Raw genomic sequence first — 57,671 nt, forward strand, 5'->3', positions numbered from 1 at the left:
GCACATCCACATGCGTGCCCAGCCACGCGTTCAACGAGCCCACCAGGCCATACCTCGCCCCATACATGAACCCCCACACCAGCGCAGACACCACCGCCGGCACCGCATACGGCAGGAACGTCGAAATACGGAAGAACCGCATCCCATGCAGACGCAACGAATCCAAGGCCAGGGCCATCAACGCCGCCAAACACAACATGACCGGCACCTGCACCACCGTGAACACCACCACCCGGCGCACCGACGACCAGAACTGCCCATCAGCCAACAGACGACGATAATTCGCCAAACCAACAAACACCGTCCCACCAACCATACGATGCTGAAACAAGGAAATCCACACCGCATACACCACCGGCACCACAAACACCACCACAAACACCACCGCAAACGGCCCCATAAACAACCAACCACGCCAACGAGCAGCCGTCCGCGGACGCTGTGGCACCGATGCCGTATGACCGCTTGCGCTTACAACTCCCGTACCCATATCTTGACCCTTTTCAACAAACTCAAAACACCAACGCGGTTGGCCGTCTCTCGACAGAAATGTTTACATACAGACAAGCATTTCTGTCGAGAACGGCAAAATATTGTGTACGTATGCTAATGGCTATTTAACTGTGAAGCCCTGCTGACTTGCATATTTTTTCAAGCTATTCTGCCAATCGGTAATTGCTTGCTTAAAGGTAGATTGTCCATAATAAGCCTTAGATGCATAGTCGCCATAGATGCTGCTTGCATAAACATTAAACAGTATATTCTTGAAATTAGGATCGACATCTTTTGCTGCCTGCGACAATACTTCGTTGAACTTTTGCCCACCAAAGTACTCAACAGCCTTGCCGTCGCCTCCCTTGACGGATGTTGAATCCAAGAACTGCTTGTCCGCCAAAGTTTTGGTATCCGCAGGGAATGCCCCAGCTCCAACACGCAATTTAATAGCTTCACGGTCGTGAGAGGCATATTCTACGAATTTGTAGGCGGCATCAGCCTTGGAAGTCTTATCAATCACAGCCAGTACCGACCCACCATTTTCAGAATTATGCTTATCGCCTTCATGCAGCACAGGCATGGGAGCAACTCTCCATTTACCAGCGGCCTGCGGCGCCGAGGAGAGCAAATTCGGCGGCATCCAAGCCCCGATCAAAAGCGCCGCAGTAGAGCCATCTCCTAAGCTTCTATTCCATTCATCCGACCATACGGACAGCTTTTTGTTGACCAGATTTTCATCAGACATACGCTGCCAAAACTCCAAAAACCGCTGAGTCCCTTTATCAGTGGACAAATTAATCGTTATATTTTGCCCATCTTTTGAATAATCATATGGATGACCACCAAAGGCCCATATCATGGATTTGAAGAATCCAGCATCGCCAGAATCAGCCTCAATGTATGATCCAGCAGCCTTTACTTTCTTGGCTGCCTCATAATACTCGTCCCAGGTCTTCGGTGGTTCGTTCACGCCGGCCCTGTCAAAAACTTCCTTGTTGTAAAACATAGCCATGGGGCCAGAGTCCATCGGCAGCCCGTAAATACCACCATTAATGGCCGATGAAGCCCATGTTCCTTTTGTATAGTCATTCTTGAAATTGCTGGGAACATACTTACTGATATCTTTGACGATATGCTTAATCTGGAACTCGGGAAGATCTTCATAGCTGAATTGGGCTACATCAGGCAAACCCGAGCCAGCCTCCGAGGCATTATTCAATGCCTTGTACTGATCATTGCCAACCCCAACATTGACTAATTTGACTTTAATATTGGGATACTTGGCCTCAAACGGCTTTATTACAGTTTGATATGTCTTTTCCCAAGCCCAAACGGTAATTTCCGTAGGCCCTTCGGCATTTGACTTTCCTCCGGATTGAGAGCCGCCGCACGCAGCCAAACCCAATACCGACAACACAACTGTTCCACTCGTCAGTATCTTTTTTACCGATATCATTGTTCCTCCCGCAATCCAGCGGCAATCACATGACGCTTATATGAACGACATCACTTTTGACTTCACGAGGTAACTTCAACATCAACGTTGATTTGACGTTAAACCACACTTTAGCACTTGCCTGCTAATACGCAACTAGGTCATCCGATTGAAACCACACTAAACAGCACACCTCATTAATGAGAACAAAGCCGATACAAGACACTAGCTTTCTATACAGAACAAACAGAGAATAACTAACCAATACCGTATTCTTTTAGCGGCAATCCAACAAAGGTATGCGTTATTTAGGCTGTCAGCCTCTGAAGCCAGTCGCTCCAAGAAAACTCCTTGTCCTTAATTACAACGTTTGACTAAGTTGACTAAAAAAGCAGACTTCCCGGCACACATAGGAATCTAGGGGGGGGGGGGGGTAAACGACCTTGTGGACGTAGATAAGTCTGAAGACACTCAATATTTTCATATGGACCTGTGCCGGTATGATCTGATTGCGTTTTTCAACAAATCGGTCTTCTAAAAGTCTAAAAGACTGCGCTAAGCAAGATAGTGGCCAGCGCAAGGCTGATTCCCGTATCTTGCCCTTCGCTCATCAGGCGTGAATAATAGATTGCAAAAGCTGCCGAGGAAATGCCATCGTACATACTCGTACGTAAGCGATAGCGCCTAGTGCCAGATAGGATTCGAGATATAGGAAGGGGAACGATGGCTCAAACAGTACGTGTCAATGTTCCTCGCACCATTCTCGATTGGGTCATGTCCATAGGCGCCGAAGACCAACTAAGCGAGGGCCAACGTCAGAATATTGATGCTTGGAGACAGGGCACCAAACGCCCTACTGTCTCACAGCTGCATACCGTCAGCAACCAGTTGCGCGTGCCATTTGGTTATTTCTTCATGGATGAGCCCATTGATGATACGCCGCCTGTCTATGCCAAACGCACTATTGGCAGTCAGCAGTCACAAGGACATCCTTCCCGAGATCTTGTGGACACCATTGGCCAGATGACTGCCATTCAGGACTGGGCGAGACAAGACCGTATCGATAATGAAGGAACCCAACTGAAACAGGTGGGTTCCCGGACCATCAACGATGACAGCAACCTTATCGCAGAGGATATTCGTCAAGCTCTGAAGATTGATGAGCATTGGTATCGCAAATCCGGCCTGCATGACTCGGCCAAGGCTTTCAAACTGCTGCGCGAACGCGCTGAGGGCACCGGGATTCTCATCATGCAGAACGGAGTAGTCGGCAACAATACCAGTAGACCACTCGACCCCAAAGAATTTCGTGCTTTTGCGCTCATCGACCCATACGCCCCATTGATATTCATCAACAGGACCGACGAACCCGAAACCGCTCGCCTCTTCTCCCTGGTGCATGAGCTGGCACATGTTTGGCTGGGAGCAGATGAGTTATACAATGACACCGCCCTACCCACCGGAGTCACCAGGCTTGAACAGGTCTGCAATGAGGTAGGGGCAGCCATATTGCTGCCAGACGAAGACTTCCTGGAAACGTGGCAGAGCATTCCGGACGACACCACATTGGACGAACGGATGAAAAAGCTGAAGGCATGCTTCCCTGTTTCCCACACCACTTTGGCCCTTCATGCCCTGAAGCATAAGCTGATCAGCCAGGAAACCTTCCAGAAATGCAACCAGGCCGCCCAAACCTGGTCAAAAGGAACTGAAAATCAGCAGCACTCCGGAGGAGACTATTATAAAAACAAACTAAGCAGATTCGATTCTCGCTTTCTGGAAAGGATGGCGAGCAGCGTAGCCGAGGGCAGAACCACATATCTGGATGCTTATCGTCTCACTGGCACCAATGGTGATACTTTCTCCAAACTCATGAAGAGAGCCATCTCATGACGCAGCCACTCCTTATGAATCCGCTTTTTCTTATCGATGCAAACTGCCTGATTGAGCCCTACAACCGGTACTACAACCCTCAGTTCACTCTATCTGCACCGTTCTGGCAGCATCTACATAATTTGGTTAACTCGGGCCGAGTGGCAATCATCGACAAAGTTCGCGACGAGGTATACGGTCACAACTGCCCAGAAGTCGATACCTGGTTGGACGCCATAAACAGCTTACTGGTCATCTGCGAGGAAGAGGATGGCATTATACAAGCATATAGCGCAGTGCTCAATCAGGTCGCCAGACCTGAAAATGGATACAAATCCACAGCATTTCGTGAATGGGCTAACAAACAAATTGCCGACCCCTGGTTGATCGCTACGGCGAAATTTTACGGTGCCACTATCGTCACTTTCGAGCAAACCCAAGCTGAATCAGATCGCCCGTGGAAGCGTCCCAAGATTCCGACCGTCGCCTCCCAGCTTTCGATCAGCACCGAAAACCTATTCACCTTCATGCAGAACGATGGAGGCTTCTGAAGATTCAGACTGCAAAGCCTGTTTCATTTTCTCTCTCGCCTTCATCTCCAGACGCACCACCGCCTAGAGTAGATGTAAGGAAGCATCGCAGCATCAAGGTACCAAAGGAGCGGCCATCATGAGACCAATGTCGGACTACGTCAAGGATTTGCAGCACTCGGGCATGATCGCCCACGATCTGGACGAGACCATCGACTTCTACACCAACAAACTCGGGTTCGAGCTGGTCGGCATCTACCCCAACGGAGAGAACCGCTGCGCCTTCCTGCGCCTGGGCCACTTGACCATCGAGACCTGGGAGGGCGAACCTGCGCCCATGCGCACCGGAGCCATCAACCACTGGGCTCTGGACACGCCGGACATCGACGCCGCTTACGAGCACGCCCTGGAGATGGGGCTGAACATCAGGGAGGACTCCATCCAGTCCATCCCCACCTTCTGGCAGCACGGAATCCGCTACTTCAACGTCATCGGCCCCAACCAGGAAACCATCGAGTTCTGCCAGATTCTCTGAATGCCCGCTGCAAGCGGGCGCAACCGCAGCCACGAAGGTCTGGGCCCTGCCCCGTACGAACAATCCCATGCCAGCAATGAGGCCCATTTGCTGATCTCCCTGCAACGGAGCCAGCTGCTTATGCTGACTATCGGGAAAGTCGCTGTAGCCGGCGGCCTGCGCACCGTTTATGGCATCTTCGAAGAAGAGGGAGGGTGCCTCAAGTCCTGATCGGCCTCTCGCCGCATCGGTGGGCCTGGCTCCGTCCAAGACCTGGCTCTACTATGAAAGAGCGTATCCAACGATGGGTACCACAAATGAAAGGGGTTTCCATGACGAACATCAACATGGTCACAGTAGCCGGCGGTGGGGTGCTAGGCAGCCAGATCGCCTATCAATCGGCCTTCAAGGGCAAGAAGGTAACGGTCTACGACATCAACGACGAGGCTGTGGCGGCCGCCGAGGAGCGCGTCCGAAACCTCCGCGACCTCTATAAGAGGGACATCAATGCCACTGACGAGCAGTTCGATGCGGGTCTGAACAATCTGAGCTACAGCTCTGACCTGGCTGAAGCAGTCAAGGACGCCGACCTGGTCATCGAGGCCATCCCCGAGAAACCCTCCATCAAACATGATTTCTACCGGAGCCTGGCCAAGGCGGCCCCCGAGAAGACCATCTTCGCCAGCAACTCCTCCACCTACGTGCCCAGCACCTTCGCGGAGGACACCGGCCGACCAGACAAATTCCTGAACATGCACTTCGCCAACCAGATCTGGCGCATGAACACCGCTGAAATCATGGGCACCAAGCAGACCGACCCCAAGGTCTTCGACCTGATCGTGGACTACGCCAAGGAAATCGGCATGGTCCCCATCGTTCTGAAGAAAGAACAGCCCGGATACGTCCTGAACACCCTTCTCATCCCCTTGCTCAACGCCGCCGCATATCTCTGGGGCCACGACATCGCAGACCCGCAGACCGTGGACAAGACCTGGATGATCGGAACAGGCGCCCCCATGGGGCCCTTTGCCATCTTTGACGTCGTTGGGCTGCGGACCGCTCTCAATATCACCAAAGAGCAGCAGGGCGACAACCCCGATTACAAGCCCTTCATGGAGAAGATCCAGAAGATGATGGACGAGGGCAGGAACGGCAAGGATTCCGGGCAGGGCTTCTACACCTATCCTGATCCCGCCTTTGACAGGCCTGACTTCCTGAAGGCCTGACAGTAGGCTCTTTCTAAGGACAAAGGATCCGGCCGTCTTAGGGACCACGCCATAATCGACGGGTCTGCAGGATGGTCGGGTCCTCTTCGCTTTTAAGCCATGACGATGATTCCCGCTATGCACAATGCGTAATCTGGAGCTCCGATTCAGCCAACAGACCGTACCCGTCGACCTACTGCACGGTTCCACGACTAAAATGAAACTCTGTCAGAATGCATCTCGAGCCTCTCAAAAATTTCGTGGAACACTTCGTGAGATTCCAGTTAATCAGCGCACTCTGTTAAGAGTGTCCCGAATATGTTGAAGAGTGGGCAGATCTACACGGTCCTTGGCTGTAGCTTCTTGAATTTCATTAATGGCCTGGGAATAGAAGAGGCCAGTCGTAGCATCTGGCACCAGCGGCAGGGATTCGACCTTACGCTGGATTTGATTGCTGATATCGCTCGCCTCCTTGTCATTCGGATCCAAACATGAATCGAGGAAGAGCACCTGAGATTTCAGTTGCGCCCGATTGGCGACCTTCTCTTCTCTGATGGCCTGCTGGCGAACCGTATGCACGTTGGCTGTAATGTTGCCGACCCATAGGGAGATGACCACTATGGTGAGCAAAACTTCGACCAGGAGGGGGATGAAAAAACCATTGGGCAATATGTGCCGCAAGGCAAGACTCCCAGACCACCAGGGGGCGTTCCAAGCTGAGAAGTAGAAAATTGCGATGATGCCTTGAATCAGATAACCGACAGCGGGAAACACCACATTCTCAGCTATCAGCCGGTAATAAAGGCTCTCGCTTCTCGAAGCGGCACCGTCATCGCTACGCGACTGAGCCACCCAGCACAGGATGGTGAACACCACCAAGAAGAACATCACAATCCACTGAGCGGGAGGTGCAAAGCCATAGGTGCCAATTTCGGCCATGAAAGCCGCACAACCTATGAGCGTCAGGACCGTTGTAAAAATCGAAACCAGATACTTCATTCAAGCCACCTACATTTCCTTGAGTATGTCGGCTTTTTTAGCCTCATACTCCTCTTGGGAAATAAGCTCCTTCGACAGCATTTCTTTCAGTCTGCTCAACCGCTCTACAGGGTCGATGGCAACCGGTTGAGAAGCTGCTTGCGCCTGTCCCATCGTCTGATTGACCATGTTGGGAATGACCTGGCCCATGCCGGCACCCATGGTCAATCCCATACCCGCCCCTAGAAGGGCTCCACCGTCAGAGCCAGGATTGGAAGCGGCACCATTCATGGCATTCAAAACCTGAGCCTGCTGATAGTTGGTGCCATAAGTCTCATAAGCAGACTGCTGGCCCTGCGCATATGCCGCTTCGCCTTGCCCCTGGGCCATACGCCCATAGAACTGCTCGCGGTTCTTGGATACCAGATCCTGTGCTTCCTGTCTGGCTTCATTGTCGATGATGTCAATTGCGGAAATGCTGAAGTTCAGTACTTTCATGCCATATTCAGCAGCAATGGGCGCGATTTCATTCTCGATGGTCTTGGCATAGGTTACAGCATTGGCAGGCACTGAGATAAGAGGCCCCGCCCACTTGGTCAGCTCAGTGGTCAAGATGGAAATGATGTGGCCAAGGAACTGATTGCGGAAGTAGTCGGTAATCGACTCCTGATTGCTCAGATCATAGTTGTTGCCAATCAATTGAGTGAGGAAGATGCCGCAATCGTCCACTTTGATGCGATACGCGCCTCTTGCCCTCACCTCGGTTTCGACGCCAATCCCCTGGAATTGGTCAGAGAGCGCCTTGTCGTAGACCTTGATAGGCGTCTGTGTGCCCCACTTGATTTCCCTGCTAGTCGCCGTACGAACGAAATAGACCAGCGAATGGAACGAAGAGACTCCACCGGAGAGGCTGTTCCGCAGGCGGGATATAAAGGGATAATTGGCACTGTTCAGGGTATAACTACCCGGATCGAAAATCTGCTCGATCGTACCCTGATAGACAAAGATGGCTTTTTCTCCGGGACCTACCACCAAGGTGGTTCCGTTGTTGAAGTCTTCCTCGGGGTTTTTGAATATGAGTGTGTCATTATCTGAACGGTTCTTGATGACATCGACAAAGTGCTTCTCACCATCCGCAAAAGCGGCTTCATTGGAGTTGCGCTTGAATACAACCATCTGTACACCCCTCTTTCCTATGCACTGTTCAATCCGTATCCATTACCTGGTCAAGCAACAATCAGTCGTCATATTCATCCCACAGACTCACAAGACCATGGGCAGAATTCAGGAAAGACTCTGAGCCTTCATAAGTGTTGGACTTCAGTTCCAGCTTTTTCCCTGTCCTCATACTGATGACGCAACCAAAGTCATCCACTCGAATATCGACTATGTTCTTGAACCGATACACATCAAAGAAGGTGCGGCCTGGAGGTGTCGCGTCCCCAGCCTCGTCGGGCTGGAGTTCAAACATGGCGGAGTATATTTTTTTATTCCCAAACATCCAGACGGTGATCATCATATGACCGTTCATTTGCTGGATGTAGGAAACCGGTTCCACTCTGCTCACTTCGTCCTCGTCGAAAATGCCGCAGATCTCCATAGCCGTGGCCTTACGCCTATCTATGGCAACGCTGTAATCTTCGAAACTCACTCCTATTCCCACCTTTCCCGAATCACAAACTTCAGCATCGATCTTCACTTCATCAACAATTCGTTCATCTCTTGGCTGTCAGAATCGGTCAGTCCTCCTTGCTTGGCTGCTTCCATTACCTTCTTGGATGATTGCGAATACCTGATGTAGCGCTGCTCAAAAAGTCGTTTGATCAATAATGATTTCGCACACAGATACTGGGGATGTGGATTCATCTCAATCGCAGAATCCAGAGTCGCCATTATTGACTCCGCCTCTTTGAGCTTTATCTTGAACGGTTTTTGAGACTTGAACCTGCTTAATGCAATATGAAAAAGAACATCGGAATCGTTGGAACCATTTTCCACAGCCTTTTCCAAGTTCTTAGCGGCTTCTTGGTATTGGCCCCTGTCAAAAAGGACATACCCCAATGAAGCCAGCACTTTCGGATCATTGGGCGAATCCTTCAGCACCTCCTGGTACTTATCAAGGAATCGTGCCGAGTCCTTATAAGTGGCTCGACGAACCTGTTTAAAGTTCAACGAAGTTACAACAACAGGTCTTCCACAATAAGGACATTGCTTGCTCGAAGCCGAAAGTGGTGCCCCGCAGCCGGGGCACACGATATCCGAATCAACCGAAGGCATGATGCATCAACGGCGCCGCATCGATCTGTTTATGTCGGCCATGCCCTTCTGAATAGCCTGCGTCTGCTCGGCCTGTGCGGCCAAAGCACGCCTAGACTGTTCAGCCTGAGCTTCCATGTTCTTCTGCATCTGTCGCTGCTGCTGCTCAAAGCCACGGGCATTGTCATCAAGACTCTTTAGGAACAGATCATCAATCTTCTTGAAAAGACCCGTAGCAGGCGAGTGCAGTGTCTCAGCATGTCCAATAGAGTCGACGAAGCCATCGAAGAATCCATTCCATTCAGCGAGTAGATTGGCAGACTTGTTTGCATCAATCTTCTTGAAAACGAAGTGGCAAATTATGCCGGCGATGACCATTATGAATCCAAGAACGCGAAGTTTCTCATTAACAACGCACAGGAGCCCTAGTATAATCAACGCAATTTTGACGAGTAGGAAAATAATATGTTGAGTTTTCAGTTTCTTCTCTTCTGCTTCAATTGCAGAACGCTTATCGGGAAGTTGCTGGTTGAAAGAGGTATTCAGATTAGTCAGCTGCTGCGAAAAGTCATCAGGTAAAATCCTGTCCGGCCCTTCCAAATTAGCCGTACGGATCATGCTCAACTGATTTTTGGCATTGCCATAAGCAACATTGACATCGTCGCTGTGATCAAAACCAAGAGCAACAATATTTTCTTTGTATCCCATTCTTCAGTCTCCTTGATTTGGATAAACATCAGGGAGGAGAATGCATGAATTATGGCTTAGCTTATGGCCTACCCCCCCCCCGCAATACGGGCAGGGCATTAAACAAACCTTTAGCGAAAGCAGACATCATTACCTCTTTCGTTCCCCTGCGATGTTCTTGACAAGCTGACTATACCACTACATATACGACAGCAGTCAAGAAGTCCTGAAATGCGACCTCTTGAAACAACATATACAGGCCTCTTCTTTGTATCTGTCTGTCTTTAATTGATCGGGAATGCAAAACCACTGGATTCGAGGGCGCATCTACATTCTTCCGCACTGAAGAAAGCTGCGTGGTAAGCTGTATACTTATGACATTTTTGTGAAAACCGCTAAAGGAAGAGGCAGACAGGGAAATCACAAGGCGGAAAAGACGAACAACGGCCTGGTGGCCGGAGAAGGAATAATGGCAGAGGACGATATAATTTCGGCCGCGGACAGCGGTCAGCACGAGCAGAAACGGCGCGATAAGCACACAGCCAAGCAGATCAAAAAACAGCAGGCCGCGGCAAAACGCAAGGCCCGCAAACAGAACCCCCGGCAGCATCGGGGCTGGAGCGAGCGCCTGCACCTGACCGACATCAACGTGGTGGACAGATCCACCCTCAAGCGGGCCATCGCCGGCACCGTGGTCGGTAACTTTATGGAATGGTACGACGTGGGGGTCTACGGCTACCTGGCAGTCACCATCGGCCGCGTCTTCCTATCCAACGCATCCGATGCCGTGCAACGGCTCTTCTCTTTGGGCGTCTTCGCTGTCACCTTCATCGCCCGTCCCCTGGGTGGCGTGGTCCTGGGCCAGCTGGGCGACAAGGTCGGCCGCCAGCGCATCCTGGCCTTCACCCTGCTGAGCATGTCAGCAGCCACCCTGCTGATCGGCCTCCTGCCCAGCTATGCGGCCGTCGGTCCCCTGGCACCCATCCTGCTCATCCTGCTCAAACTGATCCAAGGGTTCTCTACAGGCGGCGAGTACGCGGGCGCCTCGACCATGGTCACCGAATACTCACCTGACCGGCATCGCGGCTTTTTCGCTTCCCTGCTGGATGTAGGATCCTACTTGGGCTACGCTTTCGGGGCTGCTTTGGTCTCCCTGCTGGAATTCTCCATTTCCCCTCAGGCCATGCTGGCCTGGGGCTGGCGCATCCCCTTCATCATCGCTCTCCCACTGGCCGCCATCGCGGTCTACTTCCGGGCCAAGGTCCAGGACACGCCCGCCTTCCGCCAAGCTCAGGATGCCAGCGACGAGAAGACCAAGAGCCAGCACAAGGGCCTGTTGGATCTGATCCGGGGCTATTGGCGGGAGCTGCTCATGGCCTTCATCCTGGTGGCAGCGGCCAACACCCTGAGCTACACGCTGACCGCCTACATGCCCACCTACCTGTCAGGCACCCTGCACTACAACACGGCCCAGGCCAACCTGCTCTCCCTGCCGGTCCTGCTTATGGTGGCCTGCTGCATCCCCATTACCGGAGCCCTTTCCGATCGCTTTGGCCGCAAGAAGGTGCTGTTCATGGGGGCGATCACCGGACTCTGTCTGTCCCTGCCGGCCTTCCATCTGCTGGAGCGCGAGACCACGGGTGCCGTTTTCGGCGGATTGGTTCTGCTGGCCATCCCGGTTATCTTCTTCGTGGCCAACCTTGCCTCCACTTTGCCGGCCCTCTTCCCCACGGCCTCCCGTTACGGTGGCATGGGGCTGTCCTACAACCTGGCCGTAGCCGTCTTCGGCGGGACCGCGCCAGTCATCATGGAAGGACTGGTGACCGCGACTGGCAAGTCCCTGGCACCCGCCTACTGGATCATGTTCACCTCGACCTGCGGTCTTGTTACCGTGCTCTTCCTCGCGGAAACCGCCCGGCGCCCCATGCCCGGCACCTTGCCCACCGTGCTCAACCGACAGGAGGCTCGCGACCTGGTGGCCACCCAGGACCGCAATCCCGACCTGGACGTGAAGACCATCATCAAGGATGCCGAAGAAAGCGGCGTGCGCAAGACGCCGAAAAAACTGGCTGCCGAGACACGCAAACTTCTGGGCATTCCCCGTTCCGGAGACAAGAACAAGAAATAACAGGTGCAGTCAAGTCGTATGAACGTCCAAGTTCTGTTTAGGTAACTCAGTCTGAGCTATATACAAGAGACCTTCTCGCCCTTTGAGAATAAGACAACGACTCGGCTACTCCGCCCACCGTCAACGTGTCGAGAATACGACAGGCACAGAATTCGGCCGGTGGCCCGAAGTAATTGTCATTTCTGACCACCGGCCATTTTCGATTCCATCACCACTTTCTTGCTGCAGTTCAAACAGAATACAGTCGGACTCCAAACTCATGGCTGAGCCTTACAGGATGGCCCGACGGATGCTCAGGATGGCTGAAGACACTGTCATAGCTGTTTGACGCCAGAACCTTTTTTTCTTCATCGCACAAGGTCATATAGGCCGATAAATCGTCGCCGTCATTTTGCTGTAAAGCAATTGAGACCTCCTGTATCTGAACACTTGAAAAAGGCGCAAGTGAAATAGACGCATTCCCTTTGAGCACCTCGCGCCCTTGCAAATTCACGAATCTCCAAGTAATGGAGACCTGACTCAGATCTTTGGGGGAATCATTGACAACAACCAATCCAGAAACCTTCTTGCTGCACCTATTCAAGAAAACACCTATGGGTTGATTGATTCTGGCAACCGCCTCGTATGCAGGCTTCGGCTGCCCCCACCAATCCAACAGCCCGTAGAAGCTTTGCGGGCACAGGTCTATGAACATGAACTGTACATATCCCCAATTGGGTGCAGCTCTTTGACACCGATAGTGCTCGATGTAATACTTGAGCAGCTCAGTCTGATAACGTTGCAATGTTCCTGTCAAAGGCTCCAAGGCCGCTATACGCTCTGTCAACGTCCCGAGATTCCTCAAATTTTCAAAGTAGCCGGGGGCGTCGAAACCAAATTCTGTATTGAACTTCTCTTTCGTGCCGTCAATCAACGTATATGACGTGGGAGGAGTATCCAACGATCCCGTATAGTTGTGGCTGTCTCCGCTGGTCAGATCATCAGCGCAATACGAGCCTTTGATAACGGGACGAGTCGGGTCTGTTCGAGTGACCTCCCGATAGATGGCAGGGCCTGGACTCACTTGCATAGCCGTGCCCTGTGTGCCCTTCGGCACATCCACTACGCCTGGTTCATTAAGGCATATCCAGCTGAAAACACTGGCATGTCTATCAAGGGTTTTGACGGTACTGACAAACAACCGTACAAACGTTTCCGCCCACTCAGAAGTTCTGGGCTGGTTCCAATTGTATTCTGAATCCTGGATCACGGCAATGCCCATGCGGTCGCATAAATCGTACAATTCCGGCTTCTCGACATGCACATGCACCCGGATCAAGTTGAATCCAGCCATTTTGATAGCCTGCAAATCACGCAGGTACCGCATTCTGTGCATTCGAGATATATAGACATCAGGGAAATAGGATGTCCCACGCACATACAGGGGCTTTCCATTAAGCACGAACCGGGTTGTCGATTCATCACGATCAAGTTTGACATTCCGGAATCCGATCTTCCGGCTTTCCACCTGTTCGCCGTCCAAGCTCAATGTCATGTCATAGAGCTTCGGCTCTCCCAGATCCCAAGTGAACCAAGGCGTCACGCCATCAACGGCAGCTTTGAACTCGAAAGGTCCCTGGACCTGCTTATCCGCGTCAAGCAGCACACGGCCATCAACTGGATCCCGCACCAGGGTTCTCAGCACAGATGGATGATCATTACCGCAACCGAGTACTTTCCCTCTAACGATTATTCTTCCACGACCCTGATCATCCATCCACACGCTCAGGCGCGGATCTTCAGCCAGACAAGCAGACTCATGAATCGATAGGGTGACCTTGCCGTAAATGCCCACGGGATTCACGTCACGGGCTATAAGGCCGTCATCATGCTCATAGGTTCCTTTGACCAATCTCCTTTCAACCATATAGGTACGGTTCTCAACGTCATCATTCCTTATCTGCATATCCCAAGGTGACCAGACCTTGACCATCAGGATATTCGTACCGGAGTGTATGATATTGCTGACATCAAAGACGAACGACTCACTGTAGCCCTCATGGGAGCCAAGGAGTTGCCCGTTCATCCACACCTTGCAAAAGTAATCGACATTGCTGAACCGCAGCAAAATCTTGTCGTCCGTCTCAGAATTATCAAGCTTAATGAGCCGACGATACCACCAAGGCGCCTGATTGAAATACCGCAGCCGGCGTCCCCAATAAGGCTGTTCATCCAACAGACACTGGAGATGCTCCAGAGCCGGCAACGGCTCCCACTCTGATATCTGCGGTCCGACCTGCGTACAGTCGCGATCCTCATAGAGTTTCAATTTTTCACCGACATCATTGACGTCCTGTAGAACGCTCCAATCATTACTGATGTCCAATTGCTTGTTCATTATTTTCCTTAATTCTGTTCCCAGTGCCTTTACCCACGGACCGCTCCGGCCACCATGCCGGAAATAACCTGTCTGTTCAGGAAGAAGTAGAGTATAAGGGTCGGAATCATAGACACAACTATTGCTGAGTATGTGGCTCCCAAGTCGGTCTGTCCATACATACCGACAAAGTCGTTCAAACCTATCGGGAGGGTTTTCATATCGCTGCGAACCATAAAGGTGTTGGCAAATACGAATTCATTCCAGATGAAGACAAAGTTGTAGGTCGCCACAGTCACAGTGGTGTTGCGGGAAAGCGGCATGACGATCTTCGAAAAGATCTGCCAGGTTCCGGCTCCATCGATACGAGCGGCCTCCAGTAACGAATCCGGTATCTCCTTCATGAATCCTGCATACAGATAGACGCACATCGGCAGATTGAAAGCCAATTGCGGAATGATAAGGGCCAGATAGGTGTCCGTAATGCCGATTTTGTTAAACACTTCGAACAGAGGCAGCAAAGCTGCGAATGAAGGCACCAGAAGTCCTACCAGCAAATAGGAAAGCACCTTATCCGCACCCCGAAACCGCAACTTTTCAATGGCAAACGCCGCAGGGGCTCCGACCATGACGGTGACCAGAATGGTCAGCACGGCAACGATCGTGCTGTTAATCAAATATCGCAGTAGACCCGACGTGGCAAAGGCTCTCACGTAATTACCCAGATACAGACCCTTAGGCAGTTGATAAGCCAAGGTATCTGCGAGCTCATCGGGGCTTTTCAACGAAGAGAGCGTGACCCAAAGAATCGGGTATATCTGCACCAGAACGAAAACTGCGATAATCGCATATACCAATCCCCTGGTTTTCCTGCCTAGCTTCGTAGTCATGCTTTGTCCCCTCTCCCGAACAGGCGGCGCAGAATAAGAAGCGTTACCAGGCACTCCACCGCTAGGAAGATGCTGATGGCGCTACCGTAGCCAAAATTCCCGGATATGAAGATTGTCTTGTACAGGTAGGTAGACACCAGCTCGCTGGACGAACCAGGGCCGCCTCCAGTAAGCACATAGGAGACATCGAACCCCTTCAAGCATCCAGAAACCAACATCACCAACGTCACCTCCAAGACCGCTCTGATTAGAGGCACCCTTATGTAGATGAGCTGTTGCCACCAATTGCAGCCGTCGATCAGTGCCGCTTCCAGCACTTCGGCATCGACTGACTCCAGAGCTGCATAGTAGATGACCATGTATATGCCGGCGAACTTATAAGCATCGATAAGCGTCACCAACACGAGGGCCCAGTGGGGATCCGAGAGCAGAGCGTGAGGGGCCAGCCCGAACAGACTGCCTACCGCCGGCACAACCCCCGGCGGATTGACAGCCAGCATCTGGGCGAAGATCTGGCTGACAGCAACTGAGGAAATGACGCACGGAATGAAATAAACCGTTCTGATGATGGTCCGAAATCGGTCAATGCACAAGACCAACAGGGCCATCACCAAACCCATAAGCATCTGAACGCAGGTACCTAGAAGGGTGAAGAAAATGGTGTTGAGGAAAGCCGCGCGGAACACCTTGTCGGTCAGCATCAGTTTGAAATTCGCCAAGCCCGAGAATCGCATGGCTCCTATCCCATTCCAGTCAAACAGACTCGCGCCGAACGACCAGATGATAGGGACAACCACTATGAGCGTAAAGATGATGACCGCAGGCAGGTAATAGGGCCACGCCGCTACCGAACTGATGGCCCTGTTCCCCCTGGACGGATGACCCGGCCAGGACCGCCTCCGACGCACCATCCGTGGCGGGATGGAATCCACTGGATTAGATCTTTGCATATCCGCCTTCACTTGGCCTTGTTGTATTGAGCGATGGCTTTGTCGACATTGGCCGCAAACTCATCCGTTGAGGTATTGTCCACTAGCAGGCTTTGGCACTGTCGTCCAAGTACACTGACCGTATTTGCATCAAGTTGCACATCCCAAACTTGTGCATAATCGTTGACCTTGGCTATGTCAGACAGGACGTCCTGATATATGCGGGGGGTCTTGACGCTGCCTTTGGGCTTGACCGAAGGAATGACCCGATAATCGTTCAAAGCCACATCACCGTATTTGTCAAATAGGTATTTGAGAAAATCCTTCAGCTGGGGAGTTAGCTTGCCCTTGCTGACGGCAGTACCGATGCCCGAATTGGCAAAGAAGTCCGTGGGCGCAGTCTTGTCTCCTTTACCAAGCATGGGGAGGCGGAAATAACCGATGTCCGATTTCAGATTGCCGGAATCGTCAACGTATGACGGAAGATTCCAAGTACCGTCATACGTTATCGCAGCACGCTTGCTCTTGAACAGATTCAAGGTGGCGGTGGCATCCGAATTCGTGAAGCCAGGCTGGAAATATGCTGACATCTTTTGGAGGAAGGCAATTCCAGCTTGACCAGTTGGACTGGCCATAGATTCCTTTCCGACCTTGAGCTTGGCCAAGAACTCATTGCCGGTTTCCCTGTATGGAATCATCCCCAGGAACCTATAAAAAGGCCACTGGTCCTTGCCATCAAGAGCGATCGGAATAACGCCCGTGTCCTTAAGCTTCTGAAGGTCAGTCAGCAACTCGTCAAAGGTCTTAGGTTCCTCTGCAATTCCTGCTTTGCGGAAGGCGTCTTTGTTGTACCAAAAGTATTCCGCATTAGCGTTGAAAGTCATTAAGTGCAGGCTGCCGTCAGCCATTGTCGGGTATTTGGTGGATATGTGATAAAAGCGATTGGTTACGCCAATGTCCTTGTAGAGTTTTCCAATATCTTCAGCACGACCGTCCTTGACAAGCTTGGCGAAGTACGGATCGGGATCGGCATCCCATAACTCCGGCAAACGGTTACTGGATGCCAGCACTTTCAACTTTTGGTTATATGAAGGTCGATCAGAGATGTTCTGGAACTCCAGCTTAAAACCCTGATGCGACTTCGCGTACTCATCAGCGATCTGCTTGATTGCTTTTATGCTTCCTTCACTGGCGGACCTCGCACTGAGCCAAGTGATGGTACCCGACCGTTGCGAAGAACCGCACCCCCCAAAACCAAATAAGGATAGGACAGCCACTGCACAGGTGCATGCCCTCTTGGCGAATGATAGTTTCATGGTCTCTCCTTCATTGGACGTAACCAACGCCACCTCATAGTGACTATATGTCAACGTTGTCTGACAACGTTGACATATGTAAAACTATACTAATTACAGACCGTTGTCAATTCACGGGGGACAATGCTAGATATGACACAGAACAGTGGCAATGCGAACAGCCACCCCACGATCAAGGACGTGGCGGCCCTTGCACAAGTCGCGCCAAAGACGGTATCCCGCGTGATCAATGAAGAGCCTTATGTATCTTCGACAACCAAGGAGCGAGTCCTTTCGGCCATTAAGGAACTGCACTATCGGCCCGACGTGCATGCAGCCGATCTGAAACGTGGCAAAAGCCACAGCAAAACCCTCGGGGTTCTGCTGGGAGCCAGACCCAATCCCTTCTCCTCATCGGTGCACTGGTCCATTGACAGCGTCGCCGTGCAACACTCCAGCCTGGTTCTGGCCTCGGCGTTGACCGGTAATCAAGACAGGGACTCCAATACCGTGGACGAAATGCTGAGCCGGCGGATAGACGGACTGATCCTGGTCACAGCCGCTAGCTCGCAGGACTACCTGATTCCCGAAATGCGTCGTGGACTGGCCGTCGTCTTTGCCGACAGCACCTCTATGGGATTACCTTCAGACACCGTCATGTCTGACAACTATGCCGGTGCAATCAGTGGAACCCGGGCGCTTTTATCCATTGGGCACAGGAACATGGCCTACCTAGGGGCCAAGAAAAACGTGTATACCGTAAGCCAGCGGAGAAAAGGCTTCCTCGCTGCCATCAAGGAGAGCTATCTGCCGATGGACAATATTGACCTCGTTGACGACATGGATGAACGCAAAGCATACACCGTCACATGCAGACTGTTAGACCGGGCACGAGCCAAACGGCCTACCGCGATCTTTGCAGGACAGAACCTTATCGCTCGAGGTGTGATTCGCGCCCTAAGAACAAGAGGATTGGAAAAGAGCATAGCAATCATCAGCTTCGATGACGCCGATATGTTTGACATGCTTGATCCCGGAATCACGGTCATCAAGCAGAATCCTGAGAACATCGGCCGAATAGCCGCAAACATGGCGTTCGAACGCATCGATGGCTTAACTGCCGAACCCCGCCACATCCTGCTTCCTACTGAATTGATCGCCAGAGGTTCAGGCGAGATACCTCCGAGCCAGTAAATCACTTCGTTAACAGCAAAAGGCTGCAGGGCCCGGCACCATTAGAAAGATGCCATCATCGCCCACCGCCTCCAGATATAACTTGACCCAACAAAATTAACCTGATAATATTCTTGTATTGTCAATAATAAACGTTTAGGATTCGATGATGAAACACACTGGCGTTACCTTGAAGGACATTGCGGACGAGCTGAACCTTTCCGTGTATGCCGTGTCAAGGGCCATCAACGACCTAAGCGGGGTCTCCAAAACCACACGTGCCGCCGTACTGAAAGTCGCTAAAGAAAAGGGCTACATTCCCAACGTCAATGCCAGGGATCTGCGCAAGGGACTTCACCACTCGGTCAGTCTCCTTACAGCAGGAATGTCAAATCCCTACTACCTGGATCTGATTAGCGGAATCGAGAGCATATTCCAAATACGGGGCGAAAACCTGCTCATATCAGACATCGCCATTGACGGCCACTACTCAGAGTCCGCCGAGAGCCTGCTGCTCCAGCATGTCTTGGAAACGCGACCCGGAGGGATAATATCAACCCTGGGACTGAGCGATTCGTCCCGGCAGCGGCTGCGGGAGTGGAAGATGCCTGTAGTCTTCGTCGATTCGACTCCTGGATCAACTCACGAGGACTTCTCCTATGTCACAACAGATAACAAGGATGCCTCGAACAAACTGGGGAGCCATCTGGCGGGGCATCACTTCAAGCGATGGCTGTTGGTCATCTACCCATCGGTCTGGAACAGCCGATATATCAGAGAATCAGGGCTCCGCCAAGCAGCTGCGCGATGCGGAGCCGCCATCCGTGTTCTAGAATGCGGCAACGATCAGTTCTCCACACGGAAAGCACTCGACGGGTTTTTGGATCATGACAAATTCCAGCCCGATGTCATTATCGCCGGCAACAACCCAATACTGCTGGGGATCATGACTTCCCTGCAGGCAAGGGCAATTGAAGTTCCCGATGATTTGGCACTAGTGGCGTTCGACGACTTCATATGGTCCGATCTGCTAAAACCGCGCATCACCCTGGTTGCGGAAGACAGCTATGGAATCGGCGCCAAGGCCGCTGAACACATTCTTGCACTGATTGATCAGAAACAAGACAGAAAAGGAGGTGACGACGATTCGAAACCGGATGGGAAACCGCAAATGACGATGGGGCCCATCCATCAAACGATTGAAGCATCACTGAAGATCAGAGAATCGTGCGGTTGCAGGTATCCAACGGGGGCCGCCTGACCGTTTTGCGAAAGGTAAATTAATTATGAGATCCAAGAAAATCGTCACTGCGATGGTGGCAATTCTGGCCGCATCGCTCGCTCTAACCGGCTGCAGCAATGGCGACGAAGACAGACAGTCTGCACCAAAACGCACAGAAATCAAAAGCATTGGTCTGATGGTCCAAGATATGTCGAATCCCTTCTTCTCCTCCATGGACAAGGAAGCAAAAAAGGAGGCAAAACGAATCGGGGCACGTCTGAACGTTCAGGATGCCCAACTCGATTTGGCTACCCAAGATAACCAAATCTCTGCTTTCATCGAGCAGAACGTGGATCTGATTATCGTATCCGCCGTCGATGAAAGCGGCCTGCAACCGGCAATCAAGAGAGCTAGAGACGCGGGCATAATCGTTGTGGCTGTTGACACCCCAGCCAAAGGAGCTGATGCGATCGTGACAACCGATGGCGTACAGGCTGGGCAACTTTCCTGCTCTTACCTCTCAGAGAAGCTGGGAGGCAAAGGCAACATCCTAATCGTTGATGGAACACCCATTCAAACCATCACTGATAGGATCAAAGGCTGCAAGCAAGCGCTCAAGAAATACCCTGGAATCAAAGTGGCAGCCCAGCAGGCCTCAAAGAACGATAGAGCCACAGGGTTGACAGTGACCACTGATATGCTCACCGCCAACAAGGACGTGCAGGGCATCTTCGGCATGAACGACCCCTCTGCCCTCGGGGCAGCCCTGGCTGTGGAACAAGCCGGGCGGCAGGACCAGATCATCGTCACAGGCATCGATGCCAGCCCACAAGGAGTGGACGAGCTCAAGCGGGCAGGTTCGCCTTTCATTGGTGCAGCAACCCAGAATCCAAGGGCCATGGTTGATCAGGCCGTGAAGTTCGCCCAAGACAAGGTCAAAGGAAAGACACCCAAGAAAACGACCATCCTGATTCCCAGCGAAATGATCACTCGCGATAACGTCAACAAGTACAAAGGGTGGTGAGCATGTCTGAGAATAAAGCCGCCTTATTAGAGCTGCGGAACATCTGCAAGAGCTTTTCGGGTGTAACAGTCCTTGACAATGTCAGCCTAAACCTTTATGACCATGAGGTTCTGGCTCTAATGGGTGAAAACGGAGCAGGAAAATCGACACTGATGAACATCCTGTCAGGCAACCTCAGCCTCGATTCCGGTTCCATTGCCATCGAAGGCGAGCCTGTTGAAATCCGAACCCCCAAGCAGGCAACGGATCAAGGCATTGCCATCATCCATCAGGAGCTCAATGTCGTGCCAACCATGACTGTCGCCGAAAACCTGGCCTTGGGTCAAGAGCCAAAGACGCGGTACGGTCTGATAGACAAAAAGCGCCTCAAGGATGAAGCCAGAAGCAAGCTTGAGGTCATCAAGGCGGACATCGATCCAAATACGGAGTTGGGCAAACTAGGCATCGGCGAACAGCAAATGGTCGAAATAGCCAAGGCCCTCGCCCAGAAGGCCCGAATACTCATTCTGGACGAGCCCACTGCTTCCCTATCGAAAGCCGAATCGGAGCAGCTGTTCACCCTGATCAGTACTCTTCGCGACGAGGGCACTGGACTGATCTACATCTCGCACCGCATGGAGGAAGTCTGGCGTCTGGCTGATCGAATTACCGTGCTCCGTGATGGCCAGACTGTGTTGGCCGACAAGCTCTCCCAGGTCGACCAATCTCAGGTCGTATCCAAAATGGTCGGCAGAAAGGTTGAAAAACTCTATGAGCACGATGCCCGACAGAAAGGCGCCGAGGTTCTGAGGGTCGAAAATCTCAGAATCAAGGAAGACGACCAGCCTGTATCATTCAACGTCCACGCCGGCGAAGTTGTGGGCATGTCCGGGCTGGTCGGCGCCGGAAGGACAGAAATGGCGCGTGCCATAATTGGCGCCGACCGCTGCGCCTCCATCAGCGTCCGGCTTCAGGGGAACAAGGTTCTTTTCCACTCTCCAAAATCGGCAATTAATCATGGAGTAGCCTACCTGCCGGAGAGCCGAAAGACCCAGAGCATCTTCCCCGTCATGAGCGTCGAAGAAAATATCGCCATCTCATCACTGGATCAGTTCCAATATCTGCATCTTCTACGCAAGGGCAAGATGCGGGCATCCGTTCGGAACATCATGCAGGAGGTCAACATCGACCAGACCATGGAGCATACCGAGATCAACAATTTGTCCGGTGGCAATCAGCAGAAGGCCGTTCTAGCCCGATGGCTGCTCAAGAAATCGGACTTGCTCATCCTTGACGAGCCAACCCGAGGGGTAGATGTGGGCGCCAAACAGGAGATATATGGCTTGATCAATTCCCTCGCAAAAGCAGGGAAGGCAATCTTGATGATTTCCTCTGATCTACCTGAGGTATTGGGAGTCAGTGATCGGATTCTAGTGGTCCGGCAGAACGAGGTGGTGGCCAATATTCCAGCATCAGAAGCGTCTGAGGAAAACGTAATGTCGTATGCCACCGGGGTGAGCAAGCCGCAGTTGCTCGACTGACTTATAAGACAGCAAACACATGGTTCCGATCCACCGTCCGTATGCATCGTTCGGGAAACCGGCAACCGTAACTTGGAACATGAAAGAAGCATTATGAAAGGCAAAAACGTCAATATTGCGGCAATCTGGGAGAAGGTTGGCATGCCCTTCGTCCTCTTGCTGCTCATACTCTTCATGCTGGTAAAGGCGCCAAATTTTGGCACGCTGAGCAATTTGTTCAACGTAGCCAGGGCCATATCCATCAACGCCATTCTGGCGGCAGGCATGACGCTGGTGATCATCACGGCCGGCATCGACCTCTCTGTGGGCTCGACAATCGCTGTCAGCGGATGTGTGGCTGTACTGGCAGCCCGCTCAGGCATGAATCCTTTGATTGCCGTATCCCTTGGCATCATCGTTGGGGCAATAGCGGGACTCGTCAATGGATTGCTGATTGCCTATTGCAACCTGGCCGCTTTCATCGTCACTCTCGGGACTATGACATTCCTGAGAGGACTGGCATACACGATCACCGGCGGACTGCCTATTGTTGACAACAATCTGTCTTTTAGAGCTATCGGCAACGGATATATCTGGCACATCCCGATCCCCTTCATCATCATGATCGTCGTATACCTGGTCATGTGGGTGGTCCTGGACAAAACACGGTATGGAGCTCATGTCTACGCAGCAGGAGGCAATCCAGAAGCCGCCCGGCTGGCAGGCATCAATGTCAAGTCAGTCCTTATGTCCGTCTACCTGATCGCCGGGCTATGCGCCGGTCTGGCAGGCTGCATTTTCGCCGCCAGGGTCGTATCGGCACAGCCGACGGCTGGCAATGGCTATGAAATGGATGCCATCGCCGCAACGGTACTCGGCGGCACCTCACTCGCTGGAGGCAAAGGACGCATATCAGGCACTGTCATCGGTTCGGTCATCTTCGGAGTCTTAACAACCGGTCTCGTGCTGATGAATGTGCCATTCTTCACTCAGCAGCTGATCAAAGGCGTAGTCATCATCATTGCAGTCCTGATTGATGGAATGAAACAGAATTCCTTCTCATTCTCCTTCCTAAGGAGAAGAGCGGCCAGCATAGACGCATAAGGAGGCAACAGCCATGAGTATATCCGCACGCTATCAGATTCACTATTCCGGACCAGCACACTCGGGCCCCAGACCGATTCGGATACGTCTGCCCAGCTCAATCAACCAGCCGATTCTGACTGCTCAAGTCGAGCAAGAAGGTGCTGTCCCCTTTCAACGCCTGGCTGGGGAGGGCACGCCCGAAAACTCGGTCTATCTGGGCATAGTAGAACCGCATGACGACCAAATTATAGTCTTTGACGATTCATCATATGAGCCGGAAAGCGCAACTAGGCCCACATCCGGATCGTCTGAAGCCACCGGAGGTATCAGGTCAATACATTCAGTTCACGAGCGTGATGCCGTATGCAGGCTGGATACCGGATACTTCGATCTCGAACTATGCAGAGGCACAGGATCAGGAGAAGGCGCATCCAAGTGGGGAATTCGGCACTTCATGAGCAAGGAGGAGCAAGTCGACCTGCTTAAGAGCGGCAACAACGCCCTAGGCGGTTTCTATGGGCCATTCTTCACCCCTGAGAATGGGCTCGTCAACCCGACTGAACATATGGTGGCACACGTAACGGTTGAAGAATGCGGACCGGTCATGCACCGCTATTTGCTCAGCGGACGCATCCCGGATGGTCTCCGTCCAGAGCTACGCGGCAAATCCTTCTCGGTTGAATTTACTTTCTACCGTGATGTCGACTTTTTCGACCGCCGATACCAAGTGGATCACTTTGAAACTGAAGTCAACGGGCGCTGTGCTCTGGATCGCATCACAGTCGGGGATGAATTTGAAAGCGGCGAAGGAGGACTGGTCTTTGACCGCTTTGATTCCTATAACCGCACCCCTTACAGAGAAGGCGATCCCTATGCAGCCCTGTTGAAGCAAGAGGTGGCTTCCATCATCAACGAGGCCAAGAACCAGGAAAACCACCAGGAAGAACCAGCAAGATTCGCATACTTCCGCAATCTTCTGGACAGGGATTTGACCAATGCACACTGGGATTTGTACTGGCGGCTGTTCTCATACTGGGAGCACGCTCTCACCGATGCACAGATACGAGAGCATCTGGCTCAGGTGACCGACCAGGCACATGTGGCCGCCGATGCAAATGAACGTCCATGGCACATGCCAAGTCAGGCAATTGATGTCTCATCCCTGCAAGACCAAACCATCTTCCCCGGGGCCGCTGATTGCACTGCAGAATTCAACAGCAGCAACGGGCGATGCATGATCTGGCTGACATCACAACCATCAGGCGGCTTTCAGATCGTCCAACGGCCACAGTCTGGCTGGGTTAACTGGGGAACCAATACAGAGAATGAATCTCCAGCCCTGCCCGTAGGTACTCGGATCCGCACCATCTATGGTAACTATGCTCAATCTTGGCGGGAAAGAGCTGATTTGGAGACTCAGACAAACATACAAGTCCAGAAGCAAGCCTCCTGACTAAATCATCCGGTCCGTCAGGCCGGACGGACCGGATGATTGACCAGATCCCGCTCGATCCAGGCCATGACCAGACTGGCCAGGGCATCAACCTCTGCATCGGTCAGAGCCCGGCCTCGCGGAATACGATGCCAGCGCTCGATGCACCCCCGGCAGCAGGTGGCCGTAGCATGCTGGGCTGTGAAGACCGGATGCCCGCGGTAGGGGGTCTGCTTGCCGTCCTTCAAAGGGTGGGCAGGCCCCACGCGCTTGGCCAGCATCTCATGGGCGTGGCGGTCGATGGTATCCCTGCCCTTGGTGCGGGCGTAGGCGCGATCCCTGGCCGATAGAGAGAATCCAGCGCGGAAACGCGAATGCTCCAATCTGGCAAGAGTGTCCTGAATCCAGGCCTCATCTGCTCCAACTGACGCTGATCCGTTGCTGGTCATTCCCTGCTCGCCTCCATGTTCAGCCTTACCAAAGAGTCTGTACCCAGGCAAGGTTTCCCATGCGGAATAATTCACCGAACATGGCACCAGCGGGGACCAGTGTCGGGGGTAGGGTGAAGACAGTACCTATATTCATCAACTATCCGACCCGCCATGATCCGTCATGTCCGGGTCACAAACAAGGGGGCTTCATGGCCAAAAGCAAGATGACTGTAGCCGAAATGATCGGGCTCTTCCTCACCCCTGACGCACCTGTGCAGGTGACCGCCTTCGACGGGTCGGTCTTCGGGCAAGAGCAGGCGCCGCTGCATCTGGAAGTCAAGAATTCCCGTGCCATGTACTACATCGCGGAAAATCCAAATGATCTGGGTCTGGCCCGGGCCTACCTGCAAGGCGACCTGGATTCTCCCGAGCTGCTGCCAGGCAACCCCTACCAAGTCCTCAAGGAACTGATGGGCCTCAAGCACTTTGTCAAGCACCCCAGCAAGCTGGATCTGGCCCGGGCAGCTGGGGCCGTCTTCTCGCATGGAGTGCGTGTACCCGAGCCACCCGCCATTGAGGGGCCTTCCCTGGCCAAGCGACTGACCGAGGGCATCCGCCCCCATACCCGCCGGGGCGACGCAGCCACGGTCAGCTACCACTACGACCAGTCCAACGACTTCTACCGGCTCTTCCTGGGCTCCTCCATGACCTACACCTGTGCTGTCTTCGAGAAGGAGGACGACAGCCTGGAGGACGCTCAGTGGCATAAGCTCAACATGGTCCTGGACAAGATGCGCCTGAACAAGGGCGACCGTCTGCTGGATGTGGGCTGCGGCTGGGGCTCCATGGAGATCGCGGCCGCCCGCCGCGGCATCCACGTCATCGGCGTGACTCTGGCTGAGGAGCAGGTCGAATGGGCCCAGAACTGGATCCGCCAGGAGGGTCTGCAGGATCTGGCCGAGGTCAGGCTGATGGACTACCGCGACGTGCCCGAGTCCGGCTTCGACGGGATCTGCTCCATCGGCATGATGGAGCATGTGGGTTACAAGCAGTACCCCTCCTACTTCAAGGAGATGATGGACAAGCTTCGTCCAGGCGGCATCCTGCTCAACCACCAGATCACCCGCACCAACTCCCACGACCACAAGCGGGCGGGCGGGTTCATCGACCGCTACATCTTCCCCGACGGCGAGCTGGCCAGCCCAGCCGAGATCGAACTGGCCATCCAGGATACCGGCTTCGAGGTCATCACTCAGGAGAACCTGCGTCAGCACTATGCGCTGACCCTCAAGCACTGGACTGAGAACCTCCAGGAGCATTGGGACCAGGCCAAGCCTATGGTGGGCGCGCCCAAGGCGAGGCTCTGGGGCCTGTACATGGCCGGCGCGCGGCTCAACTTCGAGCTCGACAACATTCAGATACACCAGTTCCAGTGCATCAAGCCCGATCCTGAGACCGGCACGGACACCTACCCCCTGCGGCCATGGTGGGATCGGTAGTATAAGGGCCTGCTGAAAAGGGGCGAGGAGTCGAATCCTCACCCCTTTTGTTTCCGCCATCGTACAGCCCGGTTTTTAGGATGACCTGTCCGCCGAAGCCTCCAGCCGGGCCAGATCCAGGGCTTTGTTGAAGGCATCCGAGGTCCAGCTGGCTCCAGCCACCTTGTCCACCTTGAGGTCCTTGAGCGGACGCCCTTGGACCACTCCAGGCACAGCCCGAGCGAAGCGTTCCATGTGACCGCGCGAAATGGGTGAGTCCGAATGCCCCTGAACCTGAACCCGGCTCACCTGGCCTCCAGACAGGTCCAGATCTACATCGATGCTTTCAGCCCCGTCACGCCCGTACTTGCCCGTCAGAGCGTAAGTGCCGTCGTGATAGTTGCCCGTATCAGCCGGAGCGGTCGGCAGTCCATCGCGGGAGACGGCCGTGGGCTTGCCCTCGCCTGCCGTACCGGATCCTTCCGCTGACCCTGGAGCAGAACTGGACTCTGCGTTTGATCCGGCGAACTCGTCGTCCATGGGCTTGGCCTGCTGGCTTCCGCAGCCGCCTAGGAGGGAGCCGACCGCCACCAGGGTCGCCAATGTTGCCGAGGCCGTGGCCAGCCCCCGAGACTTGCTTGTGGCCATCTCAGCGTTCTCCTTCTGACTCAGCGGCCGATCCCGGCAGAGATCCACCTGTCTTGGCCATTTTAGTGGGGTCATGGAAGCCCACGGGAATATCCTGGTCACCGGTGTCGCCAGGAGCCCCGCTGAAGGCCGGCCGGCCTCCGGCTGCCAGGTAGGCCTGCTTGGCCTCCTCATCATTCCACTGCTCACCGGCCAGCACCCCGTGGTTGAGCATGATCTCCCGCTGGGCGCATGAGGCCACCAGAGCATCGTGCGTGACCACAATCAGGGAGGTTCCTTGGTCATGCAATTGCCTAAAGAGGTCCAGCACGATCCGCTCATTGGCCTCGTCCAGGTTGCCAGTGGGCTCGTCAGCCAGAATCAGCTTGGGCTCATTGATCAGCGCCCGGGCCACGCAGACCCGTTGCTGCTCACCGCCCGAAAGCTGGCTGGGCAGGTGGCGGGCTCGATCCGCCAGACCCACCCGGTCCAAGGCCTTCAGGGCCTGGTCCTCATCCACCACCGAGTGGTAGTACTGAGCCACCATGACATTCTCCAGGGCAGTCAGATGCGAGACCAGGTAGAACTTCTGGAAGACCAGGCCGATCACGTTCTTGCGCACATCGGCCAGCTGGGACTGGCTCAGATCCTCCAGCGGCCGCCCCTGTAGACGGACCGAGCCGCGGCTGGGCGTATCCATGCAGCCCAGAATGTTCATCAGCGTGGTCTTGCCTGAGCCGGAAGACCCCACTACGGCCAGCCACTGACCTTGCGGGACGCTCAGGTTCAGATCATCCAAGGCATGCAGATCGCCGTAGATCTTGGATACATGGTCCAGGTCCAGCAGCATGCCGCCGCCTGACTGGGACTCGCTCGCCTTTGCCTGCGTCATTGTCATTCCTCCCTCAGAACTAGGGCCGGGTCGATACGCGAAGCCCGGAGGACCGGCCGAATAGATGCAATCATGGATATGGCCACACTCAGCAGGACCGTGCCCAAGGCCAGCCACCAATTGAAGCCCAGCGGCCGCTGGAAGACGGACAGGCAGAGCAGTCGGGCGAAGCCATAGCCCAAAGCGGTGCCAATCAGGCCTCCAGCCAACCCGTAGCAGGCCGACTCAGCCAGAAACTCCATGGCTATCCCCCGCGAGGAGGCACCCAGGGCCTTGCGCAGACCGATCTCGCTGCGCCGCTGAGAAACAATGGAAGCCATGGTGGTCCCCACGCCCACAAAGGTCAGGACCAGCACCACCACCGAAACCAGCCAGAAGAGCGACTGGAGCATGGCGATGGTATGGCTGTCGCCTGCTGTGATCCTGGCGACCGGCCGGGCCTTGACCCCCATGGAGGTCATGTCGTTGATGCTGGCAGCGATGGCTTTCAGACCTGAGGTCATGGTGTTGACCGAGTATTCGATCACATCGGTACCCCGCTTGGCCCCGGTCAGGAGCTCCAGATCGGACAGGTCGGCGTAGATAATGCGATCCTCGGGGCCGCCAGTATCGACAATGCCACCCACGCGAAAATCACGACCCTGCCCCCCGGCTTTGCCTGTGAAGGTGGACTGCCCGGCCGGATAACCAATAGTTATTGGCTTGCCAGTGGTCAGCCCCAGCGAATCTGCCAGATCCCGCCCCACCATGACCGAACCAGGCTTCGGCCAAGCTCCTTCCACGCTCCAGTGACGGTTGAGCTGGCGCACCTGGTCTGGGTGGATGCCGGCCATCACGCGGGCGCCGGCATTGACCTGCACCGTCTCATATCGATAAGTAGCGTACTTTGCCGGAGCCTTGGCAGTCACCATGTGGGTGGTGTGATCCACCATGCCCTGTTCGATGCCGGAGCCAGACCGGTTGCCCCCCTGAATGGGCGAGACGACCAGATTGGCCCCGTAGGAGCGCATCTCCTGGTTGATCTGCCTGGGAGCCTCAATGCAGACCGCCGCCAGACAGAAGAGGGTGGCCGCCCCCACCAGGGAGGCCACCACGGCCATCAGGGCCCGTCCCCGACGACGGAAGACGGCCCCGAAAAGCATGGTCAGGAACATGCGGGTGTTGGTCATATGGCTCTTATGGCGATCAGCGGCCATGAAGCACCTCCGCCGGCCGAAGCCGCAGAATCGATCTGATGGACGAGATGGACGCCAGCAGCACGGTCAGGGCCAGCAGCACGAAGACCAGCACGAAGACCATGGGCCTCATGGTAATGCCCGAGCCGAAGACCACCCTGCCTACGATCTGAGCCACGCCAGAGCCCAGCAGGACGCCGACCAGAGCCCCAACCAGGGCGATCAAGGCCGTTTCGGCCAGCACCAGTCTGGACACGGCCCCATCGGTGGCGCCCAAGGCCTTGAGCAGGGCGAACTCTGATGACCGCTCGCTTATGGATGACGCCATCAGGTTGGCCACGGCGATGGCCGCCGCCAGCAGGCTGAGCACGGTCATCAGGATCATGACCGCCTGGGTCTTCTGCAGAACATCGCCCTGCAGGGCTGCCACCTGTCTGACCTGCTTGGCCATGGACCCGGGGATGGCCTCCTCGATCTGATAGGCGATGGAGGACGGATAGGCCGTGCAGTACCAGGTCTCCCACTCGTCCTGGGAGAGGGCGGCTGGGTTTCGTGCGGCCTTGCGGGCCAGGTCGTTCTCGGGCGTGGTCAGGGCCTTGACCTCCACCTGGTCAATCTGATCGGTCAGACCGGACATCTCCTGCAACGCCCTGGTGGGCAGGTAGAGGGAGGAGGCATCCGAATCACCGGAGTCGAAGATGCCCACAATAGTGACGGTCTGCTGTTTACCATCCAGACCCACCTTGACCTGGTCGCCGACCTGACGGCCACCCAGTCGCGCAGCCAGCTCTTTGCCCATCATGGCCTCGGTCCTGCCGGCGGACCCAGCCTCGTCCTTGGGCCAGCGTCCTTGAACCTTCCACCAGGGCCGAAGACCTTTCAAACCTACGGCGCTGCTCTCGCCGCTATCGACCTTGACGGTCCGGCCGAACCAGGTGCCCACCAGGGGAGCGCCGACCTGGTCCACGGTGCCGCGAAGATCCAGACGGGGGGCAAAGTCGGTGATGTTGTAGGCCCAGAAGATGGTCTTGATCCTGGGCACCTGGGACTCCTTGAGGAAGGCGGTTGGCGTTGACTGGTCGCCATAGAGGTCAGAGACCACAGCATCCGCCTTGGCCTGGACCGTGATGTTGGATCCGTAAGTGGACAGTTCTGCGTTGAGCTTGTCACCTACATCGAAGACCACTCCCAGCATAGCCGTAGCCACGCAGGCCGACAGGCAGACCGTGACGGCGATGAGCATTCTTCGCCCGAACTGGCGGCTGAATGACCGCAGCATCATTCGCATGAAGAACATACCAACCGCTCCTTCCCTATCTCAGCTCTTGAAATGCGAGGACAGAGCGTCCAGATCGGCGGTGCTGATCAGTATGGCGCCCCGGCCGGTTTTATAAGGCAAGGGAACGGGATTGCAGCCGCCCTTGAACCCGATGGTGGCCAGGTTGATGGCTACGTCGCACTTCTTGCAGATAATCTTGCCGTCTTTTTCGTAATAGCCCGCATCCCCGCAGTTCTCGCAGGCATCCAGCCCGACCCCGTAGGCCGCGCCATTCTTGCGGATGATGATGAAACGCATCTCGGTGCCGTCCTTGGCCCGGTAGCTGAATCGATGCAGGTGGCCATCCTCCACCTGAGAGAAACGAATGGCGGCCGTATCGGAGGTCAAGGAATACCGCTCCGGAGGCGAGAGCACAGGCACCTGGTGGGCTTTGGCCGTCCCCATCGTCAGGGCCAGGGTGACGCCGATCATAGCCACCAGGCTCCAGACCGCTGATGCCAGGGCCCTTCGGCGGAAGGCCCGGTGGCTACGGTCGTCGGCTGTGGAGGCTCCGGTCACTGGCATGCGCCAGCCTGCAACCAAACAGGCGAAGACTGGAATGATGAAGACCAGAACCTGGGCAAGAACCAGGATCAGGTCGGCGTTGTATCCTAGGGCCATGACCCGGAAGGCCCAGCCGTGCAGAAGAACCAGGCCGGTGGTCTGCATCAGGGCCACCAGGGCTACGCCGTGCCGGACCAGCAACAGGACCACCATGAGCAAGGCGGCCAGACGGAAGGCTATCCGGGGGCAAGAAGTATGCATGGTCCTCAGAATGGCAGCCACCGTCACAGCGGCAGCCAAGCCGAGCAGGAAGCCCAAGGCCCGCAGGAGCATGGCCGAGGTCAGCACAGGCTCCCCCGGCTCGACAAAGGCCGTAAGCTGCAGGATGACATCAGGCAGGGCGCGGAAGGTGGTTAGAGCTATGGCCAGGGCCGCCAGAGCGTTGGCCAGATCCATGGCCCAGGGGCGGTGATGCCGGTCCATGACCAGTCGGTCTGCGGCCAGCACCACCGCAATGGCGGCCAGGTCGGCCAGAACACAGGCTACCAGGGTCGGATAGTTGACCATGGTCCGCCGGTTGATGATCACGGTGGCGCGCAGGAGGGCGAAGACCAGCGCCCCCAACACGCCGACCCCCAGGCCAATCAGCCGCCAGGAGGAGGAACGGGGCCGATCACGGCCCTCGCCAACCCCTAGCAGCACGCTGAAAACCATGACCAGGAGGGCCGGGGCCAGAGTCCCCGGCAAGACCGTGACAAATTGCTCAAGCATAATAGGCGGCCGCTCACCACTGGTGGGGCGTGTAGTCCCAGTCCCAGCTGACCACGATGGGCTCGGTCCAGAAGTGGCCTTTCACGCCGGTCTCCGGATCGACGTGCAGCATCCATCCCTTCTTCTCCGGGGAGTCGATGGAATAGGTCAGCTTGTAGGACCCGGCCTTCTCCATTTTGATGTTGGCTCCGTAGTGCGGTCCGTCCGAGGCGTTCATCTGCATGAAGGTGCCGGACTGCTTGTCATTGGGATCGTCCTTGTTCTGGATGGTGTAGTTGACGGTCAGATCCGGGACGAACTCACCCTTGGCATAGCCCAGGTTGTTGTTGGGCAAGGCATGGATATCAGCCTCCAGGTGCAGGCTGGCATCGGCCGCCTTCAGCCCCATGGACGCAGGCTCCATGTCGATGGGCTGGAAGAAGACCGTGCCGATGTTCAGTGGACCCTTCTGCTGATCGTCGGGCGGAATGGGAATCTCCTCGAAACCAGCCCCCTTGCCCGCCGAGGACTGGGAGGCGCCGGAAGCCTCAGGCGCGGGGGCCTCACGGGTGCCCGACCCGCCGGAGCCGCACCCCGCCAGGGCCAGGGTGCCCGAGAGCACCAGCGCGACCAGGGCGGTCAATTGTCTCTTCTTCATGATTGTCCTTCGCTCTTTGGTGTTTGCATGGTTGCCGTGACCTGGGAGGGCACAGCCCCTTCGGCGGTCTGCTCGACTTCCGTCTGATGGACGGTTGCCGACGACGACCCGCCGGAGTCCTGATTCGACTGCACCTGTCCCTGCTTGTGCAGGCGGTGGGTCGACACAATTGCCAGCACGACCACGACCAGGGCCGCCAGGATCTGGGCGCCGATGGTCTGCATGTATGGATACAGCCCGATCCAGTCGCTGGTGGGCACGCCGGGCAGGTAGGTGGCCGGCACCAGGTCACCCTCAATCAGGGCATGGACGCCGCCCCCGGCGAAGATGACCACCATGACTGCCATGAGCAGGCTGGTGATGATGAAGAAGGGCCGGATGGGGATCTTGACCGAGGTGAAGCGGATGAGCACGAAGACGACGACCAGGACCACGGCGGCCGCTGCAAAACCGGCCCAAATCTCCCGTGTGCCGCCAGGAGCCATGGCGAAAATAGCCTGGTAGAACATGACCGTCTCGGCCCCCTCCCGGAAGACCGCCAGGAAGGAGAGCAGGGCCAGGGAGATCACGCTGCCCTGCGAAATGGCCGCCACTGTCCGGCTCTGTATGTAATGGTTCCAGGATTCCACAGAAGACTTGGACAACATCCAGTTGCTGGTGTAGAGCAGCATGAGCATGGCAACCAGGGCCACCACACCCTCCAGGATCTCCTGCTGGGGACCGTTCCCGTTGAAGAGCAGGGTGAAGAGCAGAGCCACCAGCCCGCTGGCCACCAGGCCTGCCGCAATGCCCCAGTAGATGTGCCGGATCTTGTCTTTATGGCCGGACTTGACCAGGTAGGCAATGATGGCCGCCACCACCAGGATGGCCTCCAGCCCCTCCCTCAGCAGGACCACAAAGGCCTGGCCGAAGGCGGAGGTCAGGAAGGAGGTCCACCCATTGACCTGGTCCGCGGCGCCTCCATCCAGAACGGCGGCGTCCTCGACCAGCATGCTCTTCAGGTCGTTTACCAGGGTCTTGGCTGGCTTGCCCGCCACCATGGCCATCCGGGTCTCCTTGAATTGGTATTCCACCTGGGAGACCCTGTTGCCGCTGATGGCGTTCATGACGTTCTTCTCGAAGCCCAGCTTTTCGTAATACTGGTAATAGGCTTTGTTGACCAGGTCAGATCCCGCCTGGCCCTGTCCCTTGGATGCCTGGGCGAGCGCCTGGTCCAGAATGGGCGTCATCTCGTGGGCCACCTGGGTCCAGGTCCGGTCGCCCTTGCCGTTGTTCCGATGCTTCTTGGCTGCGTCCAGCCGTCGACGATCCGCCTTGATCTGCTCCTGCTGAGCCTTGGCGTAGGCACGGGGATTGGCCAGCCCTTGGGTTGCATCCAGTTGAGTGGCCACAGCGGCCAGATCGGCTTGCAAAGCTTGGCAATCTTGGTCTATACCGGCTTGATTGTCATCCGCATAGGCTTTCGACTGGAGAGACTGAAAACGTTCATCCAAGTCGTTGCGGCGGTCCCGCCCCAATGTTGAAGCGGTAACTGTAACGAAGTTCGAACCGATATAGTCTGAATTGTAAGCAGCCATGAAATTGGCAGCAGCCCCTGCATGATCACCATCAGCATAGGCTCGCCGCCCAGAATTCAGATCCTGATCAATGGCCTTAACCACATCGGTCCAAGAAGCATAATTCGTCGACACGGTTGCCCCTAGGACCGCTTGCATTGGCAGGCAACACAGGATGAAGCACACAGCCAGCAGTGCTAGGACCGACGGCATGCGCGCCGATATGCGTCCAGTCTTAGCCATCCTGACCTCCAGTATCAGCTTCTTCACCTGCTTTACTAGGATCAATAAAGCTGTATATTTCCGTACAACACGATCCATGGGTTAATCTACTGCAAAGCAAACAGAAAAAATAGGTTTGACTTTTTACCCATTTCGCACTATGCGGAACTATGAGGAAAATGCGCGTGGATGTTGCGCCTTGCTGTCCTATATGCCCTCCTCTTGCATGGATGGCTTCACATCAATCGTGTAAGAGAGCTCATCAACTTGCTCTTTGTTGATGAGTTTCATGAGAACGGAAACCGCAACCTTAGCCAGTTGTCGGTAAGGCTGAACGATCGTAGGCAATGGCGGGTACGCAGTCTTGTATATGAAGGACCCGTCATATCCGAACACCAGCAAATCTGCAGGAATAGACAATCCTCTTGTCAAAGCCCTCTTTTGGACTGCGAGCGCCACCATATCAGCGGCGAACACGCCGTCAAGATCGGGATACCGATCCAGAATCATATCCGCCACATCCAGATATGAGTCAAAATCGAACTGATTCAGTCCGAGTTCATAGGTGTGGCAGGCGATGCCATGTTTCATCATTTCTTCGCCGAATGCCGCATGACGCTTTCCTGAGGGTGTTCTCACCTTCGTATATCCGACAAGCTGGATGACCTTCTTGCACCCATGTCTGATAAAAGCTTGCGCAGCTATACGTCCACCTTGCTCATGGTTGGCACTTACCACAGGAATGTCATCGGCAAGGTTCCTGTCCAAGGCAACAATTGGAGCACTGATGTCCGAATACCGTATATCAATTGAATGACTGCCGATGATGATGCCATCGACTTTGTTTTCCTGGAGCATCTCCAGGTACTTCTTCTCTTTGCTCGAAGAGTCTTTGGTATCACACAGGATCATTTTGTAGCCCCTGCGATCCAACTGATCCTCTATGCAGGCGGTCATCGTCGAAAAGAAAGGCTGGGTCACGTCTGGTATGACCAAACCAACGAGATTGGTTCTGCTGCTGTACAGACTTCGAGCAATCTGGTTGGGATGATATTGAAGAACATTAATGGCGTTGCGTATCTTTTCGCGAGTCATCTGCGATATGTATCCGCGATTATTGAGGTAACGGGACACGGTATTTTTAGAAACTCCAGCATACTGTGCCACATCATTAATCGTCGTCATACTGGCTCCATCACACGTGTTCGGTACCTCTGCCAACCACAGCACCCGACGGGATAACCCGCATCATTAGTAGATTACGCCTGCCACCGCGGCAAAGACGTCAAATCCGCACTCCGTACGATCGCAGACCCAACAGGTTGGCCTCACCACCTTGAGTCGAAATAGTAAATTCATTGCATCCATTTTTGGGGAAGATATTGAGCGAATGACATACTCTGCCATCATCCGCAAAAATCTCTAGTGATGTACGATCACTGACGATGCGAACTGATAAAGCAGCATTCCTCACACCAGTCAAACTACTCCGGGTGGCCCCCTTGCTCCATTCATCAGCACGATTGCGATCCACCACCATGAGTGCACGTTTCAGATCAAGATAGCAGACAGTTTCGTGCTGCTTGTCTGCGCGCATGTGCAGTTCGACGACGTCGGCTGTGGTAGTCACCAGATCAATCGAAAAAGACAGGTCATAATGCACGCCATCAGATACAGGGATATCGGTTGGCTCTACTCCCACTACCATGTGCTCCGACTCATAAGGATCAACATGGAGCAGCGAGAGTTCTCGAACTGGCTCGAATGCCAATTCATCCTGACCTTCAAGGCGCACCTCTCGCGGAAGACAGAATGATCCGCACCAACCTTCGCGATATGTCGGCCCCCAGTCCTTCCAAAACGGCATCCAGTCCCAGCAATTCGCCCAAGCGAGCATGATCCTACGCCCAGAACCATCCAGGAAGGTCTGAGGGGCATAGAAATCGAATCCCCAATCAATCTCTCCATTCGTGGTATAGCAGAATCGCCCAGTCCGATAATCGAAATCACCAATGAAATAGACGACTGTGCGCTCTCCTGCTCCCATCGGCGAGCAAAATAGGACATAACGATCACCAAGTTTAAAGAAATCAGGGCACTCCCACATATAACCCCATTCACCCCTGCTTTCTGCCATGTTGTTGAGAAACTGCCAGTGGACCAGATCGTCGGAACGATAGAGCAGGACACAGGCCTGACCATGCCGTTGCGCCCCACATATCAGGTAATAAGCACCTTCGTGCTCCCAGACCTTGGGGTCGCGAAAGAAATCATGAGATACCCCCTCGGGGGCACTGATGACCGGATTACCTTCATATTTGTTGAAATGAATGCCGTCATCGCTCCATGCCAGGCACTGGTTCTGCTCAAACCCTCTGCCATTATTGGAAGTGCCGGTGTACAGCAAATACAACCTTTCATCCTTGACGATGGCACTACCGGAGAAGCAGCCACCTTGTGGATGGTCGTCATACCATTCACTTGGAGCCAATGCAATCGGCAGATATCGCCAATGGAAGAGATCATCACTGACCGCATGACCCCAAAACATGCGACCCCAAAACCCGCTGTAGGGATTGAACTGATAAAAGATGTGATATTGTCCGCGGAACCAGATCAAGCCATTGGGATCATTGATCCAACCGGTCTGTCCCATGAAGTGGTATTCCTGCCTCATAACTCCTGCAGACACCTGAGCCTTGTGATCATCAATATGCTGTTGCGCATGTGCAATGGCCAAGGCCATACTCTTCTGGGACATTTCCGATTTTCCTTTCACTTGGTTAAATGGTCAGCGGTCGAACGCCTGACGTTGCTCTGCAGCAAGTTGCGTATTCAATTCAGACTCGCGAGCAGTCTTTTCCTCCTTGAGACGGAACTGCTCCTGCCGTAGCGGTCTATAGGCCTTCCAACGACGTTCGTAGGATTCTCTGGCCTCACGCATATCGTCAGTCAATGAAGGCATGCCACCGTCTCGGGTGGCATAGGTAGGCACATCGGGTATCCGCTGATCGACCGGCAGGATATGCAGAGGCGTTTCATCAGGCATGGTCTGATACCAGTAAGCGGTGGAGCTCCAGTCATCAGAAAGTTGATTGGCGTGTCCGTGTTCGATGCTGACTCTCAGACTCTTAGAGAACCTGACTGGATCGGTGATATGGAATCGATATGAAACCTGCACACCATTGGAATCCGCCTCATGGACAATAGTTCCAAAGAAGGGGAAAGAGTTCCTCTGCATACCCCATGCATTATTGAAGTAATCCTCTGTGCCGGTGCCATTGAGACTGGGATACTCTTCTCCATCTATGAAGAACATATCATTGCCTTCACCCCACCAGCTGCCTTGATAGTGGTGGACGGTCAGATTGCACCCTACGTAGTGTCCCCTTCCCTTGACGTCCAAAAGGGTGTAATTGTTCTCACCTTTGAGGTTTCGTACTCCGTTGACTTCTGGCGCGTTGACCTGCAAATCGTCGCCCCACCCTGCACAACGGGCGGTTCTGTTCCAGCAAGCATGGAAATATGCCGTATCGTTAGAAAGATGATCCCGATACATTTCGTAATCAATGTTGAAATACAGAATGAAGGGTAGATCACCCTCGTTAATGATATCGATGCGAGCCTTTCGATCAAACGGCATCGGGAAGTAGCACGATACTGAACAGGGTGCGCCGAATCTTCCAGCCTCTTCGGGTTTAAGCGAAACGTTGAAGGGCAGAGATGAGAAATTCCCCGGATAGCTGTTCCCTATACAGAAAAAGTCTCCCAAGGGGGCAAGAACACTTGGACTGTCCTGATCATCCCATGTAATGCTGATCAGCACTTTCCGATAATAGAAGGGGTCATAATCATCCCAGACCACACCCAAGGCGGGACCGATCTCCATGACAGGAGCTGCCTGTGCCATTTGATGGGGATCCATGATTGAAGGAGCCAGCACCCTCCTGCAGGAGGAAGTCATCCACATGTGCGTGATGCAGCCAGGGCCTTCTATTTCCCCCAAGCAGGTGGTCTTGCCCGCCGGAACCTCCCAGTAGTCCTGATTTCTTCCGCTATGATCCCAGCTCGACAATCGCCCATTGCGCGAATCCGTAATTGTCGTCAAATCTCGAAACAGCCCGTTTAGGTTATTCATTCTTTGCCCTTTCATTGTCTGTTGAATAGAGAAGGTCAAACACCAATTTCCTCATTCACCCCTTGACAGCCCCAGCAACCATGCCGCCTACGATCTTCTTTTGGAAGAGCCCGTAGAAAATCAGCTCAGGGATGATGATCATGACGCTGGATGCCACAATGCCGCCATAGTCGACCGTGTAAGTGCCCTTGAAGAAAGAGGCACCCATCGCCAGCGTGTAGTCAGCTTGCCTGCGCAGCATGACCGATGCAAAGGGATACTCATTCCACATGTACAGCACATTGAATATGACCACGGTAGCGATGACTGGTTTGGTCATGGGCAGAATAATACGAATCATAAGATCCCATATGGAGCACCCATCAATAATGGCCGCCTCGTCAATTTCAGGCGGCAGGGCCTGCAGATAACCGACGAAGAGCAGGGTGTTGAAAGAAATTGACGAGGCCACATAGGGAAACACCAGTGCCCACTGTTCCCGTAATCCGAAGAAGATATTGATCTTATACACCGGAAACAGCAGGATGAAAGGTGAGACGCACAGCCCTGCTATGAGAAACCCATAGACCAGCCGCCGCAAATTGGGATGGTCGAACACCATCCTTGCCAGAGCGAATGAGCTCAGGAAGGTTATGACCAGCTCGATGGCCAAAGCGAGCAGGCAGACCATGAAGGTATTGGCATATAGTCTTGGATAGTCAAGTGTTTTCAGTGCATTGACATAGTTGCCCCAACTTAAGGAATGCGGCAAGGCCAGTGGATTGGACAGGATTTCTGCGTTGCTTTTAAACGACAGAACAAGCATCCAGATGAAGGGGAACACCACTAGAACCGTAATGATGGCGATTAGGACATACATTATGCGTTTCGTACGTTTCGCAAGCATGCTTACTCACCCTTCCTGCCGAAGATGAAGTACAGCCCTGTAAGCGCCAGTGAAATAAGGAAGGTGACACTGGCGATGGACATGCCATATCCGTAGTCGCTGCTGGTGAAAGTCATGGAATAGCTGTAGGTCACCAGAGTCTCGGAGAGATGGTTGGGGCCACCGCCAGTAGTCTGCTGTACGATTTCAAATATCTTGAATATACCTGTAATGATAAGGACCGCAACGGTTGATATTGTGGAGCGCATCATCGGTATGACGACATAACGGACCCGCTGCCAGCCCGTAGCACCATCGATTTGAGCAGCCTCAAGAACTTCTTCAGGGATCATCTTCAAACCGGCGATGAAGATGGTGACCAGATAACCTAATTGCTGCCAGAAGTAGATAATGGCGATGCTATACGGAGAAAGGACAGTCCCGCCTATCCACTGCTTGGCCCATCCTCGCAATCCGATTGCTTTCAGCAGACCATTGATGATGCCCACCTTCGGATCCAGTATGTAGACCCAAATAATGCCCACAATGATTGGGGCGATAATCGCAGGAGAGAAGATCAGTGATTTGGAAAGATCAATGAAGCGCAGTTTGTTGTTGAGCAGCAATGCAATGAAAAACGAGAGAATCATGAGCAGTACTGAGGCAACGACAAAGATGATTATTGTGTTCGCGCCCGATTTCCAAAAGAATGGATCATGGATGAGTCGAACATAGTTGGACAATCCAATGAATCTTGCCCTCCCGATTCCGGAATATCTGGTAAAGCTGTATCCGATAGCTATAGCTATAGGGGCGATGATAAAGATCACGTAAACCAAGCACGTGGGTATTAGAAATCCCACCTTGTACCGCGTTTTGCTGAGCCAGCGCATATGATGCCATTTCTTCCAAGTACGATGCCCTCATTCCCTCAAATCCCCCGTTTGGGAAATGGGCAGGCATATTCAATTACTTATGACTGATTTTCCAGGCTTGATCGATCTTGCTCAAACCTGCAGAAGGTGTATAAGTACCTTGGATAACTCCGAAAATAGCGTCATAGAGAGCCTGCTGACTCGCTGCATCCAAGGTGAGATCCGGCGCAGAAGCTGGCGAAGGCCAATTCTTGCCCAGCGCCTTGAGCATCTCATTCATGGCGTATTGGCTTGACGTCGCTTTCAGCCCCGGATAATTGGTTGCGGGGAAGGTCGATTTGGCATAGGACATCTTTGCGGCCTCTTCCCCGTAATAGAACTTGAGAAATGCATAGACACCTGCTTTCATTGCCACATCATCGCCTACAGCCTTGTTGACCACGATGGGATTCGCCGGCACCCTCATGGATACATTTTGGTCATATGAAGAATCGCTAAACTTTGGACCCCACCAAAATCCGACCTTATCCCCTAAAGAAGAGTCAAATTCGGCACAGTCCCACTGCCCAGAGCCAAATAAAGCAGCTTTCCCGTCATTAAACTGCTGCTTGGCATCGAAGTATTCAATGGTTGAAACATTTTCCGGGAAAGCACCAGCCTTTGCCAGCCCTTCAATTTTATCAAATGCCTTGATAAAATCAGGATTGTTGAATTGTTCCTTTCCTGCCTTGATCTTCTTCAGATTGTCCTGCCAGCCGTATCGAACCAAAAGCTCGTTGAACTCCCACATCGTATAGGAGCTGTTTTTGCTTCCTATAGCAATCGGCGTATATCCTCCTGCCTTGATCTTGGGAAGCGTCTCCATCAGCTGCTCATATGTGGTGTCATCGTTGGGATAAGGAATCCCCAACTTGTCAATAATTCCCTTGTTGTAGAAAAAGCCTTGCACATTGCTCTGATAGGGAAGCCCATATTGACCGGTCTGCTTATCTTCGAACGAGTCCTTTCCCCCAGCAATTGCCTTGGCCACTGAAGGGTTTTTCTTCAGAAAATCACGTAGGTCCAGCAAGGCGCCGGACTTGCTGTACTCGGGAGCTTCGCTGGCATCGATCCAGAACAGCTGGGGCAATGTACCATCAGAAGCCTCAAGCTTCATATTCTTAGAATGAGATTCCTTGTCAGAGGCTTCGAAGACCACCTTGTATTTGCCTTTATGCTTTTTGTTGAATGCCTGCACTATGTCATATGTCACCGCCTCTTGCTTTTTCGGATTGGCCACATGAATGCCGAATTTGATGATCGTAGACCCGCTGGCATCCTTGCCCTGATTGCCGCATGCTCCCAGCATGCCCAAGGACAAAATCCCGGCCAAGCAGGCCGCAACAGTCTTCACCACGTTGTGTCTGTTCATTTTCTTATCCTTTTTGTAACCCACCAGTGGCCGTTTCCTTTCAGAAACATGAGCTCTTTCGTCCTGGAACCGGTCATGGCAACTCACCACCTTCGTCAGCAGACCAAGCACTAGACAAATCGCAATCCAGCGTATGTTAATCGAATAACATATCCAGGACGCTATTGAGTACAGTCCCAAAACTGGAGTACTGGTTTACATCAGCAATCTGTCATAGATAACTGTATTTACAAGCCTTTCTTGAACCTGCTGATTACAGCGTACATCAATAACAGAATATGTCAACCGGATAACATACGACTCCCGTTATTGTGTCTGCAATCAAACAGGCAGCCTCGATGAATAACAGCAGCTTCTCTGAAGATGACGGAAAATAAACAGCGGGCCATCAAGAACCCGATCGATGACCCGCTGACGTGCCGCGTATGGCTTGATATACCTAGCTATCGCCCTGAACTCAGACCGACTTCGGCTCACCCTTATGCTCCAACAGGCAGATGCCACCGAAGACCAGCAGCCAGACCAATCCCAATATGGCTGGATACCGGGTGTCGGGAGCCAGGAAGAGCGAAAAGTAGATCAGAACGAAAAAGACGATGGCAACGGCTCCAGTCACCCGGTAGGCCGGCATGATGAATCCATCGGGTATGAAGTCCTTGCTGGTCCGGTAGCGGCGGTGAGCAAACAGGGTCAGGATGTAGATGAAGATGATGACCGCACTGGAACAGGAGGTGAACAGGACGAAGGTGTCCTCGAAGCCGGGCAACAGATGCAACACCGGAGATAAGAGGATCAGCGCCCCGGATAGGACGATGGCCCGGGCGGGCACCTTGCCGCGCCGCGAAATCGTATGCAGGCTGCGCATCACTGGAGAGTGGCCGGCAGCTGCCAGCTGGAAGAGGTTGCGGCCAGCGGAGTAGAGCAGGGAGTTTAGCGAGGAGCTGGCTGCCGTGATGACCACGAAGAAGACCAGAGCGGCCGCCCAGTCCACCCCGGCGTAACGGAAAACCATGACGAAGGGCGAGGTGAAGCTGCCGTCGGCGTTGGGCCGGAAGGAGCGCCAGGGCACGATCAGCATGATGGCGACCAGAGCGCCCACGTAGAAGATCAACACCCTCAGGATGATCTGGTTGATGGCCTTGGGCAGGACCTTGCGGGGATTCTGGGTCTCGGAAACGGTGACTCCCACGAATTCGATCATCTCGTAGGCGAAGAAGACCATCTGGAAGCTCATGAAGAAGGCCATCCACCCGTTGGGCGCCAGACTCAGGCCTGTGGTGATGTTGTCCAGGCCCGCATGGCCGGCCGGGCTGATCCGGTCCTGTCCCGGCATGTGGACGGCCGGATAGTGGAAGCCTGTGACGACCATGACCACAGCCGTGGCGATCATGGCCAGGATCAGGGTGATCTTGATCATGGAGAACCAGAACTCGGTCTCCCCGAAGACCCGCACGGCGATCAGATTGACGCTCACCATGGCCGCCAGGAAGCAGAGCTCGATCAGACCCCGCCAGGCACTCAGATCAATGCCGAAGGTGTCGAAGAAAGTGACGAAGTAGGTGCCTACAGCGGTCAGCTCGGACATGCCGATCAGGATAAGCACGATCCAGTATGACCAGCCGGCGAAGGATCCCCACCCCTGGCCCAGGTAGCGGCTGATGAAGGCGATGAAAGTATGCTGGACAGGACTGCGGTACATGAGTTCGCCTATGGCCCGCATGAGCAAGTACATGATCACGCCGACGCCGATGTAGACCAGGATGATGGAGGGTCCGGTCAGGGCTATGGACTTGCCCGACCCTAGGAAGAGGCCGGTGCCGATGGTGCCGCCGATGGCGATGAACTGCACGTGGCGGTTGCTCAGCCCGCGCTCCATGCCGTCGCCCGACGAGGCGCCGCCACCCTGATGCTCCTGCGCCGAAGGGCCATTACCCGTGCGGTTCATCCAACTGCACCTCCTTGTCTTCGCAACCTGTCTGTGGTCGTCGGCCAAAGCGGATGCCCCGTAGAGGCCGGTAGGACAGCAATACCACAGGGGTGTCGATAACCGCCGCAGAGGCCTGGCGGCTGTCATCCGGCGAATCAGGTATCTCATATTGCGGACACTGTTATTCCACAATACAAAGGCAATGTCCCTCAGCCCGGGAGGCTCCGATAGGGTTGGCCCTGTCAACCGGCCGTATTCAGCTGACGACTATCACCACCTAAGGAATGGCATCCCCATGGATCAACCCAAGGAGTCGCAAGGCAAGGACCTGCACAAGACCCTGAAGAACAGGCACATCCAGCTCATCTCGCTGGGCGGCGCCATCGGGACGGGACTCTTCTACGGGTCCGGGGAATCCATTTCATTGGCAGGACCGGCCATCATCATCGCCTATTTGATAGGCGGTCTGGCCATCTTCATGATCGTCAGGGCTCTGAGCGAAATGAGCGTGGAAGACCCTAAGTCCGGCGCTTTCAGCTACTATGCCACCCGCTACTGGTCCAAGCGTGCGGGCTTTGTGTCGGGGTGGAACTACTGGATGAACTACGTGTTGGTGTCCATGGTCGAACTCTCCGTAGTAGGCACCTTCGTCAACTTCTGGTTCCCGGCGATACCGGCTTGGGTCTCTGCAGCCTTCTTCCTGGTGGTCATCACGGCCGCCAACCTGATGGGGGTCAGCAAGTTCGGCGAGTTCGAGTTCTGGTTCGCCATCATCAAGATTGCAGCCATCGTCGCCATGATCATCGGCGGGCTGGCCGTCGTGATCATGGCCCTGCCCACAGCCAACGGCCTGCGGGCCTCCTTCGCCAACTGGTTCACCGTAAGCGGCGGATTCCTGCCCAACGGGCTCATGCGTCACGGGGCCAATGGCCAGTGGACCGGTCTGCTCATGTCGCTGGCGGTGGTCATGTTCAGCTTCGGCGGCACCGAGCTCATCGGCATTACCGCCGGGGAGGCCTCCGATCCCCGCCGGACCATTCCCAAGGCCACCAACGCCATCATCTGGAGGATCCTGGTCTTCTACATCCTGACACTTGGGGTGATCATGGCCGTAGTCCCCTGGAATGCCATCGGCAAGCCCAACGCGCAAGGCATGGTCGTCAGCCCCTTCGTTCAGATCTTCGACTCGGTTGGTGTCCACGCGGCCGCAGGCATCCTCAACTTCGTTTGCCTGACCGCAGTCATGAGCGTCTACAACTCGGCCCTCTACTCCAACTCCCGCATGCTCTTCTCCCTGGCCCGGCAAGGCAATGCCCCCAAGTACCTGGGAAGGCTTTCCAAGGGAGGGGTGCCCTACGCAGGAGTGCTGACCTCGGCCTGCATCATCGCCCTGGCGGTGGTAGTGGTCTTCCTCTGGCCCCAGTTCGCCTTCAACTACTTGATGAGCATCGCCACGATCTCGGCCATCATCAACTGGTCCATGATCATGGTGACCGAGATGCTCTTCCGGCGTGCTGTTGCTCGTGGCAAAGGCCCCGGCGACCTGGCGGGCAAAACCGGCGAAAGCGCTTTGAATGCCCTGCACTTCAAGCTGCCCTTTGCCCGGGTGACCCCTTGGGCGGTCCTGGCTTTCCTGGCCATGATCGTGGTACTCATGTGCTTCTCGCCCAGCTACCGGGTAGCTGTCATCGCCGGGCCCATCTGGCTGATCGTTCTTCTGACGGCCTACCAGCTGACCCAGCGGCGAGCCTGAAACGGACGAATCAATATAAGCGCGACCGGCTATTTTTACTTAGCGTGGCCAAGAACAAGTTAAGGAAATCGACCATGCAACCTCTCCTTCTTGACCCAGGAATCTCTGACTAGAGGCTGGTAATCCGCAGATTATCGAGAACCAGATCCTGGTAGCCAGCCATGTTGGCCTCCGAGCCGCTGCTGCCTTCCAGATCTGGTCCTCTGTCAGTGGAGTAAATGCCGAACCAGGTATCGCCATTCGGATCGCCAGTCAGCTCGAACTCGCATCTGGCGGTGACCCCCAGAGCCTTGTGCAAGGGATACAGGTTCAGATCCTCACCGGTGTACTCGCCTCTACCTGTTGCCAGGGCGTATATGCCGTCTGATCCGCACTGGTAGTCGAACGAGACCCTGTAGCGTCGACCCGGCGCAAAGGGGACGTTCTGGGGAATGGTCTGGAAGAGGAGAGCGCGTCTCCCAGTCAGACCGTTGACTTTCAGAGACCAGTCACCCTGGAGGACATCGTCCATCCTCTTGACATCCCACCCAGCCTGCGTGAAGGGCTCATGCAGCTGGGCCAGGTGGATTCGGTTGTCTTCCACCCCTTCAGCTCCAGCCACCACAAAGGGCCAGATGCCCTGGACGTTATCTTCAAAATCACAGGTAAGCTCAACCAGATGACCGTCCTGGTCCAGGCTGATGCCATCGTATTCGTTCTCAACCAGGCGAATGTCGTCAAGGTAGGCGGCGCCATCCCCTTCATGGGCCAAGGCCAGACGGGTCTGCCCACCCTTGGGAGCCGTGAAGAAGAGATAGGCATTCTGAAAGTAGCTGCTACCGTCAGTCGTTGGAGCATCGGTGTTGTGGGCGTAGGCCTTGACATAGTTTTTGGCAATGCTCGGGCCGCTCATATTGCGAGCCAGCACCCCACCCTGGTCCGCATCCACACTCAGCTCGACCTGGCCGCCACGGTTGTCAAGCCCTAAATAGAGGGCATACCTCTTGCCTGGCACCAGGTTGGTCAGGGGTTGCACAGCACAGACCGAACCCTCAAGCCTAAGCATGGGATTGGCGCACTGACCCTTGGTGATCGAGGCACGTCCGGGCCCCTTCACGGACCAGACCGACTGGAACAGCCTTTCGCCGCCGTTGAACCCTGCATCCACTAGATGCTCTCCTGACCAGTCCACCTGGACTCCCTGGCCCGCATGCCGGCAGACCAGGTAGGGTGTTCTGGGCTTGGCATCCAGGGTGAGGCTCCCCTGCACCACCGGAATTTCCCTTGGCTCCGATCTGCCCTGGTCGGTCAGCCGGTAGACGATGACGACAGAGGCATCGCGCCACGATTCCGGGAGCTCCCAGGTGGTCGAGCCGCCTGCAGTATTCCAGTGGTAGAGCTTCTGCTCATCTGGATCCAGCCGATCCCCCGTATTGGCATCCCAGACCCAGGGCAGCAGATACGCTCCTGCGCCGGTTCCGGTTTCAATCCCAGGCTTGTCGGCCTTGGGGTCATTGGCCTCCAGCTCGCCGACAAGCACCACTCGGTCATTCAGCCTCATCGTGCGCTCGCGGTAGGCGGGCGATGTCTGCTCATTGGAACCCCTGGAAATGACCAGCCTGTCACCTTGATCATTGACCAGCTCAATCTGTTCGTTCCCCTGATTCTTGGTCAAGTCACGCACTGAATCGACATTGATGGGGTCGTTGTACCAGGCCATGATTCTAAAGTGCTGGATGAACTTGGTCGAGAGGTCGCAGGTATAGAGGTTATCCATATAGGCATCGAAGTCGTTGCGTCCCTGCCATCCCTCGAAGTCCTTCATGCTGTAGCCGTCCAGGAGCGGGGCGTTGGCTGCGCCTCCGAAGGCTCGGTGATCACCTATCCAGCTGTCCTTCTGGTGGTTGCGCAGAAAGCGCATGACCTGGGAGTTCTCACCTTTGTCGTGAGAGGATCCATAGGTCAAATCCAGGGACCAATGCTGGAAGGCGGCATCATACTCATTGGCCGAAGCGTACTCCGTGCCAATCCCCCACCCGTTATCGGTCAAAATCTTCGAGAGCTGCCGGGTTTGCCAGGAATCCTCCTCCCCCGAGGTCCCATCGCCCCAGACATCCACATACACGAAGTCCATCCTGTCACCGACCTCACGGGCGAGGGCGGCAAAGCGTTCCCTCCTGGCGCCCGAGGCCAGGTCGTAGATACCATCGATACCCACGGTCTGATCCAGCCAGTTCCAGCCGTAGCAGAGGCCGCCCTTGTCATCCCTACGGATCATGTCTTCAGAAAAGGCATTGGCCTCGGGAAACATCTCATCCACATTGACATGGACACCAAACCGGGCCCCATAGGTCTTGCCCCTGTCCATCAAGGTATTCATGTCCTGGAGTCCGCCGATTCGTCGACCAATGTCGTCGTAGTCCGGATGGCCGGAGTCGTGGCCCTCGTTGCCATATCCCTTGAGAAGGACTGACTGACCCAGGCCATCGGTAGCCAGGGCCACCCGCTTGACGTTATCCAAGGTTGTCATGAAGGGATTCTGGGCCTGGGAGCCAAAGTTCATGGCTATGCGTCGTGCCACTTGGTCCGGGACATCATCAGAACCATACGGATTGTTCATGATGCGTCTGAAGGCGATGGCACCATCCTGCCAGTTGACCACCCCGTCATCATTCAGGTCTCCGGCCAGAGCTACTGCCATGGCGGGCTTGTCCGTCTCCCCGACCGTATAAGAGCGTCCGTGGGAATCCTGGACCACCCGGTTGTATATCCAAGGTGCGCTGGTCAAGCCGAGGACGGTGACTCCGTCCACCTGGTCGCGAACCGCCAGAACCCTGGTGTTCTGCGCGCCACCGGTTCCTGTTTTGCTGGCCGTGGTCCCATCGTGTTCGGAGTTGCTCCAGAGGCCGGCACTGAGGCCATCCGCAGAGAGGAAGCCATACATGTAGTCCTGCCCGATAGGATCCTCCTCCATCTGCCCAGTGACCGCCCGGTGCACATCGCCACTGATGGAGACGTCCGCAGACATGCGAGCGCCGGTAAACTCCGCATCCGCCTGAGTGTTGGTCACGGAAATCAGGCATTGTCCAGGGAAGGCCACCGTCTGGACTGGATGGTCGGGGCCAGCCTGGTTCCCAATCGAGATCACCTTAAAGCTCAGAGAGGCGTCCTCGACTGAAATGCGGACCGCCAAAACCGCATCAATCCCCTGCTCTGCGGCGATCGCATGGAGTCGATAGACCAGACTTGTCTCATTCTCCCGTTCCAGCTCCACCTTGTCAGGACCCAGCTCAATCTCGATGCCGTTGATGGCCACCAGACGCAGATCCCGGACCTGCCCAAGCATGGTTCCTTCAGCCTGAGGCGTCTTCAACCGATAGTCAATCACCGAAGGAAAGTCAGGCCTGAGGCGCACTTCCATTATTTGAGTATGCAGGGTCTCCCAGGAGTCCGTGGCGCCCGGCCTCGCGATCGGTTGGTTTCCGCCCATGATTGTTCCGCCCATCGGTCATCCCCTGTCATTGGTGTTATTCATCTACGCCGCCTACCGGCAACCCAGCCCCCGCAGGAATTCCTCGGTCTGTTCGGGCCGCTTAAAGACTGCGGTGTTGCCCAAGATCCGGGCGCAGACACTGCCGATCTCACTCTTAAGGGCCTCATGGATCTTCTCCGGATCATGCGAACCCCGCAGAGCCTTGGTAATTTCGCCATACTCCAAGCTGAAGTCGGCCACTTGTTCGGAAAGCCCGGTACCTGCCACCAGGGCCTCTTCCAGGCAGGCAAGCTGGCCGACCAGCCTTCCGGGCAGGACGAAGAGCCCCTGGGCCTCGATCAGCCCGATGGGTTCCTGCTTGACCGGATAGAACTCCGGGTGCACGTGGAAGATGCCATCAGGAAACTGCGGACTGACACCGTTATTGCGCAGGATCAGGCTCATCTCGTAGCCTCGGTCGGTCTTGACCAGGCTGGGTGAAAGGGCTGATTGCCGCCCTTCTGGCCCCTGGCTGGCGATGTTTAGGTCCGGGTTGTCGTAATCCACCCAGGCCTGCCTGATGGTCTCGCTGACCTCGATAATCTCCTGCCGTGACGGCGAAACCACTCTGACCACGGTCCCCGGCCAGTCCAGAATCTCGATAGGAGTATCAGGGTGGCCGTCCAAGTGCAGGGTCCGCCAAGCTCCGGCCTGATGCACAGGCAGACGCTCTCCTCCGCCCTGATAGTGATCATGAGCCAGAACGGATCCGCCAATTCGGGGCAGGGCGGCGTTGCAGCCTAGGAAGTAGCCGGGGAAACGGTCCACAAAATCCAGCAGATTCCCAAAGGTGTCCCGATCCACGTGCATGGGGGTGTGATCAGCGTTGACACAGATGCCATGCTCGCGGAAGTACCCATAGGGCGAGAACTGCCAGAACCAGTCGTGGCCGCCCAGAGTCAGTGGGATGGTCCGCAGTGTACGCTTGTCACGCCCGGCGAAGCCCTCATTTTCATGGCAGATGGTGCACTTGGGGTACCCGCCTGCGGTGCTGTTGCCCGCCGCAGCCTTCTTCATGTCCTTGAATTCCGGCTTGGCCAGGTTGATGGTGACCACCACGCCCCCGGAGGAGAAACGAGGGTTCCTGTCCAGACGGGACTTCTTGATGTAGGTATTTTTGACGCAATAGTCATAGAACCAGTGCATGGCAGCCATACCACCCTGGGCCCCCTCCACCTGCGTGAAGCGCCGCTGCAGCTGGGATGGCCTAGAGGACAGGATTCCCATGACCGTATCTGCCATGGAGAGGGCCTCATCCTGAGCCATAAGACCGGCACCCTCCAAGGCCTGCATAAAGGACTCCAGGAGTTCATCGACGCCACCGGAGGCGGGATCAGCAGATCCATCCCCGGAATCGTAGGAGTGCAAGGAGAAAAGCGCCAGGATCTGATTGCGAGCCCAGTCGACATCGGACGGGTCCAGGTCCAGACAGGCACAGGCGTACCCGATCAGAGCATCGAGGCTCCGGTAAACCCGATTCAGCATCAGCTCCTCACCTCTTCGACCACCTGGGCGGTCATCTCCTGCATTTGGGCATCGTCAGCCTCCATCTCCTCCACCAAGCGCATCTGCGTATGGGTCCGCACCAGATTGTGCTCCGGGTAGGCGGTGGCGAAATAGGTGTCGCCCTGAAGGTAGTCGGTCAGGAAGCGCATGCCGCACTCCAAGGTCATAATCCTGCAGGAAGCCGGGAAGAGGCTCAGCTCCCGGTCCACAGCCTTGCCGGCCACGGCTCCCAGGAACCCTTGGGCATAGGCACGGTAAAGATCAGGGTTGAAATGGACCTTATCCAGATCACGCTCATCCTCCAGGGCTGTCGAAGCGCCGAAACGGATGGAGTCGCCGAAATCGAAGAGCATGGATCCGGGCATGATCGTGTCCAGGTCGATGATGGCCCTGGCCTTACCGGTGGCGGCATCCATCAGGATGTTGTTGAGCTTGGTGTCGTTATGGGTGACCCTGAGTGGAATGGATCCATCGGCCAGCCCGTCCATGATGACCGGGTACTGGTCGGCACGTTCCATATACCAGTCGATCTCGGTCCGGCAGGTGGATGCCCTGCCTTTGATATCTTCCTGAACAGCCCGTTTGAAGGTCTCGAACCGTTTGGGGGTGTCATGGAAGTGGGCGATGGTCTCGGTCAGCTGAGAGGCATCGAAGAGCGCCAGGGAGTTCTGGAAGCGTCCGAAAGCCTGGCCCGCCTCCCTAAAAACATCTGGGCTGGGAACCAAATCGTAGGAGATCGTGTTCTCAATGAAGGCATAGACCCGCCAGGCCCCACTTGCCAGCTCGCAGTAGGTATTGCCTTCTCTATTGCGGATGATATCCAGGGTCTCCTGACCCTGCGAGCGCAAAAATTCGGTCACCAACTCGATGTTGCGCATCAGGGAGGCCGTATCAGGGAAAACCGAGGTGTTCATTCGCTGCAGAATGTAACGACGCTTGTCCGTCTGTATCAGATAAGTCTGATTGATGTGCCCGTTGCCATAAGGCGCAATGCTCTCCACACGCCCTTTGAGGGGGTAGCGGGCGGCAACCGCGGCCAGCTCCTGATCCTGAACCGTCGTCATAATAGCCTCTTTCCTGCCGAACCTGCCCTTATGCCTGCTGCCAGACCATGGCGCTGGGTTCCAGGACAATGTCTCTGACCTGGCCGTCTGCCTGACGAACGCTGGTCTCCTGGGGCAAGTCGGTGTTGTTGACGACGCAGTAGATGCCCTCCTGCGGGAAGTAGGCCACCTCGCAATGAGGGTTGGTGCAGCTCCAGTCCCCATACCGATCCTGTCGCCCACTGGCGTAGAAGAGGATCCGTTCAAGAAGCCTGGCGTTGACGGCCGAATAGGGCAGTCCGGAAAGGTAGACCCCACGGCCCATGCCATACTGGTTGACCGCCAGCTGCACCTGACCCTGGTCAGCCCTGAGCAAGGTGACATCCTCGTTGATGGGGTAGGTGTTCACCACGGGCTCTCCGAAGTCCACCTTGCCGTCCTCGGGCAGATCGGCAGTGATGAAGTGCTTCTCGGTGACCTTCGGAAAGTACTTGTCTACCGAAAGGGTGTGAAAGCGCTCCTGGTCAACGCCGAATACGTCGGCCAATTGGAAGAAGCGTCCCTCTCTTTCCAGAGCGGTCGGCTGGCCTATGCCGACCAGGGCCCCTCCCCCGTCGACCCAGGCTCGCAGGGTCTCCAGCAGGGCAGGATTCCTCCAGACCCCGCCACCGCTGAAGGCCGTATCGGCCGGGCCACCGGTGATGATCACATCCAGGTCATGATCCACGCCGTGGGCCAGAATGTCGTTGAAGCTGATGAAGCGGACGTTCACCCTCATGCCCGACAGTGCCTCCAGAACCCCGTAGTAGGAGTAGGTCTGCTTGTTGGGCAGGGCGTGCGCCACCGTGTAGGCCATCCAGGACCGCGTGGCGCCCCAGGAATTCAGCACCGCCACATTGAGCTGTCCCTGGGCCGCCCTCCCCTTGGTCCTGTCATGCAGATCGCGGAACTCGTCTGCGATGCGCGCCACGGTCTGAACGAACTTGGGGAACTTGGCCGCCAGGGATGGGTAGCCGCCGTAGCCCATGCGCGATATGGGGCTGCGCAGAATGGCCCTACGGGCCTTGCGCCAATTGTCCAGCCCCTCGATGCTGGGATCGTTGCCCTCATGGAAGGTATCTGGGAAGAAGTATGGCAGAAAACGACCTTCGGTGTAGCGGACCCCGGGAATATCGGAGATCATGCGCAGGGTGGTGCCGTCGCCCACGGACCCAACCACAGCATCCAGACCCAGCTTCTCGAAGCCCGGCTTGTAGGGCTCGGTGCCGATCCACTGGTCTCCCAGGAACATCATAGCTTCCTTGCCGGCCTGGTGGGTCATATCGACCATGGTCTTGACATTCTCCCGCACAAAATCCGAGAGGAAATCAATCCAATCGCGCTGTGCCCTGCCAGGAATGCAGAAGGAGGAGTTGTAGCTGCCCTTGTTGATGAAGTCCTCTGGACGCAGACGGTAACCGTACCGAGTCTCGAAGTCATCCAAGGCCTGGGGGGAGACCGTGCAGGCATATCCGAACCAGTCCACCAGCTTCTCCCGGTGGAGCTGGTCGAAGATCAGCGTGAACTGGTAGAAGAAGGTGGTGAACCGGACCACGTCGGTCGCCGGGTTCTCATCCAGCCACTGCCGATAGGCATCCATGACGAACTTTCGGGTGGCAGGATGGTAGATGTCCAGGGGAATCTCGTGTTCCTTGTCGCCCCAGTCGTTGGTCAGGTGGTTGTACATCTCGACCGGATCCCAGATGATGTAGGCCAGGAAGGATGCCGTGTACTCATGCATGGGAGTGGCCCCGGTCACGCGAACCAGGTCCTGATCCGGATCCAGGCTCCACTCCGACTGGTCCAGGACCCGTCCGGCGGTGCGGTCGATGACCTCCCAGTACCGATGGGGGTCGGCATCCCTGTTGGGCCTGAGCTGCTGGTCGAAATAGCGGTCCATCAAGGGAATCTGCACTTGATCTTCGTGGGCCAGTATGCGCTCAGACATCAGGTAGACCTGCGGGGTCTCGTCCATGTGCTTGCTGATCCACTCGTTGTGGGCGCGAGTAGGGAAGTAGGCGCTGTACACCTTCATCCCTAAGTTCAGCAGCTCCTGGTCCAAACGGGTGCCGTCCGAGTTGCGAATGGCATCCGCACCCCAGAGCTTGGCCAGCTCCTTGGTCTTTTCGGCAAAGTTCTCTTCGCCCGGCAGGGTAAAGCGCCCGGTCGTGGTCATTGAATCAAATCTCCTTGGAATATCTCGTAACGGAATGACTGAAAAACTGTGTGCAGCCTTGGACCCTTACTCCTTGACCGAACCGGCGGTCAGTCCAGCCTGCCAGAACCGCTGCAGGCAGAAGAAGAGGATGATCACCGGCAGAACACCCAGCAGCGACCCCATCATCAGCGCCCCTCGATCGGTAAAGACCGGCAGAGAGACCAGACCATAGAGGCCCAGGGTCACCGGGAAGAGGTTCTCGCTGGAGAGCATCATCAGCGGCAGGAGGAAGTTGTTCCAGGTGGCCACGAAGAGGAAGAGGAAGATCGTGACCATGGCGGGCGCAAGAATCCTCAACACGATCGTGAAGAAGATCCTGGCTTCACCGGCACCGTCGATCCTGGCCGCCTCCAGAAGCTCGGTAGGTACCGAACTTTGGGCATATACCCTTCCCAGGAAGAAACCGAAGGGCGAGACCGAGCAGGGGATGATCACTGCCAGCATGGTGTTGCTCAGATGCAGGGCATTGAAGATGGAGTACTGGGGGATGGTCATCAGTGCCGAGGGCATCAGCAGGGCAGACATGGCGATAGTCATGACGACACCCCTGCCCCGGAACTGGAACTTGGCTGTGCCATACCCGGCCATGACCGAAACCACCGTGCCGATCAGGGCGGATACCCCTGAGTAAATCAAGGAATTAAAGACCCAATGCCAGAACTGTGAGTGTGTCCAGCCCAGGAGGATCGAGTAGTTGGTGGCCACCGCCTGGGGAATCTTCTTCAGGTCGACAGCAAACCAGAGGCCGTTGCTGCTGACCAGCTGGGAGGGCGACTTGGTAGAGGCGATGATGGCCCAGTAGATGGGAAAGAGGAAGTAGATCAGGGCGAAAACCAGGACCACGATGGTGGTGATCTTGACCACCTTGGTGGGCCTCATGGAGCGGGGCAGTTCATCGGCCTTCTGCTTGAGGAGCTTCTCCTGCTTTTTTGCGAGGCGTGCGGGGTTGGCCGAGGTCATGATTCGTTCACCTTCCTCTCGATGTATGCGTAGAGGGCGGCAAGGACCCCGGCAATCAGTGCCATGACGATTGCGATGGCGGAAGCCGGACCGTCACCCTTAGGGGTGAGGATGCCTCGTGACGTGTTCATGGCCATCATCATAGGGGTGTAGGAGTTCGATATGCCCTTGTCGACGGTCTGCATGACCTGGGGCTCGTTGAAGAGCTGGATGCTGCCGATGATGGACAGGAGCATAGCTAGGAGGGCCGCCCCCCTGACGTTGGGGAGCTTGATCCTCATGGCGATCTGGAAGCCGTTGGCTCCGTCGATTCGTGCAGCCTCATAGAGATCACGAGGGATGGCCTGGAGAGCCGCCAGGAAGATCAGCATGTTGTAGCCCGTGAAGGTCCAGGTGGTGATGTTGGCCATGGAGGCGATCAGAGCGTTGGGCGCGAAGAAGTTGACATGGATTCCTATGGCTGCCAGGCCCTTGACGATGGGCGAGAACTGGTCGTTGTAAAGGAATACCCAGATGATGGCCGCGATCGCGCCCGGGATGGCATAGGGCAGGAAGTAGCCCAGCCGATAGGGGGTGACATGCTTGACGATGAAGGAATCCAGAAGCATGGCCAGGGACAGGGCGGCGATGATCATGACCGGGACCTGGATGACCGTGTAGATCAGGACCCTGCCGATGCCGGTCCAGAAGGCTGCGGAGGTGACTGTAAATCGGAAGTTCTCCAACCCGACGAACTTATTGATCATCTCGCCCCCGCCGTAGGCGCCGCCGCCCGAGGCCACCTGCTGGAAGAAGCTCATATAGACGGCATAGGCAATGGGGATGATGAAGACGATCGCAAAGAGGATGCAGAAAGGCATCATGAATGCCCAACCCGTCCGTTCGTTGCGTTTGACGATCTCGGATCTCCCCTTCTTCTGAGCCCCTGCCTCAGCTGCTGTTCGATGGCTCATGTGAATAACCCATCCTCTCGGAACCTATAAGGCGAGCGACCTTCCAGCAGGCGGGGAACACGGGCCACAGACCTGGGTTCCCCAACCTGGTGAGATTGTCAGGGAAGGTCTCCCTGCTGTATCCGCCGAAGAGCGGTTACCGATCAATCCTTGGCGATCGGAAGGCCATAATCCTTCAGTGTGGCAAGGGATGTCTTCTGTGCTGCATCGAAGGCATCGGAGACCTTAGCTTGACCCTTGCCGGCCTTGTCGGCAGCCTCGCCGACGGCGCTGCTCACCGCGGAGAATCCGGGCATGTAGTTGAAGGAGCCCATGTTGGCGTTGGCCTTGGCAAACTCCGCCATCACGTCCTGCCCGCCGAAGAACTCGGTCCAGGACTGGGGGGTCTTGGCTTTCTCGGTGGAGGCCGCGACAATCAGACCCTGAGAGGTCAGATCAGGCACCTGGGTGTTGAACCAATCCAGGAACTCCATGGCCTCTGCCTTGTGCTTGGTGCCCTTGATGGCTGCAACGCCCGAACCGCCGTTGGGTCCGGTCTTCTCGCCGTTCTTGAACCAGTCGCCGATCTGGGTGACCCTCCACTGGCCCTTGCCGGCATCACCGATCCAGTCCATCATGATCGGGGCATTCCAGGCGGCGTCGATGGATCCGATAATGGAGCCGTCATGGAAGGCGCCAGCGAAGGAGGGGTCGGTGCTGGGGGTCAGGTTCATCGCCTTGGCATCGAGCAGCTGCTGGTAGAAGTCGGCTGTGGCCTTGGAGCCGGGCGTATCAACGTTGACGACCCACTTGCCGTCCTTGATTTTGTACCAGGGAGATGACGCACCGGAAAGGGCGGAGAAGGCCATGCCTGCACCATCGGGCTGGTAGGTCATGATGTACTTGCCCTGAGCCGCTGCCTTCTTGGCCGATTCGATGAATTCCTCGGCCGTGGTGGGAACCTTAATGCCCAGCTTGTCGAATTCCGTCTTGTTGTAGTAGTAGACCATGGGGCCGGTATCCTGGGGCAGACCGAAGACCTTGCCGTCCACGCTCATGAGCTTGCTGGGACCCTCTGCGAAGTCTTTGGAGTACTTGCCTGCCTCTGCAGTGACGTCCTCGACGATGCCCTTGGTATAGACCTCGGGCAGCTCAGCGTAACCTACCTGGGCCAGATCGGGAGCATTACCGGCCTTGACGTCGGTCTCCAGCTTCTTGATCAGGTCGCCGGGGCTGCCGTTGAACTTGGTGGCCTTGACCTGGATGTTCGGGTGATCCTTGTTCCACCTGGCCACGGTGTCCTTGACCATGGTCATGCCCTGCTTGTCGGGAAGACGGTGCAGGTATGTCAGTTCGACCTTGCCACCCGACTTGGTGTCACCGCCCTTGCTGGCACCGGATCCGCCGGAGGAACCGCACCCGGCCAATGCCATGCTTAAGGCCGCCACTGCAGCCATGGCCGCCATTATGCGTTTGCTGCTGGTTCTCATCTTGATTCACCCCTTCATAAAAAACAACATTGTCTTAACCTCGAAGTGCACATTCAGTATAGCAGTACTTATTTGCGAGGACAGTTTATTAATTCAATTACAGGAAATGTAGATTTAGCAAAGCGGTGCTAAACCACGGGATTTTCATTTGATTATCTTCATTCACAATTGATATCAACCTGTTTGATCAAACGAACTCTAGGCTGGTGTAGCGCTTTGCGGTAGCAGCGCTTTCGACGACTTCGCCCTATGCCCTATAAGGCAAGCGCTCCTACCTTGTCTGAGAATCCCTCTATGCTTACCCGTAATTGCAAAGCCACTGAAGAGGTCGCCGAACCTATCAGTAACCGGGATCAGACAGTGCGGTGTCGCGCATTCCCGGCGAA

General features: G+C 55.3%; 45 protein-coding genes, 1 pseudogene and 1 riboswitch (1 of these 47 running past the window's edge). Of the genes and pseudogenes, 13 read left to right on the forward strand and 33 right to left on the reverse strand.

All coding sequences use genetic code 11. The features are described from left to right. Nucleotides 1-400, reverse strand: a pseudogene (locus J3U06_RS07040) (sugar ABC transporter permease); the annotation flags it as partial. Nucleotides 401-613: 213 nt separating this feature from the next. Next, nucleotides 614-1,951: an ABC transporter substrate-binding protein gene (locus J3U06_RS07045; protein ID WP_267400809.1), complete on the reverse strand. Its 1,338-nt coding sequence runs from the start codon at nt 1,949-1,951 to the stop codon at nt 614-616. A 702-nt stretch (nt 1,952-2,653) separates the two neighbouring features. Here J3U06_RS07045 and J3U06_RS07050 point away from each other — a divergent pair. The 4 genes from J3U06_RS07050 (at nt 2,654) to J3U06_RS07065 (ending at nt 6,072) form a co-directional block, all read left to right on the forward strand. After that, nucleotides 2,654-3,823 carry an ImmA/IrrE family metallo-endopeptidase gene (locus J3U06_RS07050; protein WP_267444750.1) on the forward strand — a complete coding sequence of 390 codons (1,170 nt, stop codon included), beginning with the start codon at nt 2,654-2,656 and terminating at the stop codon, nt 3,821-3,823. Next, on the forward strand, nt 3,820-4,353 hold the full coding sequence (locus J3U06_RS07055; protein ID WP_220236504.1) for a DUF4411 family protein: 534 nt from the start codon (nt 3,820-3,822) through the stop codon (nt 4,351-4,353). Before J3U06_RS07050 ends, J3U06_RS07055 begins: the two co-directional genes overlap by 4 nt. A 118-nt stretch (nt 4,354-4,471) precedes the next feature. Next, a complete protein-coding gene (locus tag J3U06_RS07060) occupies nt 4,472-4,867 on the forward strand; it encodes a VOC family protein (RefSeq protein WP_220236505.1) in 396 nt (131 codons plus the stop codon). 296 nt (nt 4,868-5,163) lie between these two features. Continuing rightward, complete coding sequence (locus J3U06_RS07065) at nt 5,164-6,072, forward strand: 3-hydroxyacyl-CoA dehydrogenase (RefSeq protein ID WP_267444751.1); 909 nt, start codon at nt 5,164-5,166, stop codon at nt 6,070-6,072. A 267-nt stretch (nt 6,073-6,339) separates the two neighbouring features. Here the strand turns inward: J3U06_RS07065 and J3U06_RS07070 are convergent, their stop codons facing one another. The 5 genes from J3U06_RS07070 to J3U06_RS07090 all read right to left on the reverse strand — a co-directional run bounded on the left by J3U06_RS07070 (nt 6,340) and on the right by J3U06_RS07090 (nt 9,993). Then, nucleotides 6,340-7,050, reverse strand: a complete 711-nt coding sequence (locus J3U06_RS07070; RefSeq protein ID WP_220236507.1) for a hypothetical protein — start codon at nt 7,048-7,050, stop codon at nt 6,340-6,342. A gap of 9 nt (nt 7,051-7,059) precedes the next feature. Further along, nucleotides 7,060-8,205 carry an SPFH domain-containing protein gene (locus J3U06_RS07075; RefSeq protein WP_267444752.1) on the reverse strand — a complete coding sequence of 382 codons (1,146 nt, stop codon included), beginning with the start codon at nt 8,203-8,205 and terminating at the stop codon, nt 7,060-7,062. Nucleotides 8,206-8,266: 61 nt separating this feature from the next. Next, a complete protein-coding gene (locus J3U06_RS07080; RefSeq protein WP_258561497.1) occupies nt 8,267-8,680 on the reverse strand; it encodes a hypothetical protein in 414 nt (137 codons plus the stop codon). 44 nt (nt 8,681-8,724) lie between these two features. Beyond that, nucleotides 8,725-9,306, reverse strand: coding sequence for a zinc-ribbon domain-containing protein (locus tag J3U06_RS07085; protein ID WP_267444753.1), 582 nt, complete (start codon nt 9,304-9,306; stop codon nt 8,725-8,727). A gap of 6 nt (nt 9,307-9,312) precedes the next feature. Next, a complete protein-coding gene (locus J3U06_RS07090; RefSeq protein ID WP_220236510.1) occupies nt 9,313-9,993 on the reverse strand; it encodes a hypothetical protein in 681 nt (226 codons plus the stop codon). 448 nt (nt 9,994-10,441) lie between these two features. Here J3U06_RS07090 and J3U06_RS07095 point away from each other — a divergent pair, with 448 nt between their 5' ends. Continuing rightward, a complete protein-coding gene (locus tag J3U06_RS07095; protein ID WP_267444754.1) occupies nt 10,442-12,100 on the forward strand; it encodes an MFS transporter in 1,659 nt (552 codons plus the stop codon). Nucleotides 12,101-12,329: 229 nt separating this feature from the next. On the opposite strand, the gene J3U06_RS07100 is transcribed toward J3U06_RS07095, so the two are convergent. From J3U06_RS07100 to J3U06_RS07115, 4 genes are read right to left on the reverse strand one after another with little or no spacing between them, the layout of a single operon-like run. Next, on the reverse strand, nt 12,330-14,477 hold the full coding sequence (locus J3U06_RS07100; RefSeq protein WP_267444755.1) for a beta-mannosidase: 2,148 nt from the start codon (nt 14,475-14,477) through the stop codon (nt 12,330-12,332). 29 nt (nt 14,478-14,506) lie between these two features. Continuing rightward, a complete protein-coding gene (locus J3U06_RS07105) occupies nt 14,507-15,346 on the reverse strand; it encodes a carbohydrate ABC transporter permease (protein WP_267444756.1) in 840 nt (279 codons plus the stop codon). Next, a complete protein-coding gene (locus J3U06_RS07110) occupies nt 15,343-16,296 on the reverse strand; it encodes a carbohydrate ABC transporter permease (RefSeq protein ID WP_267400815.1) in 954 nt (317 codons plus the stop codon). The genes J3U06_RS07105 and J3U06_RS07110 overlap by 4 nt, the downstream gene beginning before the upstream one ends. 8 nt (nt 16,297-16,304) lie before the next feature. Then, nucleotides 16,305-17,591 (reverse strand): ABC transporter substrate-binding protein, encoded by a 1,287-nt coding sequence (locus tag J3U06_RS07115; protein WP_267431417.1) that lies wholly within the window; start codon nt 17,589-17,591, stop codon nt 16,305-16,307. Nucleotides 17,592-17,723: 132 nt separating this feature from the next. Between J3U06_RS07115 and J3U06_RS07120 the strand changes: the two genes are divergently transcribed. From J3U06_RS07120 to J3U06_RS07145, 6 genes are all read left to right on the forward strand, one after another. Then, nucleotides 17,724-18,764, forward strand: coding sequence for a LacI family DNA-binding transcriptional regulator (locus J3U06_RS07120; protein ID WP_267444757.1), 1,041 nt, complete (start codon nt 17,724-17,726; stop codon nt 18,762-18,764). A 148-nt stretch (nt 18,765-18,912) separates the two neighbouring features. Then, complete coding sequence (locus J3U06_RS07125; RefSeq protein ID WP_267444799.1) at nt 18,913-20,004, forward strand: LacI family DNA-binding transcriptional regulator; 1,092 nt, start codon at nt 18,913-18,915, stop codon at nt 20,002-20,004. Nucleotides 20,005-20,029: 25 nt separating this feature from the next. Further along, the gene (locus J3U06_RS07130; protein ID WP_267431415.1) at nt 20,030-20,989 is read left to right on the forward strand and encodes an ABC transporter substrate-binding protein; all 960 of its coding nucleotides are present in this window, start codon (nt 20,030-20,032) and stop codon (nt 20,987-20,989) included. A 2-nt stretch (nt 20,990-20,991) separates the two neighbouring features. Continuing rightward, on the forward strand, nt 20,992-22,509 hold the full coding sequence (locus J3U06_RS07135; protein WP_267400822.1) for a sugar ABC transporter ATP-binding protein: 1,518 nt from the start codon (nt 20,992-20,994) through the stop codon (nt 22,507-22,509). Nucleotides 22,510-22,602: 93 nt separating this feature from the next. Further along, complete coding sequence (locus J3U06_RS07140; RefSeq protein ID WP_267444758.1) at nt 22,603-23,592, forward strand: ABC transporter permease; 990 nt, start codon at nt 22,603-22,605, stop codon at nt 23,590-23,592. Nucleotides 23,593-24,028: 436 nt separating this feature from the next. Further along, nucleotides 24,029-25,027 carry a hypothetical protein gene (locus tag J3U06_RS07145; protein ID WP_267400825.1) on the forward strand — a complete coding sequence of 333 codons (999 nt, stop codon included), beginning with the start codon at nt 24,029-24,031 and terminating at the stop codon, nt 25,025-25,027. Nucleotides 25,028-25,044: 17 nt separating this feature from the next. Here the strand turns inward: J3U06_RS07145 and J3U06_RS07150 are convergent, their stop codons facing one another. Next, nucleotides 25,045-25,455, reverse strand: a complete 411-nt coding sequence (locus J3U06_RS07150; RefSeq protein ID WP_267444759.1) for a DUF4186 domain-containing protein — start codon at nt 25,453-25,455, stop codon at nt 25,045-25,047. Between the two features lie 191 nt (nt 25,456-25,646). Here J3U06_RS07150 and J3U06_RS07155 point away from each other — a divergent pair, with 191 nt between their 5' ends. Continuing rightward, on the forward strand, nt 25,647-26,936 hold the full coding sequence (locus J3U06_RS07155; RefSeq protein WP_267400830.1) for a class I SAM-dependent methyltransferase: 1,290 nt from the start codon (nt 25,647-25,649) through the stop codon (nt 26,934-26,936). 75 nt (nt 26,937-27,011) lie between these two features. On the opposite strand, the gene J3U06_RS07160 is transcribed toward J3U06_RS07155, so the two are convergent. From J3U06_RS07160 to J3U06_RS07225, 14 genes are all read right to left on the reverse strand, one after another. Next, nucleotides 27,012-27,563, reverse strand: coding sequence for an FMN-binding protein (locus J3U06_RS07160; RefSeq protein ID WP_267444760.1), 552 nt, complete (start codon nt 27,561-27,563; stop codon nt 27,012-27,014). Nucleotide 27,564: 1 nt separating this feature from the next. Beyond that, on the reverse strand, nt 27,565-28,392 hold the full coding sequence (locus tag J3U06_RS07165) for an ABC transporter ATP-binding protein (RefSeq protein WP_267444800.1): 828 nt from the start codon (nt 28,390-28,392) through the stop codon (nt 27,565-27,567). Nucleotides 28,393-28,436: 44 nt separating this feature from the next. After that, nucleotides 28,437-29,603: an ABC transporter permease gene (locus J3U06_RS07170; protein WP_267444801.1), complete on the reverse strand. Its 1,167-nt coding sequence runs from the start codon at nt 29,601-29,603 to the stop codon at nt 28,437-28,439. 16 nt (nt 29,604-29,619) lie between these two features. Then, nucleotides 29,620-30,906, reverse strand: coding sequence for an ABC transporter permease (locus J3U06_RS07175; RefSeq protein ID WP_267444761.1), 1,287 nt, complete (start codon nt 30,904-30,906; stop codon nt 29,620-29,622). A 21-nt stretch (nt 30,907-30,927) separates the two neighbouring features. Further along, nucleotides 30,928-32,202, reverse strand: a complete 1,275-nt coding sequence (locus J3U06_RS07180; protein ID WP_267444762.1) for a DUF2318 domain-containing protein — start codon at nt 32,200-32,202, stop codon at nt 30,928-30,930. A gap of 13 nt (nt 32,203-32,215) precedes the next feature. Continuing rightward, nucleotides 32,216-32,839: an iron transporter gene (locus tag J3U06_RS07185; RefSeq protein ID WP_045925021.1), complete on the reverse strand. Its 624-nt coding sequence runs from the start codon at nt 32,837-32,839 to the stop codon at nt 32,216-32,218. Next, the gene (locus J3U06_RS07190; protein ID WP_416378948.1) at nt 32,836-34,638 is read right to left on the reverse strand and encodes an FTR1 family iron permease; all 1,803 of its coding nucleotides are present in this window, start codon (nt 34,636-34,638) and stop codon (nt 32,836-32,838) included. Before J3U06_RS07190 ends, J3U06_RS07185 begins: the two co-directional genes overlap by 4 nt. A 186-nt stretch (nt 34,639-34,824) precedes the next feature. Continuing rightward, entirely contained in the window at nt 34,825-35,802 is a 978-nt protein-coding gene (locus tag J3U06_RS07195) for a LacI family DNA-binding transcriptional regulator (RefSeq protein WP_267431409.1), read from the reverse strand. 100 nt (nt 35,803-35,902) lie between these two features. Continuing rightward, entirely contained in the window at nt 35,903-37,378 is a 1,476-nt protein-coding gene (locus J3U06_RS07200) for a glycoside hydrolase family 32 protein (RefSeq protein WP_267444763.1), read from the reverse strand. A 30-nt stretch (nt 37,379-37,408) separates the two neighbouring features. After that, nucleotides 37,409-38,794, reverse strand: a complete 1,386-nt coding sequence (locus J3U06_RS07205; protein ID WP_267444764.1) for a glycoside hydrolase family 172 protein — start codon at nt 38,792-38,794, stop codon at nt 37,409-37,411. A 16-nt stretch (nt 38,795-38,810) separates the two neighbouring features. After that, entirely contained in the window at nt 38,811-39,641 is an 831-nt protein-coding gene (locus J3U06_RS07210; protein ID WP_267431406.1) for a carbohydrate ABC transporter permease, read from the reverse strand. Between the two features lie 2 nt (nt 39,642-39,643). After that, complete coding sequence (locus tag J3U06_RS07215; protein WP_267444765.1) at nt 39,644-40,450, reverse strand: carbohydrate ABC transporter permease; 807 nt, start codon at nt 40,448-40,450, stop codon at nt 39,644-39,646. 139 nt (nt 40,451-40,589) lie between these two features. Then, nucleotides 40,590-41,930, reverse strand: a complete 1,341-nt coding sequence (locus J3U06_RS07220) for an ABC transporter substrate-binding protein (protein ID WP_267444766.1) — start codon at nt 41,928-41,930, stop codon at nt 40,590-40,592. A 433-nt stretch (nt 41,931-42,363) separates the two neighbouring features. Then, entirely contained in the window at nt 42,364-43,851 is a 1,488-nt protein-coding gene (locus J3U06_RS07225) for an amino acid permease (protein ID WP_267444767.1), read from the reverse strand. A 277-nt stretch (nt 43,852-44,128) separates the two neighbouring features. On the opposite strand from J3U06_RS07225, the gene J3U06_RS07230 reads away from it, so the two are divergent. After that, complete coding sequence (locus tag J3U06_RS07230) at nt 44,129-45,586, forward strand: amino acid permease (protein ID WP_267444768.1); 1,458 nt, start codon at nt 44,129-44,131, stop codon at nt 45,584-45,586. 109 nt (nt 45,587-45,695) lie between these two features. Here the strand turns inward: J3U06_RS07230 and J3U06_RS07235 are convergent, their stop codons facing one another. The 7 genes from J3U06_RS07235 to J3U06_RS07265 all read right to left on the reverse strand — a co-directional run bounded on the left by J3U06_RS07235 (nt 45,696) and on the right by J3U06_RS07265 (nt 57,285). Beyond that, nucleotides 45,696-49,070, reverse strand: a complete 3,375-nt coding sequence (locus tag J3U06_RS07235) for an endo-alpha-N-acetylgalactosaminidase family protein (RefSeq protein WP_324123892.1) — start codon at nt 49,068-49,070, stop codon at nt 45,696-45,698. A gap of 39 nt (nt 49,071-49,109) precedes the next feature. After that, complete coding sequence (locus J3U06_RS07240) at nt 49,110-50,582, reverse strand: UDP-glucose--hexose-1-phosphate uridylyltransferase (protein WP_267444769.1); 1,473 nt, start codon at nt 50,580-50,582, stop codon at nt 49,110-49,112. After that, nucleotides 50,582-51,667: a phosphotransferase enzyme family protein gene (locus J3U06_RS07245; protein WP_267444770.1), complete on the reverse strand. Its 1,086-nt coding sequence runs from the start codon at nt 51,665-51,667 to the stop codon at nt 50,582-50,584. The genes J3U06_RS07240 and J3U06_RS07245 overlap by 1 nt, the downstream gene beginning before the upstream one ends. A 28-nt stretch (nt 51,668-51,695) precedes the next feature. Further along, nucleotides 51,696-53,861, reverse strand: coding sequence for a 1,3-beta-galactosyl-N-acetylhexosamine phosphorylase (gene gnpA / locus J3U06_RS07250; RefSeq protein WP_267444771.1), 2,166 nt, complete (start codon nt 53,859-53,861; stop codon nt 51,696-51,698). Nucleotides 53,862-53,927: 66 nt separating this feature from the next. Then, on the reverse strand, nt 53,928-54,863 hold the full coding sequence (locus tag J3U06_RS07255; protein ID WP_198199416.1) for a carbohydrate ABC transporter permease: 936 nt from the start codon (nt 54,861-54,863) through the stop codon (nt 53,928-53,930). Next, a complete protein-coding gene (locus tag J3U06_RS07260; protein ID WP_267400851.1) occupies nt 54,860-55,816 on the reverse strand; it encodes a carbohydrate ABC transporter permease in 957 nt (318 codons plus the stop codon). The genes J3U06_RS07255 and J3U06_RS07260 overlap by 4 nt, the downstream gene beginning before the upstream one ends. Nucleotides 55,817-55,959: 143 nt before the next feature. Further along, nucleotides 55,960-57,285, reverse strand: coding sequence for an ABC transporter substrate-binding protein (locus tag J3U06_RS07265; RefSeq protein ID WP_267400852.1), 1,326 nt, complete (start codon nt 57,283-57,285; stop codon nt 55,960-55,962). Nucleotides 57,286-57,599: 314 nt separating this feature from the next. After that, nucleotides 57,600-57,671: riboswitch (Lysine riboswitch) on the forward strand (it continues 107 nt past the right edge of the window).

Origin of the sequence: Bifidobacterium sp. B4142 (assembly GCF_026537325.1) — a bacterium.
Classification (GTDB): Bacteria; Actinomycetota; Actinomycetes; order Actinomycetales; family Bifidobacteriaceae; genus Bombiscardovia.

Excerpts from the sequence above, each read along its gene's own strand:
- J3U06_RS07175 (WP_267444761.1), bottom strand. The coding sequence starts at position 30,906 with ATGTTCTTCATGCGAATGATGCTGCGGTCATTCAGCCGCCAGTTCGGG.
- J3U06_RS07055 (WP_220236504.1), top strand. The coding sequence starts at position 3,820 with ATGACGCAGCCACTCCTTATGAATCCGCTTTTTCTTATCGATGCAAAC.
- J3U06_RS07255 (WP_198199416.1), bottom strand. The coding sequence starts at position 54,863 with ATGACCTCGGCCAACCCCGCACGCCTCGCAAAAAAGCAGGAGAAGCTC.
- J3U06_RS07210 (WP_267431406.1), bottom strand. The coding sequence starts at position 39,641 with ATGCTTGCGAAACGTACGAAACGCATAATGTATGTCCTAATCGCCATC.
- J3U06_RS07065 (WP_267444751.1), top strand. The coding sequence starts at position 5,164 with ATGAAAGGGGTTTCCATGACGAACATCAACATGGTCACAGTAGCCGGC.
- J3U06_RS07190 (WP_416378948.1), bottom strand. The coding sequence starts at position 34,638 with ATGGCTAAGACTGGACGCATATCGGCGCGCATGCCGTCGGTCCTAGCA.
- J3U06_RS07195 (WP_267431409.1), bottom strand. The coding sequence starts at position 35,802 with ATGACGACGATTAATGATGTGGCACAGTATGCTGGAGTTTCTAAAAAT.
- J3U06_RS07240 (WP_267444769.1), bottom strand. The coding sequence starts at position 50,582 with ATGCTGAATCGGGTTTACCGGAGCCTCGATGCTCTGATCGGGTACGCC.
- J3U06_RS07100 (WP_267444755.1), bottom strand. The coding sequence starts at position 14,477 with ATGAACAAGCAATTGGACATCAGTAATGATTGGAGCGTTCTACAGGAC.
- J3U06_RS07185 (WP_045925021.1), bottom strand. The coding sequence starts at position 32,839 with ATGAAGAAGAGACAATTGACCGCCCTGGTCGCGCTGGTGCTCTCGGGC.
- J3U06_RS07125 (WP_267444799.1), top strand. The coding sequence starts at position 18,913 with ATGAAACACACTGGCGTTACCTTGAAGGACATTGCGGACGAGCTGAAC.
- J3U06_RS07160 (WP_267444760.1), bottom strand. The coding sequence starts at position 27,563 with ATGGCCACAAGCAAGTCTCGGGGGCTGGCCACGGCCTCGGCAACATTG.
- J3U06_RS07120 (WP_267444757.1), top strand. The coding sequence starts at position 17,724 with ATGACACAGAACAGTGGCAATGCGAACAGCCACCCCACGATCAAGGAC.
- J3U06_RS07070 (WP_220236507.1), bottom strand. The coding sequence starts at position 7,050 with ATGAAGTATCTGGTTTCGATTTTTACAACGGTCCTGACGCTCATAGGT.
- J3U06_RS07260 (WP_267400851.1), bottom strand. The coding sequence starts at position 55,816 with ATGAGCCATCGAACAGCAGCTGAGGCAGGGGCTCAGAAGAAGGGGAGA.
- J3U06_RS07265 (WP_267400852.1), bottom strand. The coding sequence starts at position 57,285 with ATGAGAACCAGCAGCAAACGCATAATGGCGGCCATGGCTGCAGTGGCG.
- J3U06_RS07095 (WP_267444754.1), top strand. The coding sequence starts at position 10,442 with ATGGCAGAGGACGATATAATTTCGGCCGCGGACAGCGGTCAGCACGAG.
- J3U06_RS07110 (WP_267400815.1), bottom strand. The coding sequence starts at position 16,296 with ATGCAAAGATCTAATCCAGTGGATTCCATCCCGCCACGGATGGTGCGT.
- J3U06_RS07155 (WP_267400830.1), top strand. The coding sequence starts at position 25,647 with ATGGCCAAAAGCAAGATGACTGTAGCCGAAATGATCGGGCTCTTCCTC.
- J3U06_RS07245 (WP_267444770.1), bottom strand. The coding sequence starts at position 51,667 with ATGACGACGGTTCAGGATCAGGAGCTGGCCGCGGTTGCCGCCCGCTAC.
- J3U06_RS07085 (WP_267444753.1), bottom strand. The coding sequence starts at position 9,306 with ATGCCTTCGGTTGATTCGGATATCGTGTGCCCCGGCTGCGGGGCACCA.
- J3U06_RS07050 (WP_267444750.1), top strand. The coding sequence starts at position 2,654 with ATGGCTCAAACAGTACGTGTCAATGTTCCTCGCACCATTCTCGATTGG.
- J3U06_RS07115 (WP_267431417.1), bottom strand. The coding sequence starts at position 17,591 with ATGAAACTATCATTCGCCAAGAGGGCATGCACCTGTGCAGTGGCTGTC.
- J3U06_RS07170 (WP_267444801.1), bottom strand. The coding sequence starts at position 29,603 with ATGACCAACACCCGCATGTTCCTGACCATGCTTTTCGGGGCCGTCTTC.
- J3U06_RS07225 (WP_267444767.1), bottom strand. The coding sequence starts at position 43,851 with ATGAACCGCACGGGTAATGGCCCTTCGGCGCAGGAGCATCAGGGTGGC.
- J3U06_RS07200 (WP_267444763.1), bottom strand. The coding sequence starts at position 37,378 with ATGTCCCAGAAGAGTATGGCCTTGGCCATTGCACATGCGCAACAGCAT.
- J3U06_RS07150 (WP_267444759.1), bottom strand. The coding sequence starts at position 25,455 with ATGACCAGCAACGGATCAGCGTCAGTTGGAGCAGATGAGGCCTGGATT.
- J3U06_RS07230 (WP_267444768.1), top strand. The coding sequence starts at position 44,129 with ATGGATCAACCCAAGGAGTCGCAAGGCAAGGACCTGCACAAGACCCTG.
- J3U06_RS07060 (WP_220236505.1), top strand. The coding sequence starts at position 4,472 with ATGAGACCAATGTCGGACTACGTCAAGGATTTGCAGCACTCGGGCATG.
- J3U06_RS07145 (WP_267400825.1), top strand. The coding sequence starts at position 24,029 with ATGAGCAAGGAGGAGCAAGTCGACCTGCTTAAGAGCGGCAACAACGCC.
- J3U06_RS07180 (WP_267444762.1), bottom strand. The coding sequence starts at position 32,202 with ATGCTTGAGCAATTTGTCACGGTCTTGCCGGGGACTCTGGCCCCGGCC.
- gnpA (WP_267444771.1), bottom strand. The coding sequence starts at position 53,861 with ATGACCACGACCGGGCGCTTTACCCTGCCGGGCGAAGAGAACTTTGCC.
- J3U06_RS07140 (WP_267444758.1), top strand. The coding sequence starts at position 22,603 with ATGAAAGGCAAAAACGTCAATATTGCGGCAATCTGGGAGAAGGTTGGC.
- J3U06_RS07045 (WP_267400809.1), bottom strand. The coding sequence starts at position 1,951 with ATGATATCGGTAAAAAAGATACTGACGAGTGGAACAGTTGTGTTGTCG.
- J3U06_RS07165 (WP_267444800.1), bottom strand. The coding sequence starts at position 28,392 with ATGCTGCTGGACCTGGACCATGTATCCAAGATCTACGGCGATCTGCAT.
- J3U06_RS07130 (WP_267431415.1), top strand. The coding sequence starts at position 20,030 with ATGAGATCCAAGAAAATCGTCACTGCGATGGTGGCAATTCTGGCCGCA.
- J3U06_RS07075 (WP_267444752.1), bottom strand. The coding sequence starts at position 8,205 with ATGGTTGTATTCAAGCGCAACTCCAATGAAGCCGCTTTTGCGGATGGT.
- J3U06_RS07235 (WP_324123892.1), bottom strand. The coding sequence starts at position 49,070 with ATGGGCGGAACAATCATGGGCGGAAACCAACCGATCGCGAGGCCGGGC.
- J3U06_RS07105 (WP_267444756.1), bottom strand. The coding sequence starts at position 15,346 with ATGACTACGAAGCTAGGCAGGAAAACCAGGGGATTGGTATATGCGATT.
- J3U06_RS07135 (WP_267400822.1), top strand. The coding sequence starts at position 20,992 with ATGTCTGAGAATAAAGCCGCCTTATTAGAGCTGCGGAACATCTGCAAG.
- J3U06_RS07090 (WP_220236510.1), bottom strand. The coding sequence starts at position 9,993 with ATGGGATACAAAGAAAATATTGTTGCTCTTGGTTTTGATCACAGCGAC.